This is a genomic window from uncultured Brevundimonas sp. (genome assembly GCF_963975535.1).
Lineage (GTDB): Bacteria > Pseudomonadota > Alphaproteobacteria > Caulobacterales > Caulobacteraceae > Brevundimonas.
In genome coordinates, this window is sequence record NZ_CAXBHE010000006.1 from 1 (window position 1) to 53,224 (window position 53,224).

At 67.9% G+C, this 53,224-nt stretch carries 68 protein-coding genes and 1 pseudogene (1 of these 69 cut by a window edge); 56 read left to right on the top strand and 13 right to left on the bottom strand.

The genetic code is table 11. The features are described from left to right. On the top strand, positions 1 to 86 hold an 86-nt coding region (locus AACZ75_RS09630; RefSeq protein WP_339872849.1), incomplete at its 5' end, for a hypothetical protein. A gap of 108 nt (positions 87 to 194) precedes the next feature. Here the strand turns inward: AACZ75_RS09630 and AACZ75_RS09635 are convergent. Continuing rightward, positions 195 to 1,304 carry a L,D-transpeptidase gene (locus AACZ75_RS09635; RefSeq protein WP_339872646.1) on the bottom strand — a complete coding sequence of 370 codons (1,110 nt, stop codon included), beginning with the start codon at positions 1,302 to 1,304 and terminating at the stop codon, positions 195 to 197. A 111-nt stretch (positions 1,305 to 1,415) separates the two neighbouring features. After that, complete coding sequence (locus AACZ75_RS09640; protein WP_339872647.1) at positions 1,416 to 1,583, bottom strand: hypothetical protein; 168 nt, start codon at positions 1,581 to 1,583, stop codon at positions 1,416 to 1,418. A gap of 150 nt (positions 1,584 to 1,733) precedes the next feature. Between AACZ75_RS09640 and AACZ75_RS09645 the strand changes: the two genes are divergently transcribed. From AACZ75_RS09645 to AACZ75_RS09805, 33 genes and pseudogenes are all read left to right on the top strand, one after another. After that, the gene (locus AACZ75_RS09645) at positions 1,734 to 2,876 is read left to right on the top strand and encodes a GNAT family N-acetyltransferase (RefSeq protein ID WP_339872648.1); all 1,143 of its coding nucleotides are present in this window, start codon (positions 1,734 to 1,736) and stop codon (positions 2,874 to 2,876) included. A gap of 10 nt (positions 2,877 to 2,886) precedes the next feature. Next, on the top strand, positions 2,887 to 3,792 hold the full coding sequence (locus AACZ75_RS09650; RefSeq protein WP_339872649.1) for a transcriptional regulator: 906 nt from the start codon (positions 2,887 to 2,889) through the stop codon (positions 3,790 to 3,792). Between the two features lie 98 nt (positions 3,793 to 3,890). Next, a complete protein-coding gene (locus AACZ75_RS09655) occupies positions 3,891 to 4,811 on the top strand; it encodes a DUF2807 domain-containing protein (RefSeq protein WP_339872650.1) in 921 nt (306 codons plus the stop codon). Between the two features lie 465 nt (positions 4,812 to 5,276). After that, a complete protein-coding gene (rpsJ, locus tag AACZ75_RS09660; RefSeq protein WP_105563630.1) occupies positions 5,277 to 5,582 on the top strand; it encodes a 30S ribosomal protein S10 in 306 nt (101 codons plus the stop codon). A 22-nt stretch (positions 5,583 to 5,604) separates the two neighbouring features. After that, a complete protein-coding gene (rplC, locus tag AACZ75_RS09665; protein WP_339872651.1) occupies positions 5,605 to 6,363 on the top strand; it encodes a 50S ribosomal protein L3 in 759 nt (252 codons plus the stop codon). Next, on the top strand, positions 6,363 to 7,040 hold the full coding sequence (gene rplD / locus AACZ75_RS09670) for a 50S ribosomal protein L4 (protein WP_339872652.1): 678 nt from the start codon (positions 6,363 to 6,365) through the stop codon (positions 7,038 to 7,040). The genes rplC and rplD overlap by 1 nt, the downstream gene beginning before the upstream one ends. After that, entirely contained in the window at positions 7,040 to 7,345 is a 306-nt protein-coding gene (locus tag AACZ75_RS09675) for a 50S ribosomal protein L23 (protein WP_298097836.1), read from the top strand. The genes rplD and AACZ75_RS09675 overlap by 1 nt, the downstream gene beginning before the upstream one ends. Before the next feature lie 4 nt (positions 7,346 to 7,349). After that, the gene (rplB, locus tag AACZ75_RS09680; protein WP_339872653.1) at positions 7,350 to 8,183 is read left to right on the top strand and encodes a 50S ribosomal protein L2; all 834 of its coding nucleotides are present in this window, start codon (positions 7,350 to 7,352) and stop codon (positions 8,181 to 8,183) included. A gap of 2 nt (positions 8,184 to 8,185) precedes the next feature. Continuing rightward, positions 8,186 to 8,464, top strand: a complete 279-nt coding sequence (gene rpsS / locus AACZ75_RS09685; protein ID WP_300446338.1) for a 30S ribosomal protein S19 — start codon at positions 8,186 to 8,188, stop codon at positions 8,462 to 8,464. A 3-nt stretch (positions 8,465 to 8,467) separates the two neighbouring features. Further along, the gene (rplV, locus tag AACZ75_RS09690; protein ID WP_300446336.1) at positions 8,468 to 8,848 is read left to right on the top strand and encodes a 50S ribosomal protein L22; all 381 of its coding nucleotides are present in this window, start codon (positions 8,468 to 8,470) and stop codon (positions 8,846 to 8,848) included. Then, positions 8,848 to 9,597, top strand: coding sequence for a 30S ribosomal protein S3 (rpsC, locus tag AACZ75_RS09695; protein WP_339872654.1), 750 nt, complete (start codon positions 8,848 to 8,850; stop codon positions 9,595 to 9,597). Before rplV ends, rpsC begins: the two co-directional genes overlap by 1 nt. Positions 9,598 to 9,600: 3 nt before the next feature. Continuing rightward, entirely contained in the window at positions 9,601 to 10,044 is a 444-nt protein-coding gene (gene rplP / locus AACZ75_RS09700; RefSeq protein WP_339872655.1) for a 50S ribosomal protein L16, read from the top strand. Further along, the gene (gene rpmC / locus AACZ75_RS09705; protein ID WP_300446332.1) at positions 10,041 to 10,238 is read left to right on the top strand and encodes a 50S ribosomal protein L29; all 198 of its coding nucleotides are present in this window, start codon (positions 10,041 to 10,043) and stop codon (positions 10,236 to 10,238) included. Before rplP ends, rpmC begins: the two co-directional genes overlap by 4 nt. Before the next feature lie 10 nt (positions 10,239 to 10,248). After that, entirely contained in the window at positions 10,249 to 10,500 is a 252-nt protein-coding gene (gene rpsQ, locus AACZ75_RS09710; RefSeq protein ID WP_300446330.1) for a 30S ribosomal protein S17, read from the top strand. A gap of 19 nt (positions 10,501 to 10,519) precedes the next feature. Then, positions 10,520 to 10,888: a 50S ribosomal protein L14 gene (gene rplN, locus AACZ75_RS09715; RefSeq protein ID WP_021698481.1), complete on the top strand. Its 369-nt coding sequence runs from the start codon at positions 10,520 to 10,522 to the stop codon at positions 10,886 to 10,888. Between the two features lie 2 nt (positions 10,889 to 10,890). Next, positions 10,891 to 11,199 (top strand): 50S ribosomal protein L24, encoded by a 309-nt coding sequence (rplX, locus tag AACZ75_RS09720; RefSeq protein WP_300446327.1) that lies wholly within the window; start codon positions 10,891 to 10,893, stop codon positions 11,197 to 11,199. Then, positions 11,199 to 11,756: a 50S ribosomal protein L5 gene (gene rplE, locus AACZ75_RS09725; RefSeq protein WP_339872656.1), complete on the top strand. Its 558-nt coding sequence runs from the start codon at positions 11,199 to 11,201 to the stop codon at positions 11,754 to 11,756. Before rplX ends, rplE begins: the two co-directional genes overlap by 1 nt. Before the next feature lie 19 nt (positions 11,757 to 11,775). Then, entirely contained in the window at positions 11,776 to 12,081 is a 306-nt protein-coding gene (gene rpsN, locus AACZ75_RS09730) for a 30S ribosomal protein S14 (RefSeq protein WP_339872657.1), read from the top strand. Between the two features lie 15 nt (positions 12,082 to 12,096). Then, positions 12,097 to 12,495: a 30S ribosomal protein S8 gene (gene rpsH / locus AACZ75_RS09735; protein WP_339872658.1), complete on the top strand. Its 399-nt coding sequence runs from the start codon at positions 12,097 to 12,099 to the stop codon at positions 12,493 to 12,495. Position 12,496: 1 nt separating this feature from the next. Continuing rightward, positions 12,497 to 13,030, top strand: coding sequence for a 50S ribosomal protein L6 (gene rplF, locus AACZ75_RS09740; protein WP_339872659.1), 534 nt, complete (start codon positions 12,497 to 12,499; stop codon positions 13,028 to 13,030). Between the two features lie 3 nt (positions 13,031 to 13,033). After that, on the top strand, positions 13,034 to 13,396 hold the full coding sequence (rplR, locus tag AACZ75_RS09745; protein WP_339872660.1) for a 50S ribosomal protein L18: 363 nt from the start codon (positions 13,034 to 13,036) through the stop codon (positions 13,394 to 13,396). 12 nt (positions 13,397 to 13,408) lie between these two features. Next, on the top strand, positions 13,409 to 14,008 hold the full coding sequence (gene rpsE, locus AACZ75_RS09750) for a 30S ribosomal protein S5 (protein WP_339872661.1): 600 nt from the start codon (positions 13,409 to 13,411) through the stop codon (positions 14,006 to 14,008). Between the two features lie 2 nt (positions 14,009 to 14,010). Continuing rightward, positions 14,011 to 14,205 (top strand): 50S ribosomal protein L30, encoded by a 195-nt coding sequence (gene rpmD / locus AACZ75_RS09755; protein WP_339872662.1) that lies wholly within the window; start codon positions 14,011 to 14,013, stop codon positions 14,203 to 14,205. A gap of 142 nt (positions 14,206 to 14,347) precedes the next feature. Then, positions 14,348 to 14,794 (top strand): annotated as a pseudogene (rplO, locus tag AACZ75_RS09760) (50S ribosomal protein L15); the annotation flags it as partial. 251 nt (positions 14,795 to 15,045) lie between these two features. After that, positions 15,046 to 16,440 (top strand): preprotein translocase subunit SecY, encoded by a 1,395-nt coding sequence (gene secY / locus AACZ75_RS09765; RefSeq protein ID WP_339872663.1) that lies wholly within the window; start codon positions 15,046 to 15,048, stop codon positions 16,438 to 16,440. 23 nt (positions 16,441 to 16,463) lie between these two features. Beyond that, positions 16,464 to 17,036 (top strand): adenylate kinase, encoded by a 573-nt coding sequence (locus AACZ75_RS09770; RefSeq protein ID WP_339872664.1) that lies wholly within the window; start codon positions 16,464 to 16,466, stop codon positions 17,034 to 17,036. Positions 17,037 to 17,151: 115 nt separating this feature from the next. Next, positions 17,152 to 17,820, top strand: a complete 669-nt coding sequence (locus AACZ75_RS09775) for a TonB family protein (RefSeq protein WP_339872665.1) — start codon at positions 17,152 to 17,154, stop codon at positions 17,818 to 17,820. Positions 17,821 to 17,889: 69 nt separating this feature from the next. Further along, positions 17,890 to 20,364 carry a zinc-dependent metalloprotease gene (locus AACZ75_RS09780; protein WP_339872666.1) on the top strand — a complete coding sequence of 825 codons (2,475 nt, stop codon included), beginning with the start codon at positions 17,890 to 17,892 and terminating at the stop codon, positions 20,362 to 20,364. A 142-nt stretch (positions 20,365 to 20,506) separates the two neighbouring features. Then, positions 20,507 to 20,875 carry a 30S ribosomal protein S13 gene (gene rpsM / locus AACZ75_RS09785; RefSeq protein WP_300446304.1) on the top strand — a complete coding sequence of 123 codons (369 nt, stop codon included), beginning with the start codon at positions 20,507 to 20,509 and terminating at the stop codon, positions 20,873 to 20,875. A 15-nt stretch (positions 20,876 to 20,890) separates the two neighbouring features. Beyond that, positions 20,891 to 21,280: a 30S ribosomal protein S11 gene (rpsK, locus tag AACZ75_RS09790; RefSeq protein WP_013268944.1), complete on the top strand. Its 390-nt coding sequence runs from the start codon at positions 20,891 to 20,893 to the stop codon at positions 21,278 to 21,280. A gap of 87 nt (positions 21,281 to 21,367) precedes the next feature. Next, the gene (locus AACZ75_RS09795; protein WP_339872667.1) at positions 21,368 to 22,387 is read left to right on the top strand and encodes a DNA-directed RNA polymerase subunit alpha; all 1,020 of its coding nucleotides are present in this window, start codon (positions 21,368 to 21,370) and stop codon (positions 22,385 to 22,387) included. Positions 22,388 to 22,489: 102 nt separating this feature from the next. Then, complete coding sequence (rplQ, locus tag AACZ75_RS09800) at positions 22,490 to 22,909, top strand: 50S ribosomal protein L17 (RefSeq protein ID WP_339872668.1); 420 nt, start codon at positions 22,490 to 22,492, stop codon at positions 22,907 to 22,909. 339 nt (positions 22,910 to 23,248) lie between these two features. Further along, positions 23,249 to 23,647 (top strand): hypothetical protein, encoded by a 399-nt coding sequence (locus AACZ75_RS09805; RefSeq protein WP_339872669.1) that lies wholly within the window; start codon positions 23,249 to 23,251, stop codon positions 23,645 to 23,647. A gap of 149 nt (positions 23,648 to 23,796) precedes the next feature. Here the strand turns inward: AACZ75_RS09805 and AACZ75_RS09810 are convergent, their stop codons facing one another. After that, positions 23,797 to 24,669, bottom strand: coding sequence for an ABC transporter permease subunit (locus tag AACZ75_RS09810; protein WP_339872670.1), 873 nt, complete (start codon positions 24,667 to 24,669; stop codon positions 23,797 to 23,799). Further along, on the bottom strand, positions 24,659 to 25,579 hold the full coding sequence (locus tag AACZ75_RS09815) for an ABC transporter ATP-binding protein (protein WP_339872671.1): 921 nt from the start codon (positions 25,577 to 25,579) through the stop codon (positions 24,659 to 24,661). The genes AACZ75_RS09810 and AACZ75_RS09815 overlap by 11 nt, the downstream gene beginning before the upstream one ends. 138 nt (positions 25,580 to 25,717) lie before the next feature. Between AACZ75_RS09815 and AACZ75_RS09820 the strand changes: the two genes are divergently transcribed. Continuing rightward, positions 25,718 to 27,109, top strand: a complete 1,392-nt coding sequence (locus tag AACZ75_RS09820) for a Do family serine endopeptidase (protein WP_339872672.1) — start codon at positions 25,718 to 25,720, stop codon at positions 27,107 to 27,109. 36 nt (positions 27,110 to 27,145) lie between these two features. Here AACZ75_RS09820 and AACZ75_RS09825 read toward each other — a convergent pair whose 3' ends face one another. Next, positions 27,146 to 27,565 carry a VOC family protein gene (locus tag AACZ75_RS09825; protein WP_339872673.1) on the bottom strand — a complete coding sequence of 140 codons (420 nt, stop codon included), beginning with the start codon at positions 27,563 to 27,565 and terminating at the stop codon, positions 27,146 to 27,148. A gap of 69 nt (positions 27,566 to 27,634) precedes the next feature. Between AACZ75_RS09825 and AACZ75_RS09830 the strand changes: the two genes are divergently transcribed. The 7 genes from AACZ75_RS09830 (at position 27,635) to AACZ75_RS09860 (ending at position 32,420) form a co-directional block, all read left to right on the top strand. Continuing rightward, positions 27,635 to 28,951, top strand: a complete 1,317-nt coding sequence (locus AACZ75_RS09830) for a replication-associated recombination protein A (protein ID WP_339872674.1) — start codon at positions 27,635 to 27,637, stop codon at positions 28,949 to 28,951. Beyond that, positions 28,948 to 29,334, top strand: a complete 387-nt coding sequence (locus AACZ75_RS09835; protein WP_339872675.1) for a VOC family protein — start codon at positions 28,948 to 28,950, stop codon at positions 29,332 to 29,334. The genes AACZ75_RS09830 and AACZ75_RS09835 overlap by 4 nt, the downstream gene beginning before the upstream one ends. A 68-nt stretch (positions 29,335 to 29,402) precedes the next feature. Continuing rightward, positions 29,403 to 29,930, top strand: a complete 528-nt coding sequence (locus AACZ75_RS09840) for a DUF302 domain-containing protein (RefSeq protein WP_339872676.1) — start codon at positions 29,403 to 29,405, stop codon at positions 29,928 to 29,930. Between the two features lie 85 nt (positions 29,931 to 30,015). Continuing rightward, positions 30,016 to 30,459 (top strand): hypothetical protein, encoded by a 444-nt coding sequence (locus tag AACZ75_RS09845; RefSeq protein ID WP_339872677.1) that lies wholly within the window; start codon positions 30,016 to 30,018, stop codon positions 30,457 to 30,459. Further along, positions 30,456 to 30,887 carry a hypothetical protein gene (locus tag AACZ75_RS09850; RefSeq protein WP_339872678.1) on the top strand — a complete coding sequence of 144 codons (432 nt, stop codon included), beginning with the start codon at positions 30,456 to 30,458 and terminating at the stop codon, positions 30,885 to 30,887. The genes AACZ75_RS09845 and AACZ75_RS09850 overlap by 4 nt, the downstream gene beginning before the upstream one ends. A gap of 39 nt (positions 30,888 to 30,926) precedes the next feature. Beyond that, positions 30,927 to 31,652, top strand: coding sequence for an RluA family pseudouridine synthase (locus AACZ75_RS09855; RefSeq protein ID WP_339872679.1), 726 nt, complete (start codon positions 30,927 to 30,929; stop codon positions 31,650 to 31,652). Between the two features lie 273 nt (positions 31,653 to 31,925). Next, on the top strand, positions 31,926 to 32,420 hold the full coding sequence (locus tag AACZ75_RS09860; protein WP_339872680.1) for a hypothetical protein: 495 nt from the start codon (positions 31,926 to 31,928) through the stop codon (positions 32,418 to 32,420). Between the two features lie 3 nt (positions 32,421 to 32,423). On the opposite strand, the gene AACZ75_RS09865 is transcribed toward AACZ75_RS09860, so the two are convergent. Beyond that, the gene (locus AACZ75_RS09865) at positions 32,424 to 33,584 is read right to left on the bottom strand and encodes a hypothetical protein (RefSeq protein ID WP_339872681.1); all 1,161 of its coding nucleotides are present in this window, start codon (positions 33,582 to 33,584) and stop codon (positions 32,424 to 32,426) included. A gap of 202 nt (positions 33,585 to 33,786) precedes the next feature. Between AACZ75_RS09865 and crcB the strand changes: the two genes are divergently transcribed. Genes crcB through AACZ75_RS09885 form a run of 4 tightly spaced genes read left to right on the top strand, consistent with a single transcriptional unit; the run spans position 33,787 to position 37,389 of the window. Next, positions 33,787 to 34,185: a fluoride efflux transporter CrcB gene (crcB, locus tag AACZ75_RS09870; protein WP_339872682.1), complete on the top strand. Its 399-nt coding sequence runs from the start codon at positions 33,787 to 33,789 to the stop codon at positions 34,183 to 34,185. Next, the gene (locus AACZ75_RS09875; RefSeq protein WP_339872683.1) at positions 34,182 to 35,225 is read left to right on the top strand and encodes an RluA family pseudouridine synthase; all 1,044 of its coding nucleotides are present in this window, start codon (positions 34,182 to 34,184) and stop codon (positions 35,223 to 35,225) included. Before crcB ends, AACZ75_RS09875 begins: the two co-directional genes overlap by 4 nt. Continuing rightward, positions 35,222 to 36,715, top strand: coding sequence for a putative 2OG-Fe(II) oxygenase (locus AACZ75_RS09880; RefSeq protein ID WP_339872684.1), 1,494 nt, complete (start codon positions 35,222 to 35,224; stop codon positions 36,713 to 36,715). Before AACZ75_RS09875 ends, AACZ75_RS09880 begins: the two co-directional genes overlap by 4 nt. After that, positions 36,712 to 37,389, top strand: a complete 678-nt coding sequence (locus AACZ75_RS09885; protein ID WP_339872685.1) for an HAD-IA family hydrolase — start codon at positions 36,712 to 36,714, stop codon at positions 37,387 to 37,389. The genes AACZ75_RS09880 and AACZ75_RS09885 overlap by 4 nt, the downstream gene beginning before the upstream one ends. A 5-nt stretch (positions 37,390 to 37,394) precedes the next feature. On the opposite strand, the gene AACZ75_RS09890 is transcribed toward AACZ75_RS09885, so the two are convergent. Continuing rightward, on the bottom strand, positions 37,395 to 37,772 hold the full coding sequence (locus tag AACZ75_RS09890) for a DUF202 domain-containing protein (RefSeq protein WP_339872686.1): 378 nt from the start codon (positions 37,770 to 37,772) through the stop codon (positions 37,395 to 37,397). 82 nt (positions 37,773 to 37,854) lie between these two features. Between AACZ75_RS09890 and AACZ75_RS09895 the strand changes: the two genes are divergently transcribed. The 3 genes from AACZ75_RS09895 to AACZ75_RS09905 all read left to right on the top strand — a co-directional run bounded on the left by AACZ75_RS09895 (position 37,855) and on the right by AACZ75_RS09905 (position 41,075). Beyond that, entirely contained in the window at positions 37,855 to 38,616 is a 762-nt protein-coding gene (locus tag AACZ75_RS09895; protein ID WP_339872687.1) for an ATP12 family protein, read from the top strand. 53 nt (positions 38,617 to 38,669) lie between these two features. Further along, on the top strand, positions 38,670 to 39,464 hold the full coding sequence (locus AACZ75_RS09900) for a hypothetical protein (protein WP_339872688.1): 795 nt from the start codon (positions 38,670 to 38,672) through the stop codon (positions 39,462 to 39,464). A 78-nt stretch (positions 39,465 to 39,542) separates the two neighbouring features. Further along, entirely contained in the window at positions 39,543 to 41,075 is a 1,533-nt protein-coding gene (locus tag AACZ75_RS09905) for an acyl-CoA carboxylase subunit beta (protein WP_339872689.1), read from the top strand. A gap of 149 nt (positions 41,076 to 41,224) precedes the next feature. Here the strand turns inward: AACZ75_RS09905 and AACZ75_RS09910 are convergent, their stop codons facing one another. After that, a complete protein-coding gene (locus AACZ75_RS09910) occupies positions 41,225 to 41,611 on the bottom strand; it encodes a DUF302 domain-containing protein (RefSeq protein ID WP_339872690.1) in 387 nt (128 codons plus the stop codon). A 135-nt stretch (positions 41,612 to 41,746) separates the two neighbouring features. Further along, complete coding sequence (locus AACZ75_RS09915; protein ID WP_339872691.1) at positions 41,747 to 42,520, bottom strand: pseudouridine synthase; 774 nt, start codon at positions 42,518 to 42,520, stop codon at positions 41,747 to 41,749. A 318-nt stretch (positions 42,521 to 42,838) separates the two neighbouring features. Between AACZ75_RS09915 and AACZ75_RS09920 the strand changes: the two genes are divergently transcribed. Next, on the top strand, positions 42,839 to 43,342 hold the full coding sequence (locus AACZ75_RS09920) for a hypothetical protein (RefSeq protein ID WP_339872692.1): 504 nt from the start codon (positions 42,839 to 42,841) through the stop codon (positions 43,340 to 43,342). Positions 43,343 to 43,354: 12 nt separating this feature from the next. Here AACZ75_RS09920 and AACZ75_RS09925 read toward each other — a convergent pair whose 3' ends face one another. Continuing rightward, positions 43,355 to 44,008 carry a DUF938 domain-containing protein gene (locus AACZ75_RS09925; protein WP_339872693.1) on the bottom strand — a complete coding sequence of 218 codons (654 nt, stop codon included), beginning with the start codon at positions 44,006 to 44,008 and terminating at the stop codon, positions 43,355 to 43,357. Between the two features lie 205 nt (positions 44,009 to 44,213). On the opposite strand from AACZ75_RS09925, the gene AACZ75_RS09930 reads away from it, so the two are divergent. The 4 genes from AACZ75_RS09930 (at position 44,214) to AACZ75_RS09945 (ending at position 49,279) form a co-directional block, all read left to right on the top strand. After that, positions 44,214 to 46,064: a phosphoenolpyruvate carboxykinase (GTP) gene (locus AACZ75_RS09930; RefSeq protein WP_339872694.1), complete on the top strand. Its 1,851-nt coding sequence runs from the start codon at positions 44,214 to 44,216 to the stop codon at positions 46,062 to 46,064. A 45-nt stretch (positions 46,065 to 46,109) separates the two neighbouring features. Continuing rightward, entirely contained in the window at positions 46,110 to 47,132 is a 1,023-nt protein-coding gene (locus tag AACZ75_RS09935) for an FAD-dependent oxidoreductase (RefSeq protein ID WP_339872695.1), read from the top strand. 105 nt (positions 47,133 to 47,237) lie between these two features. Beyond that, positions 47,238 to 48,035 (top strand): transglycosylase SLT domain-containing protein, encoded by a 798-nt coding sequence (locus tag AACZ75_RS09940; RefSeq protein ID WP_339872696.1) that lies wholly within the window; start codon positions 47,238 to 47,240, stop codon positions 48,033 to 48,035. A gap of 101 nt (positions 48,036 to 48,136) precedes the next feature. Continuing rightward, positions 48,137 to 49,279, top strand: a complete 1,143-nt coding sequence (locus AACZ75_RS09945; protein WP_339872697.1) for a DUF2336 domain-containing protein — start codon at positions 48,137 to 48,139, stop codon at positions 49,277 to 49,279. Positions 49,280 to 49,344: 65 nt separating this feature from the next. On the opposite strand, the gene AACZ75_RS09950 is transcribed toward AACZ75_RS09945, so the two are convergent. From AACZ75_RS09950 to AACZ75_RS09960, 3 genes are all read right to left on the bottom strand, one after another. Continuing rightward, on the bottom strand, positions 49,345 to 49,821 hold the full coding sequence (locus tag AACZ75_RS09950; RefSeq protein WP_339872698.1) for an Hpt domain-containing protein: 477 nt from the start codon (positions 49,819 to 49,821) through the stop codon (positions 49,345 to 49,347). 63 nt (positions 49,822 to 49,884) lie between these two features. Beyond that, on the bottom strand, positions 49,885 to 50,670 hold the full coding sequence (locus AACZ75_RS09955) for an NAD kinase (protein WP_339872699.1): 786 nt from the start codon (positions 50,668 to 50,670) through the stop codon (positions 49,885 to 49,887). Positions 50,671 to 50,701: 31 nt separating this feature from the next. Next, on the bottom strand, positions 50,702 to 51,838 hold the full coding sequence (locus AACZ75_RS09960; protein WP_339872700.1) for a DUF2336 domain-containing protein: 1,137 nt from the start codon (positions 51,836 to 51,838) through the stop codon (positions 50,702 to 50,704). Between the two features lie 175 nt (positions 51,839 to 52,013). Between AACZ75_RS09960 and AACZ75_RS09965 the strand changes: the two genes are divergently transcribed. Further along, a complete protein-coding gene (locus AACZ75_RS09965) occupies positions 52,014 to 52,778 on the top strand; it encodes a class II aldolase/adducin family protein (protein ID WP_339872701.1) in 765 nt (254 codons plus the stop codon). Then, on the top strand, positions 52,775 to 53,224 hold the 5' portion of the coding sequence (locus tag AACZ75_RS09970; protein WP_339872702.1) for a hypothetical protein. It continues 309 nt past the right edge of the window; the window shows 450 of its 759 coding nt (coding positions 1–450); its start codon is at positions 52,775 to 52,777; its stop codon lies beyond the right edge, outside the window. Before AACZ75_RS09965 ends, AACZ75_RS09970 begins: the two co-directional genes overlap by 4 nt.

The window sequence follows — 53,224 nt, forward strand, 5'->3', positions numbered from 1 at the left end:
TCGCCATGGACCAGGGCCTGCGCTTCGCCATCCGTGAAGGCGGCCGCACCGTCGGCGCCGGCGTCGTCGCCAAGATCATCGAGTAGTCGATGAGCGCCGGACCTCCGGGTCCGGGCTACAAGACAGAAACGGCCCCCGGAGCGATCCGGGGGCCGTTTTGCTGTTGCGCGATGCCGCGCGCGCGGTGGACGTCCTCAGGTGAAGCGGACCGCCACCCCCGCCTTCACCGCTGCGGCCAGCTGTTCGACATCCCAGTTGGTCAGGCGCACGCAGCCACTGGACGCTGTCTTGCCGATCTTCGCCGGATCCGCGGTGCCGTGGATGCCATAGGTGTCGCGCGACAGGTCGATCCAGACCGAGCCGACCGGGTTGTTCGGTCCCGGCGGAACGATCACCTTGCGGCCGCCGTCACCGTAGCTGACCCGCGCGGGATCGTAGGTGTAGTTGGGCCGCGGGGCGATCGCCCGCACCGTGTGCGACCCCGTGGGCGAGGGCGTCCCGCTGCTGCCGACGGTCGCCGGGTAGAAGGCCAGCAGGGTTCCGTCCGCTGCGTAGGCGCGCACCGACTGCTCCCCCTTGCTGACGACGATCCGGGACACCGCGCCCTGTAGCGCGTCCGGTCCGGTCTGGGCCACGACGATGGTCTGGCCCGCGCGGGCGAAATCGGCCCCCGGGTTCAGGGCCTCCAGCAGCGCCTCGGTCATATGGAATTTCTCGGCCAGGGCCTCCCGGGCGCTGGCGTAGCCGACCGTCTCCAGCCGGGCCATGGCCGCGATGCTGTCCGGGACCGTGCCGATGAACGGCCCGGCGGCGTCGGCTGCGGTGATCGTGTAGTCGGTCAGCACCGTGCGGCTGTCGGCGGCGGCCAGTTTCTGCAACACGGTCGCGTCCAGTTCGCCGTCGACGGGCAGGTCATTGGCCGCCTCGAAGGCGGCGATGGCCTGGCGGGAGTTCTGACCGCCCAGACCATCGATGATCCCGGGCGAAAAGCGGGTCCGGTCCAGCAGGATCTGCGCCCGCACCGTGGCCGGGTCGGGTCGGGCGGCACCGGGCAGCGCAGCGTTGTCCGGACCCGTCGTGGTGCCGGCTCCGTGGCCGGGCACCTGGCCGGGGGTGTCGGTTGTCACGACGGGGGGACTGAAGGTCGCCGTCTCGATCGACCGGCGCAGATCCGCGGCCGCGTTCGCACCTGGATTGGCGACCCTGACGGTGCGGGGCTCCGGGGTGTTGTCGCCACAGGCGGTCGCGGCCAGCAGAGGCAGGGTAGCGAGCAGGGCGAGACGGACAGGACGGCGAACGATCATGGGCGGGCTCCGGCGGTCGGGACGACTTCAACACGGGACGGCACGACCCGTTCCCGCGCGCTGTCGGTCGGCCCACCCACGCCGGCAGCGGCACCGGGAGGAACGCGCGCGTCAGGGGTTGGGCTTGCCGGTCGCCGGATCGGTGGCGGTTTCGCCGGAGTTGCTGCTGCCTTCCGATCCGCGCGGCTCGGTGGCCGGGCGCGGGGCTTCGCCGTCGTGTGCCGGGCGGCGCTGGTCCTCGGTCTCGCTCTGGCGCGGCGGGCGGGCTGGATTGGTCATGGTCGGGCTCCTGTTCCCTTGTGGAACGCGCCGGCACCCCGATCGGCTCCCGCAAGACTTCGTTCACCATGCCGCTACACCGTCCTGCAACGGGCAGGGACTAGGGTCGAACGCGAACGGGTCGGCGTGCGGCCCCGGCCAGGATGAAGAATGCCCGGATTGAAGCTCGAGATCGTCAAGGCCGACTCCCTGTCGATGGGGGACGTGGACCTGTGGCGGGCGATGATCGCCGCCAATCCGGAGCTGGCCAGTCCCTATTTCGACCCGGACTTCACCCGGATCGCCGCGGCGGTCTGCCCCGGCGCGGCGGTCGCGGTGCTCCATCGCCGGGGCGAGATCGTCGGCTTCTTCCCGCACCAGCGTCGCGGTCGTGCCATCCAGCCGCTGGCCGCACCGATGAACGACTATCATGGCGTCATCGCCCGCCCCGAGGCGATGCCGGAGCTGGAAACGATCGCCGGTCTGCTGGGCCGGTCGCGTCTGAGCGTCAACGCCTGGGTCGGTCCGGCCACAACGGGTCTGGCGCGGGACACGATGATGACGGTGCTGCCGGCCGAGGGCTATGACGCCTGGTATACCGAGCGCCGCAGCGCCTTCGGCAAATATTTCAAGGACAAGGAACGGGCGCGGCGCAGCATGGAGACCGAACTGGGTCCCATCCGCGTCGAACGCGGCCTGCGCGATCCGGCGCTGCTGGACCATCTGATCGCGCTGAAACGCGACCAGTACCGTCGCACCGTCCGGCACGACATCTTCGCCTGCGGCTGGACCGCCGACCTGCTGCACGCCCTGATGCGCCTTGGCAGCGACAGCTTCGGCGGCAACATGGCCGCCCTGTGGGCCGGTGACCGGCTGTGCGCGATCGAATATTCCCTGACCGGCGGTGACCAGTGCCATTTCTGGTTCCCGGCCTATGAACCCGGTCTGGCGCGCTGCTCGCCGGGGATCCTGCTGACGCTCGACACGATGAAGCAGGGCGCGGCCGTCGGCCTGCGCACCTTCGATTTCGGCTTCGGCGGCGAGGGCTACAAGAAATATTTCTGCAATGCCCGGCGCACCGTGCGCGAGGCCGTGGTGCTGAAGCCCGGATTCGGCGCCAGCCTGAGCCAGGCGGCCGTGACGGTGATCAACGCCGGGGGCGGGGATCGCGGCGAACGCCTGCGTACCAGTGTCCGCCGTCGCTGGAATGCGATCGAGGCCTGCGAGACCCGACCCGTCGACCGGCTGCTGGGGGCCGTCTCGGCCGCGCGGGCCGCCGCCGGCAAGGCAGGCCGGGCCCTGGGCGAAACCTGAGGAGCGAGCAATGACCCGAGCCACCCGCTATCCCGGGCCGGTCGCCGAGGCCGGCATCCACCACCATGATCTGGTCAGCCGGGGTTTCGGCAGCGACGCGGCCCTCGCTGCGGTGCTGGATCGCTATCCGGCCGACCTGTTCGACATCAATCTGTATGACTTCGACGACGCCGGACAGGCGTCACTGCGCACCGGCACGCGGGGCAGCCTGTCGGGGGCCGAGTTGCTGGCGGCGATCCACCAGGGGCGGCTGTGGGTCAATCTGCGCGGTATCGAGACCGGCTGGCCCGAGCTGTGGGAGGCGGCCCTGGTCGATTTCCGCCGCATTCAGGCGGCCTATCCCGGGATGCGGGCCGTCAGCAATGCGGGTCAGCTGATCCTGTCCTCGCCCAAGGCCCGGGTGCCCTATCATTTCGACGCGGCCGGGGTGGTGCTGTTCCATCTGCGCGGACGCAAGCGGGTGTTCGTCTATCCGGGCGACGAGGCCCACCTGCCGGAGCGGTGCATGGAGCAGGTGGTCGCCCGCCAGACGACCGAGGAACTGCCCTATGACCGGACCTTCGAGGCCGATGCCCGGGCCCTGGACCTGACCCCCGGTCAGGCGCTGACCTGGCCGGTCTATGCGCCGCACCGGGTCGAGAACCTCGACGCCTTCTGTGTCTCCCTGTCGATGGAGTACCAGACCTGGCCGTCCCGTCTGCGGACCGGAGCCCTGTACACCAATGCCGTGCTGCGCAGCCGCGGTGGCGCGCCGCGCAGCACCGAGGCCATGGACCTGCCCGAACTGGCGGCCCGCTGGGCGGCCTCCCTGGCCCTGCGCCGGGCCGGGGCGCTGAAGAGCCGGCTCGGTGACTTCAAGCGGGATTTCGAGCCGGTCGTCGGCGCGCCGGACGGTGCCCGGCCGCTGCACGCCTGAGGCCCGAGGGTTACAACCGAGTCATGACCTCGATTTAAAATGACATCGGCGGTGCCGGCGCGCACCCTTTCTGCAGAGACAGAGAGGGAGCATCCGTCATGACATTCGCCATCGTAACCAGCGCCACCGCTGCCGCCGCCGTCGCTGCCGCCGCCCTGGCCGGGCCGGCCCTGGCCCGGTCCCCCGAGATCGAGGTCCGCCACGCGGTCGCCCGGGTCGTGGTCATCGTCGAGGACCGCACCGACGTCGGCGTCGAGATCGAGCAGGGTCGTTCGACCCTGCCGCCCCTGGAACTGCGCCGCCGCGGCGACCAGATCCGAATCGACGGCGGCCTCGCGCGTGGCCGCGTCCTCGGCCTCCGCGTCGGCGGCAACCGCATCGGCAGCTGCCGCTCGGGACCGGCCGACGCCCGCCAGCCGGGCGAGGGGGCCTCGGTCGAGGTCGGTAGCCTGGGCCGGATCAATGTCGCCGATGCGCCGCTGATCGTCATTCGCACGCCCCGCAGCGTCGACCTGAGTGTCGGTGGGGCCGTCTATGGTGCGGTCGGACGCGGTGCGACCGCGATCGAGCTTGGCAACTCGGGCTGCGGCGACTGGACTGTCGCCAATACCGAGGACCTCAGCATCTCGATGGCCGGGTCCGGCAGTGTCCGCGCCGGCACCTCCGCGCGCCTCGACGTCTCGGTCGCCGGATCCGGCGAGGTCCGGGCCGGGGCGACCCGCAACCTGGATGTCAGCGTCGCCGGATCGGGCGACGTCTGGGTGGCCGAGGTCAACGGTCCGGTCGACGTCAGCATCGCCGGATCGGGTGATGTCACCGTCGCCGGCGGCCAGGTCGGTGCCGTGGACGTCAGCATCGCCGGTTCGGGTGACGTCGACATCCGCGCCACCGCCGCCTCGGTCGATGCCAGCATCATGGGCTCGGGCGACGTCCACATCGCCGGTGTGACCGGCACGGTCGAGCGCTCGATCATGGGGTCCGGCAGTGTCACCGTCGGTGAGCGCACCTACGAACGCTGAGTCGCCCCCCCGGGAGCCGAGGCTTCCGTTGACAGGCGTTGGCCGGGCCCCGATGGTTCACACCGTCGGGGCCCTGTCATGTCCGGACCCGTCCCATGACGCCGGACGGGCAGGGGACAGCGCCCCGATCGCGTCCGGTCACCCGATGCGGCGGGCACCACCGGCCCCCGGAGCGAAAAGCCCGCCCCGACACAGTTTCGCCGCTTGACGCAGACGGAATCGAACGGCATAAGCCCCCCTCTTGCTGGACCGGCTGTGCATCGCGAGATGCAGACGCGGCTCGCGGGAACGACCTGAGACCCTGTTCTTTGCAGCGATCCAGGACTTTAACGGCCTTCGCGGTTCGCTGCGTGGGCCGATCGTTTTTGCGGACGTGCGTACTCTGAGGGCGAAAGCCTGAAGACCTCCGGTCTTTGAAATGGTTCACAGGGACGCAGGTTCGCCTGCTTGGGAATAACGACCGATATGGATCAAAGCATCCGCATCAGGCTCAAGGCCTTCGATCACCGCGTCCTCGATTTTTCGACGCGCGAAATCGTCAATACCGCCAAGCGCACCGGCGCGACCGTTCGCGGTCCGATTCCGCTGCCGACCCTGATCGAAAAATTCACCGTGAACCGCTCGCCGCACGTCGACAAGAAGTCGCGCGAGCAGTTTGAAATCCGCACGCACAAGCGTGTTCTCGATATCATCGACCCCACCCCGCAGACCGTGGACGCGCTCATGAAGCTCGACCTGTCCGCCGGTGTGGACGTCGAAATCAAGATTTAAGAAAGAAGAGGCGGGATCCGACATGCGTACGGGCGTGATCGCCAAGAAACTGGGAATGACGCGCATCTTCGCTGAAGATGGCGCTCATGTTCCGGTCACCATCCTGCAGCTTGACGGCTGCCAGGTGGTGGGTCAGCGCACTCAGGAGCGGGACGGCTACGTCGCCCTGCAACTCGGTGCCGGCACCAAAAAGGCAAAAAACACCAACAAGGCTCAACGGACGACCTTCGCGAAAGCGGAAGTCGAGCCCAAGCGCTACGTCACTGAATTCCGGGTTACGGAAGATGCGATGATCGACGTCGGCGCCGAGCTGATCGCCGACCATTTCGTCCCCGGCCAGAAGGTGGACGTTCAGGGTCTGACCATCGGCAAGGGCTTTGCCGGTGCCATGAAGCGCTGGAACTTCGGCGGCCTGCGGGCGTCGCACGGTGTATCGGTCTCGCACCGTTCGCACGGTTCGACCGGTCAGCGCCAGGATCCGGGCAAGACCTTCAAGGGCAAGAAGATGGCCGGCCATTATGGTCAGGAAACCGTCACCCAGCAGAACCTCACCGTGTTCCGTGTCGACATCGATCGCGGCCTCATCATGATCAAGGGCGCTGTCCCGGGTCACGACGGCACCTGGCTCAAGGTCAGCGACGCGATCAAGAAGACCGCCCCTGCGGAGACCCCGTTCCCGGGTTCGTTCCGCAAGGCCGGTCAGGTCGCCGCCGCTGCGCCTGCCGAGACTCCGGCAGCCGAGGCTCCGGCCGCCGAAACCGCTGAGGGTGGTGAAGCCTGATGAAAGTTTCTGTCATCAAACTCGACGGCAAGGCCGCCGGTGACGTCGAGCTGTCGGAGGCCGTTTTCGGCATCGCCGACATCCGCGGCGACATCCTGGCCCGCTACGTCAACTGGCAGCTGGCCAAGCGCCGTGCCGGCACCCACAAGGTCCAGACCCGGAACGAGAACTCCCGTACCGGCAAGAAGATGTACAAGCAGAAGGGAACCGGCGGCGCCCGTCACGGTTCGCGTCGCGCCCCGCAGTTCGTCGGTGGTTCGCGCGCCTTCGGCCCGGTCGTTCGCGACCACGGCTTCTCCCTGCCCAAGAAGGTTCGTGCCCTGGCCCTGCGTCACGCCCTGAGCTCCAAGCTCAAGGCCGGTGAACTGGTTCTGGTCGACAACGTCGCGATCAAGGACGCCAAGACCGCCAAGCTGCGCGAAACCTTCGCCAAGCTGGGCTGGAACCGCACCCTGATCATCGCCGGCCCGGAGGTCGACACCAACTTCGGTCTCGCCGCCCGCAACATCCCGAACGTCAATGTGCTGCCGAACGCCGGTCTGAATGTCTATGACATCCTGCGGGCCGACAAGCTGGTGCTGACCAAGGCGGCGCTGGAAGCCATCGAAGCCACCTATGCCGACTACAAGCCCTCGCGCAGCGAGCTGGCCCGGCAAGCTGAGAAGGAAGCCGCATAATGGCCGGCGCTCAACCTACCGCCAAGCACTACGACACGATCCTGGCCCCGATCATCACCGAGAAGGCCACGATCCTGTCCGAGCAGAACAAGGTCGTCTTCCGGGTTGCCGGAACCTCGACCAAGGATGAGATCGCCGCTGCGGTCGAAAGCCTGTTCAAGGTCAACGTCCTGAAGGTCAACACCCTGGTTCAAAAGGGCAAGACCAAGCGTTTCCGCGGCATTATGGGCCGTCGGGTGGACATCAAGAAAGCGATCGTGACGCTGGCCGAAGGCCAGTCCATCGACGTCACCACGGGGCTCTGAACCGATGGCTCTTAAACATTACAATCCGACATCGCCGGGCCGTCGCGCCCTGGTGCTGATCGATCGCTCCGAGCTCCACAAGGGCCGTCCGGAAAAGTCGCTGACCGAAGGCCTGACCAAGTCGGGCGGTCGTGGTGCCGGTGGCCGTATCGCCGTCCGCTTCCGCGGCGGCGGGGCCAAGACCCTGTATCGGAAGATCGACTTCAAGCGCCGCAAGTTCGCGACCGCGACCGTCGAGCGTCTGGAATACGATCCGAACCGGACCGCGTTCATCGCCCTCGTCATCTATGAGGACGGCGAGAAGAACTACGTCATCGCGCCGCAACGCCTGAAGGCGGGCGACACGATCGTGGCCGGCGAAAAGGTTGACGTGAAGCCGGGCAATGCCATGCCGCTGCGCTCGATCCCGGTGGGTACGATCATCCACTGCGTCGAGATGAAGCCGGGCAAGGGTGCCCAGCTGGCCCGTTCGGCCGGTGCCTACGCCCAGCTGGTCGGCCGCGACGCCGGCTACGCCCAGATCCGTCTCGGCTCGGGTGAGCTGCGCATGGTGCTGGACGGTTGCATGGCCACGGTCGGTGCTGTTTCCAACGCCGATCACATGAACCAGAACCTCGGCAAGGCTGGCCGGGTTCGTCACATGGGCTGGCGTCCGCACGTTCGCGGCGTCGCCATGAACCCGATCGACCACCCGCATGGTGGTGGTGAAGGCCGGACCTCTGGTGGCCGGACCCCGGTTACGCCGTGGGGCAAGGACACCAAGGGCACTCGTACCCGCAAGAACAAGGCGACGGACAAGTACATTATCCGTAGCCGCCACGTGAAGAAGGCTCGCTAAGAATGGCCCGCTCCTCCTGGAAAGGCCCGTTTGTCGACGGGTATCTGCTGAAAAAGGCCGAGACCGCTCAGGGTTCGGGTCGCAAGGATGTGATCAAGACCTGGTCGCGTCGTTCGACCATCCTGCCGCAGTTCGTCGGCCTGACCTTCGGCGTTCACAACGGTCACAAGCACGTGCCGGTGTCGGTCTCCGAAGAAATGGTCGGGATGAAGTTCGGCGAGTTCTCGCCCACGCGCAGCTTCCCTGGCCACGCGGCCGACAAGAAGGCCAAAAGGAAGTAACCGATGGCCAAGACCAACAACCCCCGTCGCGTCGCCGCGACCGAAGCCCGCGCCAAGCTGGTCAATGTCCGCATCAGCCCTCAGAAGCTGAACCTGGTGGCCGCGTCGATCCGCGGCCTGCCGGTGCAGCGTGCGCTGAACGAGCTGGAATTCAGCCGCAAGCGTATCGCGACTGACGTCCGCAAGGTGCTGTATTCGGCCGTCTCGAACGCCGAGAACAACCACAACCTCGACATCGACAACCTCGTCGTCGCCGAGGCCTTCGTGGGCAAGAACCTGGTGATGAAGCGTTTCGCGAGCCGTGCTCGTGGTCGTTCGTCGCGCATCCTGAAACCGTTCAGCGAGATCACTATCGTGGTCCGTGAAGCCGGCGAGGCCGCCTGATGGGTCATAAAGTCAATCCGATCGGGCTCCGGCTCGGCATCAACCGCACCTGGGACAGCCGCTGGTTTGCCCGCGGTCCGGAATATGCGCGTCTGCTGCATCAGGACCTGAAGCTGCGCACGTGGCTCAAGGAACGCCTGAACGCCGCCGGCGTGTCGCGCATCATCATCGAGCGTCCGCACAAGAAATGCCGCGTGACGATCTATGCCGCCCGTCCGGGTGTCGTGATCGGCAAGAAGGGCGCTGACATCGAGAAGCTGCGCAAGGACATCGCGGCCCGTACCGAAGGCGAGGTTCACCTGAACATCGTCGAGGTCCGCAAGCCCGAGACCGACGCCCAGCTGATCGCCGAGAACATCGCGCAGCAGCTCGAGCGCCGTATCGCCTTCCGTCGCGCCATGAAGCGCGCGATGCAGTCGGCCATGCGTCTGGGAGCCAAGGGTGTCCGGATCAACGTTTCGGGTCGCCTCGGCGGCGCGGAAATCGCGCGTATGGAATGGTATCGCGAAGGTCGCGTGCCGCTGCATACCCTGCGTGCTGACATCGACCATGGCTTCATCGAAGCCAAGACGACCTACGGCATCATCGGTGTGAAGGTGTGGGTCTTCAAGGGCGAAGTCCTCGAGCACGATCCGATGGCCCAGGACAAGCGCTGGGCTCTGGAAGCTGCCGGTCCTTCGTCGAACGAAGGCCGTGGCGGCGATCGCGGCGGTCGCAATGATCGCGGCCAACGCAGAGGGCGTGAATAGGTCATGCTGCAACCGAAAAAAACCAAATACCGCAAGGCCTTCAAGGGCCGCATCCACGGTGCCGCCAAGGGTGGCTTCTCGCTGAACTTCGGTTCGTATGGCCTGAAGACGCTTGAGCCGGAACGCATCACGGCGCGTCAGATCGAGGCGGCCCGCCGCGCGATCACCCGCCAGATGAAGCGTCAGGGCCGTGTCTGGATCCGTGTCTTCCCGGACGTGCCGGTTTCCGGCAAGCCCGCTGAAGTGCGCATGGGTAAAGGCAAGGGTGCCGTCGATCACTGGGCGGCGCGCTGCCACCCGGGCCGGATCCTGTTTGAAATCGACGGTGTCGCCGACGATGTCGCGCGTGAAGCGCTGCGTCTGGGTGCCGCCAAGCTGCCGATCCGTACCAAGGTGGTTACCCGCCTCGACGCCGGCGTCGCCCATGTGGAGCACGTTGCTGCATGACCAAGATCGCCGACCTCCGGTCCCAGACCCCCGATCAGCTGGGTGACCAGCTGCTGTCCCTGAAAAAGGAACAGTTCAACCTGCGTTTCCAGGCGGCCACCGGCCAGATGGAAAAGACCCACCGCGTGGGTGAAGTGCGCAAAGACATCGCCCGCATCTCAACGCTTCTGCGTGAGAAGCGGACGGCTTCGTAAGGAAACACCGATGCCGAAACGTATTCTCGAAGGCGTGGTCGTCTCCGACAAGGGCGACAAGACCGTCGTCGTCGTCGTCCAGCGCACCCTGCTGCACCCGGTCATGAAGAAGATCGTGCGCCTGTCCAAGAAATATCACGCCCACGATGAAGGCAACGCCTTCAAGGAAGGCGACATCGCTCGCATCCGTGAGTGTGCCCCCAAGTCCAAGCTGAAGCGCTGGGAGGTCCTGTCCAAGGACGCTCCGGCCTCGGCTTCGTAATCAGGAAGGATCGGATCCAATGATCCAGATGCAAACTAACCTGGAGGTAGCCGATAATTCGGGTGCTCGCCGGGTCATGTGCATCAAGGTGTTGGGCGGCTCCAAGCGCCGCTACGCCTCGGTGGGTGACACAATCGTCGCCTCCGTGAAGGAAGCCATTCCTCGCGGACGTGTGAAAAAGGGCGACGTCGTGCGCGCCATCGTCGTTCGCACCGCCAAGGACATCCAACGCAAGGACGGCTCTGTCATTCGCTTCGACAAGTCGGCCGCTGTCATCGTCAACAAGCAGAACGAGCCGGTCGGTACGCGGATCTTCGGCCCGGTTCCCCGTGAACTGCGCGCCAAGAACCACATGAAGATCATCTCGCTGGCACCGGAGGTCCTGTAGTCATGGCCGCCAAGATCAAATCGGGCGACACCGTTGTGGTGCTCGCCGGCAAGGACAAGGGCCGGACCGGCAAGGTCACCAAGGTCCTGCCGACCGACAACCGCGTCCTCGTCCAGGGCGTGAATATGGTCCAGCGCCATACCCGTCCCACCCAGGCCGACCCCCAGGGCGGTATCAAGAACAAGGAAGCGTCGCTTCACCTGTCCAACGTCGCGATCGCCGACGCCAACGGCAAGGCAACCCGGGTCGGGTTCCGCGTCGAGGGCGACAAGAAGGTGCGCTTCGCCAAGACGACGGGAGACGTCATCTGATGGCTGACACCAAATACACACCGCGTCTCAAGGACGACTATCAGGCCCGCATCCGCGCGGTGCTGACCGAGAAATTCGGTTACACCAACCCGATGCAGATGCCCCGGCTCGACAAGATCGTGCTGAACATGGGCATCGGCGAAGCGGTCGCCGACTCCAAGAAGGCCAATGCGGCCCTCAAGGATCTGGCCGCCATCGCCGGTCAGAAGCCGGTTGCCACCAAGGCCCGTAACTCCATCGCCGGCTTCAAGCTGCGCGAAGGCATGGTCATCGGCGGCAAGGTCACCCTCCGCGGCGACCAGATGTACGAATTCCTTGACCGCCTGATCACGATCGCGCTGCCGCGCGTGAAGGATTTCCGCGGCCTCAAGGGCACGAGCTTCGACGGTCGCGGCAACTATGCCATGGGCCTCAAGGAACACATCGTGTTCCCCGAGATCAACTACGACCAGATCGATCAGATGTGGGGCATGGACATCATCGTCTGCACCACGGCCAAAACCGACGCGGAGGCCAAAGCCCTCCTCGCCGAGTTCAAGTTCCCGTTCGTGAACTGAGCGGGAAGGGAAACAGACAATGGCTAAGAAGAGCGCCGTAAACCGCAACAACATGGTGAAAGCCCTGGTTGCGAAGTACGCCGACAAGCGGGCCGCCCTCAAGGCGATCGCTACCGACGAATCCCTGCCGCTGGAGGAGCGCTTCGAGGCGCGCCTCAAGCTGGCGGAGCTGCCGCGGAACTCCGCGCCGAACCGCATTCGCAATCGCTGCGAGGTGACGGGTCGTCCGCGGGCTTTCTACCGGAAGCTCAAGATGAGCCGGATCGCGCTTCGCGATCTCGGTAACAAGGGGCAAATCCCCGGCCTGACCAAGTCGAGCTGGTAAGGGGAGCGAACAGATATGATGATCAACGATCCCCTGAGCGACATGATCGCTCGCATCCGGAACGCCGCCATGCGGAAGCGTTCGAAGGTGCTGACCCCGGCTTCCCGTCTGCGCCAGCGCGTCCTCGACGTGCTGCAGGACGAAGGCTACATCCGCGGCTATTCCCTGGTTCAGAACCCCGGTGAGTTCCCGCAGTTCGAGATCGAGCTCAAGTATTTCGACGGCCAGCCGGTCATCGCCGAGATCGCTCGCGTGTCCAAGCCGGGCCGCCGCGTCTACTCCGCGATCTCCGACCTGAAGCCGATCAAGAACGGCCTGGGCATCTCGATCCTTTCGACTTCGAAGGGCGTCATGTCCGACGCCAGCGCCCGCGACAACAACGTCGGCGGCGAAGTCCTCTGCAGGGTCTACTAAGATGTCCCGTATCGGAAAACGCATTGTCGCCGTGCCAAAAGGCGTCACCGTCACCCTCGACGGCCAGACCGTCTCGGTCAAAGGTCCCAAGGGCGAACGCTCCTGGACCGTGGCCGACGAGATCGCAGTCACCCAGGGTGACGACGGTCTGACCCTGGCCCTCAAGGCCGACACCCAGCGCGCCCGGGCCATGTGGGGTCTGTCCCGCACCCTGGTCGACAACATGGTCGTCGGTGTCACCGAAGGCTTCGAGAAGTCTCTGGACCTGGTCGGCGTGGGTTATCGCGCCGCGCTCAAAGGCCCGAACCTCTCGCTGCAGCTCGGGTTCTCCCACGAAGTCGACATCGTGCCGCCGGCCGGTGTCACCTTCACGGTGCCCAAGCAGACCGAAATCAAGATCTCCGGTGCTGACAAGCAGGCCGTGGGTCAGATCGCCGCCGTCATCCGCAAGTTGCGTCCGCCGGAGCCCTACAAGGGCAAGGGTGTCCGCTACACGGGCGAAAAGGTCCGGCGCAAGGAAGGCAAGAAGAAGTAAGTCATGGCTCTTTCTCTTCAGCAACAAGCCAAGCGCCGCTCGGAGCGCACCCGCCGCCGCCTCAAGGCCGTCGCCAACGGGCGTCTGCGTCTGTCGGTTCATCGTTCGGACAAGAACATCTCGGCCCAGATCATCGACGACGCCAACGGCGTCACGATCGCTTCGGCCTCTTCGCTGGAAGGCGAAAAGGGCAAGAAGGCCAAGGGATCCGACGTCGATGCCGCAACGCGGATCGGCAAGCTGGTCGCGGAACGTGCGCTCGAGAAGGGCGTCACCGACGTCGTCTTCGATCGTGGCGGCTACATCTATCACGGACGGGTGAAGGCGCTGGCTGAGGCCGCGCGTGAAGCCGGCCTGAACTTCTAAGGAACGGGACGTATGGCTCCTCAACCCCAACGTGGCGGCGGCGGTAATGACCGCAACCGTCGTGACCGTAACGCTCCCGAAGGTCCGGACAGCGACATCGTCGAAAAACTGGTCCACATCAACCGTGTGGCCGCGACTGTTAAGGGTGGACGTCGTTTCTCGTTCGCCGCCCTGATGGTTGTCGGAGACGGCAAGGGCCGGGTCGGCTTCGGCCATGGCAAGGCGCGTGAAGTGCCGGAAGCCATCCGCAAGGCGACGGAAGAAGCCAAGAAGACGATGATCCGTGTTCCGCTTCGCGAAAACCGCACCCTGCACCACGACGGCAACGGCCGTTGGGGCGCCGGCAAGATCATGATGCGCGCGGCCCCTCCCGGGACCGGCGTGATCGCGGGTGGCCCGATGCGTGCCGTGCTCGAAACCCTCGGCGTCCAGGACGTCGTCGGCAAGTCGACCGGTTCCTCGAACCCCTACAACATGATCCGGGCGACGTTCGAAGCCCTCAAGGTTCAGTCCTCGCCCCGCCAGATCGCGTCCAAGCGCGGCAAGAAGGTCGCGGATCTGATGGGTCGTCGCAACGACGGCGCGTCCTCGCCCGAAGCCATGGAGAGCTGATCATGGCCAAGAAAGAGAACCCCACCGTTACGGTCCGCCAGACCGGTAGCCCGATCCGCCGCAAGGCCGATCAGCGCGCCACCCTTTCGGGCCTCGGCCTGAACCGGGTCGGTCGTGAGTCGACCCTGGAAGACACGCCCTCGGTTCGCGGGATGATCGCCAAGGTCGCCCACATGCTCGAGATCGTCGAAAAGTAAGCCGTTCCGCCCTCTCCCGTCCCCGGGGGAGGGCGTTTCGCGTCTTGCGATACTGCACGGGGCCGCCTAGAAGCGGCCCTTCGTTTTTATCCGCCGAGTCAGACCCCGGGTCTGGCGCTAGTACCCGAAAGGATCAGGCCCCATGAAACTCAATGAAATCCGCGACAACGAGGGCGCCCACAAGAAGCGCATGCGTGTCGGCCGTGGCCCGGGCTCGGGCAAGGGCAAGACCGCCGGTCGCGGCGTCAAGGGTCAGAAGTCCCGTTCGGGCGTCGCCATCGGCGGCTTCGAGGGCGGGCAGATGCCGCTGTACATGCGCATGCCCAAGCGCGGCTTCAACAATCCCAACGCCCTGAAGCTGGCCGAAGTGAACCTGTGGCGTCTGCAGGACGCCATCGACGACAAGAAGCTGGACATCAAGGGCGAGATCAAGGGCGATGCCTTGGTCGCCGCCGGCGTGATCCGTCGCGTCAAGGACGGCGTCCGCCTGCTCGGCAACGGCGAGATCAAGGCCAAGCTGAACATGGTCGTCTGGTCGGCCTCGGCCGGTGCGGTCAAGGCCATCGAGGCGGCCGGCGGCACTGTGGTCCAAGAGCGTATCGCGGCTGAAGCCAAGGCCGCGGCCCGGGTCGAGAAGCGCAACGCCGCCAAGGGCAAGGCTCCGGCTCCCAAGGCCCCGCGTGGCGATGCCAACAAGATCTCGGCCCGCACGACGCGCACCGCCGCGAAATAAGCTTTACGGGCGGCCCTCGCTATGGGGCCGCCCATCGCCTATCTGGGTGAAGGCCCCGGGACACGATTCCGGTCGGCCTCATTCTGACCAGTCGGGGTAGTGACACTATGGCTTCGGCCGCCGAACAACTCGCAGCCAATATGAACATGGGCTCGTTCGCCAAGGCGACCGAGCTCCATAAGCGTCTCCTGTTCACGATCGGAGCGTTGCTGGTCTACCGGATCGGGACCTATGTGCCGATCCCGGGGATCAATTCCGAAGCCTTCCTGCAGTTCTTCCAGAACCCGGACGGGCAGCGCGGCATCCTGGACATGTTCAACATGTTCTCGGGCGGCGCGGTCGAGCGGATGGCCGTCTTCGCCCTGAACGTCATGCCCTACATTTCGGCGTCGATCATCGTCCAGCTGATGGGCGCTGTGTATCCGCCGTGGGAGAAGCTGAAGAAGGAAGGCGGCGAGAGCGGCCGCAAGCAGCTGAACCAGTACACCCGCTATCTGACGGTCGTCCTGGCCCTGCTGCAGTCGTCCGGCATCGCCCTGGGCCTGAACGCCCAGGCCGGACTGATCGACACGCCCGGACTGTTCTTCATCGTCTCCACCATCACCACCCTGACCGGCGGCACCATGTTCCTGATGTGGCTCGGCGAGCAGGTCACGGCGCGGGGCGTCGGCAACGGCATCTCGCTGATCATCTTCGCCGGCATCGTCGCCGTCCTGCCGGGCTCGATCGCCCGGATGCTGGGCCTGGCCCAGCAGGGCCAGATGTCCGCCTTTGCCCTGCTGTTCATCGCCATCATGGCCGTGGGCGTGGTGGTCTTCATCGTCTTCATGGAGCGGGCCCAGCGGCGTCTGCTGATCCAGTATCCGAAGCGGCAGGAAGGCAACCGCATGGCCGGGGGCGAGCGCTCGTTCCTGCCACTGAAGGTCAATACGGCCGGCGTGATCCCGCCGATCTTCGCCTCGTCCCTGCTGATGCTGCCGACCACGGTGGCCCAGCTGACCGCCCAGGCCAACCTGCCGCCGTGGATGAGCTGGTTGCCGCTGGTCACGGCCCAGATGCAGCACGGTCAGGTCCTGTTCACCGTCATGTACGGCCTGCTGATCATCTTCTTCACCTTCTTCTACACCTCGATCACCTTCAATCCGGAGGACACGGCCGAGAACCTGCGGAAATACGGTGGCTTCCTGCCGGGCATCCGTCCGGGCAAGCGCACGGCTGAATACCTGGACTATGTGCTGACCCGCCTGACCACGATCGGGGCGGCCTACATCACCGCGGTCTGCCTGATCCCCGAGTTCATCGGGGCCCAGTTCGGCAACGGCATCATCTTCGGCGGCACCTCGATCCTGATCGTCGTGTCGGTGACGATGGATACCGTCGCCCAGATCCAGTCGCAGCTGCTCGCCCACCAGTACGAAGGCCTGATCAAGAAGGCCAAGCTGCGCGGACGCGGTGGCAAGAGCTCGGGTGGCCGGGGTGCTCCGGCACCCGTGCGCCGCTAACAGCCGCCGGGGGAGGGCGCGTCTTGAATCTGATCCTGTTCGGACCACCGGCCGCGGGCAAGGGCACCCAGGCCAAGCGCCTGGTCGCCCATCGCGGCATGGTGCAGCTTTCGACCGGCGACATGCTGCGTGAGGCGATCGCCTCCGGGTCCGATCTGGGACGTGAGTGCCAGGCCATCATGTCGCGCGGCGACCTGGTCTCGGACGCGATCGTCATCGCCCTGATCGAGGCCCGGCTGAAAGAGGCCGAGGACGCCGGCGGGGCCATTTTCGACGGTTTCCCGCGCACCGTGGCCCAGGCCGAGGCGCTGGACGCCATGCTGGCCAAACTGGGTCAGAAGATCGACCGGGTGGTTCGCCTGAAGGTCAATGATACGGCCCTGCTGGAACGAGTTTCCCGGCGGTTCGCTGAACAGGGACGGCCGGACGACAATCCGGACAGCTTCAAGGTTCGTCTCGAGGCCTACAACCGCAACACCGCTCCGCTGCTGCCCTACTATGCCGACAAGGGCCTGCTGACCGAGGTTGATGGCATGGGTAGCGTCGAGGTGGTCGCCTCGGCCATCGACGCGGCGCTGGACGGCACCGACACCTGATCGCGGACAGAGGTCGCGCGGTCGCCGCCCGACGGGCGGTCACAGCAGGACCAAAGACGTGACCGGGGCTCCCCACCGATCTCCCCTTCTGGATTCCGCCCGCAGACGCCGGCTGATGGTCCTCGTCGCCGTGGCCGGCGTGCATCTGGCCCTGTTCGCGGCCATGAGTCCGTCCCGGTCGGTGCCGCCCCACGCGCCGGTCCGGGGTATCGATGTGGTCCTGTTCCGCCCCGAACCGCCACCACCACCACCGCCACCCGCCGCCCCGACTCCGGTCGCCGGCGGTGGCGCGCCGTCCGCCCCCTCACGCGTCCACACACCGCCGGTTCCGGTCGCGCGGCCGGTCGAGCTGGTCGCTCCGCCGGTGCCGGCCCCCGAACCCGCCCTGACCGTCGGCCTGGCCCCGGTCGTCACCCCCGACCCCGGCACCGGCCGGGGCGAGGCCGGCACCGGCACCGGCACCGGCTCGGGTTCGGGCGCGGGGCCCGGCTCCGGGGGCACGCCGCCCCGGTTCGTGCGCGGACCGACGCGTCAGGAACTGGTCCGCGCCTATCCCCGCGCCGCCCTGGCGGCGCGACAGGCGGGGCGCGTTCTGCTGCGGTGCCGGATCGCGGCCGACAACCGGCTGGAAGGCTGCCGGGTGGTCGAGGAGACGCCGGCCGGTGCCGGGTTCGGAGCCGCGGCTCTCAGGGCGTCGACCTATTTCCGCTTCCGCCCGCCGACAGTGGACGGGCGGCCGCGCGAAGGGTTTGAAATGCCGATCGGTATCGAATTCACGCCCTGAGGCGGCAGGCGACGCGTTGACTCCCCCGGTCCCATCGCGCCCTTATCGCGATCACGCACGGGGGACGGCATGGCGACGATGGTGTTGAAGACGGCGACGGCGATCGCCCTGATCCTGGCCCTGTCGGCCCCGCCACTCGCCGCCGCCGCCGCCGCCGCCGCCGATCCGCCGCCGGCCTCCTGGGCGGCAACGGTCGCCGCGCTGGAGCGTCACGACGGTCTGCTGCCGCTGTTCGTCGACCGGGCGGGCGGTCGGGTGCTGGTGCAGCTGCCGGCCGCCGGCCCGGACGGGGTCATGGCCCGGGTCATCCACCATACCGCCCTGCGCACGGGCGTCGGCTCGGCCCGGACGGGTCTGGACCGGGCCCAGACCGGGGCCACGCGCATCCTGGTGTTCCGCCGTATCGGCAATCGCGTGCTGGCCGAGTTCGAGAACCCCGGTTATCGCGCCGACGCCGGGTCGGTCGAGGAGCAGGCCGCCGCGCGCGACGCCTTTCTCGGCTCGACCGTCTGGTCGGGGGCCGCGGTGGCGACGGCCGCGGACGGCGCGGTGCTGGTCGACCTGGCCGGCTTCCTGACGCGCGACGCGCACGGCATTGTCGAGACGCTGAAGGCGACAGGGCAGGGGAGCCTGCGTCCGGTCGCCGATCTCAGCCTCGTCGATCCCGCCGCCGCCCGGGCCTTTCCCGAGAATGTCGAGTTGGAGGCCCGCCTGACCTTTGCCGTCGATGGACCGGGTCGCGAGGTCGCGCGCATCGCCCCCGACGCGCGCCTGGTGACCCTGACCGTGCACCACAGCTTCATCCGCCTGCCGGATGCCGGCTTCGTGCCGCGGCCGTTCGATCCCCGCACCGGGGCGATCAGCACCGTCGTCACCGACTTTTCGGTCCCGCTGGACGCGCCGGTCGTGCGCCGGCTGGTAAACCGCTTCCGGCTGGTCAAGACCGACCCGACGGCGGCACGGTCGACGGTCGTCGATCCCATCGTCTTCTACGTCGACCGGGCGGCCCCGGAACCGCTCCGCTCGGCCCTGGTCGAGGGCGCGGGCTGGTGGGCCGAGGCCTTCGACCGGGCCGGCTTCATCGACGCCTTCCGCGTCGAGGTCCTGCCCGAGGGCGTCGATCCGCTGGACGCCCGCTACAACGTCATCAACTGGGTCAACCGGGCCACGCGCAGCTGGTCCTACGGCCAGAGCGTGGTCGATCCGCGCACCGGCGAGATCGTCAAGGGGTCGGTGCTGCTGGGCTCGCTGCGGGTGCGCCAGGACATGCTGATCTTCGAGGGGCTGGTCGGGGCCGACCGGACCGGCACCGGGGCCCAGGACGACCCGCAACGCATCGCCCTCGACCGGGTGCGCCAGCTGTCCGCGCATGAGGTCGGTCATGCCATCGGCCTGCTGCACAATTTCGCCGCCAGTACCCAGGATCGCAGTTCGGTGATGGACTATCCGGTGCCGGTGATCGGCATCACCGACGAGGGCCTCGACTTCAGCCAGGCCTACGGAATCGGTCTGGGCGACTGGGACCGGTTCGCCATCGACTGGAGCTATGGCGACGCCGACTCCGCCACCCTGCAGCGCAAGGCCGAGGCCGGTGCAGCGCGGCTGCGGTTCGTCTCGGATTCCGACGCCCGGGTCGGCGGCGACGCCCAGCCGTGGGGCAGTCTGTGGGACAACGGCTCCGATCCGGTGGCCGAGCTGGCGCACCTCATGCGGGTCCGCCGCATTGCCCTGGACCGGTTCGGTCTGGGCAATCTGCCGGCGGGGTCGGCGGTCAATGACCTGCGCCGCCGGCTGGTGCCCGTCTATCTGTACCACCGCTACCAGGTCGACGCCGTGGCCAAGCTGGTCGGCGGCATCGACTATGGCTATCCCGTCGTCGGCGACGGCCGGGAGGCGGCCCAGGCCGTGCCGGCCGCGACGCAGCGGGCCGCCCTGGCGGCCCTGGCGGCGACCCTGGCCCCGGCCGAGCTGGACCTGCCTGAGCCCCTGCTGGCCCTGCTGGAGGCCCAGCAGTCGGGCGAGGACGACCCCCAGAACGACATCGAGGTGTTCCGGGGGGGCGCGGGCCGGGCCTTCGATCCCGGCGCGGCCGTCGACACCGCCGCCGATGTGACGCTGGCGGCCCTGTTCCATCCGGACCGCGTCAACCGCCTGAGCGACGCCGTCCGCCGCGACCCCGACGCGCTGGGCACCGGGGAGGTGGTGGACCGCATCGTCGCCGCGGCCTTCGCCCCGGCGGCGGGACGGCTGGCCGGTCCGGCCCGGCGGGTCCAGGCCCGCACGGTCCTGACCCTGGCCGGGCTGCTGCGCGATGACGGCCTGTCGGCCCCCTCGGCCGCGGTGCTCGACGACCGGCTGTCCGGCCTGTCGACGCGCCTGACGGCGTCGCGTGCCAGCGATCCGGTGCAGCGGGCCCATGATCGCTGGCTCGGGGCCCTGCTGTCCGATCGCGAGCGCCTGGACCAGTTGCTGGCGGCGGAGCGGCACGAAACACCGCTGCCGCCCGGCAGTCCGATCGGGGCGGAAAGCTGCTGGCACTGCTGATTGGCGGCAGCGAATGTCGGACGGGCCATTGACGGAAAGTGAATCGGCTATATAAGGACCGACTTCCGCGAAGGGCGCACACGCTCCTGGTCTGTTGACCGGAGCGTTTCCTGCGTCTGTCCACGCGTACCTGGAGAACTACGTGGCCCGTATTGCTGGCGTCAACATCCCGACCAACAAGCGCGTTGAAATCGCGCTGCAGTATATTCATGGCATCGGCGCGCACGCTGCCAAGGACATCACCGAGAAGGTGGGTATCGAGGCCTCGCGCCGCGTGAACCAGCTGACCGATGCTGAAGTTCTGCAGATCCGCGAGACGATCGACCGCGACCATACGGTCGAGGGCGACCTGCGCCGCGAGACCTCGATGAACATCAAGCGTCTGATGGACCTGGCCTGCTACCGCGGCCTGCGTCACCGCAAGGGCCTGCCGGTCCGCGGTCAGCGCACCCATACCAATGCACGGACCCGCAAGGGCCCGGCCAAGCCGATCGCCGGCAAGAAGAAATAAGAGAGAGCCGAACCGATGGCCAAGGAACCGGGTCGCGTAAAGAAGCGCGAACGCAAGAACATCACGTCGGGCGTCGCCCATGTGAATGCGTCTTTCAACAACACCATGATCACGATCACCGACGCCCAGGGGAACGCCATTTCCTGGTCCTCGGCCGGTCACATGGGTTTCAAGGGTTCGCGCAAGTCGACCCCGTACGCTGCGCAGATGGCCGCCGAAGACGCGGGCAAGAAGGCGCAGGAGCACGGCGTCAAGACTCTCGAAGTCAACGTCTCGGGTCCCGGTTCGGGCCGTGAGTCGGCGCTTCGCGCCCTGCAGTCCGTCGGCCTGACCATCACCACCATCCGTGACGTCACGCCGATGCCGCACAACGGCTGCCGTCCGCCCAAGCGTCGTCGCGTCTAAGCTGCCGCCTACCCCCTATTCAACGCCGGTTCCGCTGACCCACATCGCTGGGGCGCGGAACCGGCGAAACCCGTTCGAGGGACACCAATGATCGAAAGAAACTGGCAAGAGCTGATCCGTCCCGAGAAGCCGCAGGTCGAAATCGGTTCGGATCCGCAGCGCAAGGCGCGGCTGGTCGCTGAACCGCTCGAGCGTGGCTTCGGTGTGACGCTCGGCAATGCCCTGCGCCGCGTGCTGCTGTCGTCGCTGCAGGGCGCCGCCGTCACCGCCATCCAGATCGACGGCGTGGTCCATGAGTTCTCGTCGCTGGAAGGCGTTCGCGAGGACGTGGTCGACATCGTTCTGAACATCAAGCAACTGGCGCTGCGCATGCACGCCGAGGGCCCCAAGCGCATGACGCTGAAGGCCACCGGTCCCGGTGCCGTGACCGCGGGTCAGATCGACCTGCCGGCCGACATCGAGGTGCTGAACCCGAACCATGTGATCTGCACCCTCGACGACGGGGCTTCGGTGCGCATGGAACTGACGGTCCAGAACGGCAAGGGCTACGTCGCCGCCGAACTGAACCGTCCGGAAGACGCCCCGATCGGCCTGATCTCGGTCGACGCCCTGTATTCGCCGGTCAAGCGCGTCGCCTATCGCGTCGAGCCGACCCGCCAGGGTCAGTCGCTCGACTATGACAAGCTGGTGCTGGAAGTCGAAACCAACGGCGCGGTCTCGCCGGTTGACGCGGTGGCCTATGCCTCGCGCATCCTTCAGGACCAGCTGCAGATCTTCATCACCTTCGATGAGCCCAAGAAGGTGGTCGAGGTTGCCGACGGCAAGCCCGACCTGCCCTTCAACCCGGCCCTTCTGAAGAAGGTCGACGAACTGGAACTTTCGGTCCGTTCGGCCAACTGCCTGAAGAACGACAACATCGTCTACATCGGCGACCTGATCCAGAAGACCGAGGGCGAAATGCTTCGCACCCCGAACTTTGGACGCAAGTCGCTGAACGAGATCAAGGAAGTGCTCGCGACGATGGGCCTCTCGCTCGGCATGGATGTGCCGAACTGGCCGCCCGAGAACATCGAAGATCTGGCCAAGAAGTTCGACGAACAGATCTAGTTTCAACCCTCCGCCCATTTCCCACTCGGGGATGCGGGGCGGTTAGAATTATACGGCCCTAGGTCCTGAAGAGGATACCGGGGTTGAGTAGGAGAGACCCCGATGCGCCACGGCGCCGCCTATCGCAAGCTCGGCCGCACGGCCAGCCACAGGACCGCTTTGTTCGCCAATATGGCGGCATCGCTGATCAAGCACGAGCAGATCACCACGACCCTGCCCAAGGCCAAGGAACTTCGTCCCTTCGTCGAAAAGCTGGTCACGCTCGCCAAGAAGGGCGACCTGCACGCCCGTCGCCAGGCCATCAGTGCCGTGCGCGACGTGCCGCAGGTCGGCAAGCTGTTCGAAACGATCGGCCCGCGCTACGCCGAGCGTAGCGGTGGCTATATCCGGATCATGAAGGCCGGTTACCGTCACGGGGACAATGCCCCCATGGCCGTGATCGAGTTCGTCGACCGCGACGTCGACGCCAAGGGCCTGGACTCGGGTCCGGTCTACGCCGTCGAGAACGACGACGAAGCCTAGGTTTCGCGATCATCACACACCATCTGAAGGGGCGGCCGGAGCGATCCGGCCGCCCTTTTTGTTTGGCGCGGTCTGGCTGGACTTGGCGGGCGCATGGGTTCCTGTTATGTTCCATTCAGGAGTGATGTGATGTCGAAGCCGGTTTTCCTGGTCTCGGACAAGCCCGATGACCGGTCCGCCCGTCCATTTCGTAACGTCTCAAGTGGGCAATTCTCCGCGACTGTAATGTCGGGGGCTGCCTATGCTCGCGCGTCGGCCCTGGCCAATACAGCCCTTCAGAAAGCGCTTCGCAGCCCGCCGGCCATGCCGGTCAAGAAGACGTAGATAGCCTACAACACGATGTACGAGCGCCTCGTCGATGGCAGCGCCAATCCCGTTCAGGGGTACATCGCCTACGGCTTGTACAAGAGTGCCAAGCGGGAGTGGGTTCGGCAGTTCGAGGCTGAACGCGGCCGTCCGCCCAAGGCTCCCGAGATCAGGGGCTATGTCGAAGCCTATACGCCGCAGATGCGAAACGTGTTCGACGCGCAGGCGGCGGGTGTGCTGGCGGAGTTCGCCGATGGGGCCGTAAGCGGGGCCAGACCCATGATCGTCGAGCATGCGCTCAGGGGCACAGTCTGGCGGGCGATCTGGCAGGCCATCACCGCGAACGCGATCTACACCCTGCTGCTGATCGCGGTTGTCGTCATCTTGAATCGGGCCGGCGTCGACATTCTGTCCCTCGCCGGGGGCGGCTGACCGCACGGACCTTCTGATGTGAGCCCGCGCGCCATACCTTCCCGATCCGCCGGGTCGTGCAGATGGGCAGCCGCTGAAGCGTTCGAGGCTCGTCGTACACGGCATTCCAGGCCCGGTGCCAAATCTGGCGGGGAACCCGGCTCTGAGCCCTATTCCTTCGACAGGTCCTGGCGCTGGAACCAGACCAGAGCGCCCGCCAGGGGGACGACGGTCCACAGACCCAGGCTGACCCAGGCCTTGAGCGCCAAACCCGCGGGCAGGGCAGCCGCGGCCGCGCCCCCGGCGATCACGGCCTGGACGGCATCGGTGGCCCCGGCCGGGTTCAGCAGCATGGCCAGCCAAGCGTCGGGCATGACCCCCATCGGCATCAGCATCTGCGGGACGAAAAACTGGGCGACGCCGAGCACCAGCGGAATGAACAGGGCCGCCAGCAGGGAGCGGGTGAACACCGCCGCCAGCAGGCTGAGCATGGTGAACTGCACGATCCGCAGCCACGACAGGCCGGTCAGGGCGACAAACTGGCCCGTCTGGTCGCCGGTCAGGGTGAAGGCCAGGGTGCGTTCGAAGACAACGGCCTTGATCAGGCTTTCGATCACGCTGCTGACCAGCATCAGGGCCATGGCCGCCAGCGCCAGGCCGGCCACGACGCCGAGCTTGGCCAGGATCAGGTTCGCCCGGCTGTTGCGGGCACTGATCAGCCGCCAGGTCTCCCAGCGATAGTCGCCGGCATAGACCGTCGCCGCCCCGACCAGCACGAACAGCAACACCAGCGGATTGGCCAGGCTGCCGGCGGCGGAGACCAGGGCCTCGCCCATGTCGAGGGTGCCGCGGGCCAGCATGGCGGTGAGTTCGGGCGGAGTCTTGTCATCTCCCAGGAGCCGGGTCTCGGTGCCCTTCAGCACGAAACTGGTCAGGGCGGCGATCGCGACACTCAGGACCGGCACGAACAGGGCGCTCCAGAACAGGGCGGTGCGGTTCTTCGACAGGCGGAAGCCCTCGGCGCGAATGGCATCAACCAGCATGGGTCAGCTCCCCCCGGCTGGCTTCGGCGGCCCCGGTCTCGGTCATGAAGATGCTTTCCAGATCGGCACCGATCCAGCGCGCCTCGGTGATGGCGACGCCCTGTTCGACCAGGGCGCGGATCAGGGCCGGAGCCTCGTCCCGGGTGATGGCGGCCATCACCCCGTCGTCGTCGCGCGATCCCCGCTCGCCCAGCACGGCCAGCGCCGCCTCGACCGGGCTCAGGCTCAGACGCAGACGCTCGCCGCCGGCGGCGGTCAGTTCAGAGACGGCCCCCTCGAGGATCAGCTTGCCGCGGTTGAGGATGGCGACCCGGTCGCAAACCTTCTGCACTTCCAGCAGTTGATGGCTGGCCAGGACAACCGTGACGTCATCGTCATCGGCCAGGCTGCGGATCAGGGCACGCATCTCCTGGATGCCGGGGGGGTCCATGCCGCTGGTCGGTTCATCAAGGATGATCAGGTCGGGTCGGCTCATCAGGGCGGCGGCGACGCCCAGCCGCTGCAGCATGCCGACCGAAAAGCCGCGCACCCGGCGGTCGGCCGCCTCGGTCAGGCCGACCCGGTCCAGCCAGGCCGGAATCTCGGCGGTACTGCCCACGCCGTGCGACAGGGCCAGCCATTCCAGCACCTGGCGGGCGCTCATATAGGGGGGGTAGCGCGGTGTCTCGATCATCGAGCCCATGCGGCGCATGGCGGCGATGTCGCCGATGGCCCCGCCCATGACCGTCGCCGTGCCGTCACCGGGGCGGACCAGGCCCAGCAGGATCCGGAACAGGGTCGACTTGCCGGCTCCGTTGGGTCCCAGAATCCCGTACACGCCGCCGCGCGGGATGGTCAGGGTCAACCCGTCCAGCGCGCGGACCGTACCATAGGTCTTGGTCAGGGCGCGGGTTTCAATCACAGCGTTCATGCCCGGACCGTGACCTGTGTTCGGGGTTCCGGCAAGTTGTCGCTCATTAAGAATCGGCAATGCCGTCGTTGACCTGCCGCCATTGAATGGCCTGAAATCCAACGCCGAATGGACCACCCTATCCGCAAAGACCGGGACATGATGAAGACCTTCAGCCTCGCCCTCACCGCCGCCCTTCTGCTCGCCGCCTGCGGATCCCCCGATGACTCGAAGGCCCAGGACGGCGTCTTCGCCGAGGCCCCGCGCCAGCTGCCCGGCGACGCCCTGTCGATGAAGGCCAGTTTCGCCCCCGTCGTGCGCGAGGCGGCCCCGGCCGTGGTCAACATCTCGGCCCGCGGCGTGCAGACCGTGCGTGATCCCTTCTTCGAGATGTTCGGCGGTGGCCCGCAGCAGCGCGTGACCGGCTCGATCGGTTCGGGCGTGATCGTCCGCGAGGACGGGGTGGTGGTGACCAACCGTCACGTGATCCAGAACATGCAGCAGATTCGCGTCACCCTGGCCGACCGGCGCGAGTTCGCCGCCCGGGTGGTGCTGGCGGATGAGCGCTCCGACATCGCTGTCCTGCAGCTGGAGGGGGTCAACGACCGCCTGCCGGTGCTGCGCATCGATGACCGCGAGGAACAGCAGATCGGCGACCTGGTGCTGGCCATCGGCAATCCGTTCGGCGTCGGCCAGACCGTGACCAACGGCATCATCTCGGCCCTGAACCGCACCGACACCGGCATCTCCGACAGCGGCTCCTTCATCCAGACCGACGCCGCCATCAATCCGGGCAATTCCGGCGGAGCCCTGGTCGACATGGACGGCGACCTGATCGGCATCAACACCGCCATCTTCTCGCGCACCGGTTCGTCCACCGGGGTCGGCTTCGCCGTGCCCGCCGCCATGGTGCGTCAGGTGGTCGACAGCGCCGTCGGCGGGGCCAGCGCCGTGGTCCGGCCGTGGCTCGGGGTCAAGGGCGATCCCGTCACCGCCGAGGTCGCGCGCAGCCTCGGCCTCGACCGCCCGCAGGGTCTGGTCGTCACCACCGTCTATCCCGAAGGTCCGGGGGCCCGGGCGGGTCTGCGTGCGGGCGACATCATCACCGCTGTCGACGGCACCGAGATCAACGACCAGGGCGGACTGAATTTCCGCGTCGGCACCCACGCGCCTGATGCCACGGTGCAGGTGTCCGTGCTGCGCGACGGCCGCGCCCGCACCCTCAACGCCCGGGTCCAGAAACTGCCCGGCAACGCCGACGTCAGCGCGGCCACTTTGATCGAGTCCGGGGCCCTGGCCGGGGCCCAGGTGCTGGTCCTGAACCCGGCCCTGGCCGACAGCCTGGGGGGCGATCCGTTTGCGACCGGCGTCATCGTCGGCCGGGTCCAGCGAGGCTCCTACGCCCAGCGTGTCGGCCTGCGGGGCGGGGATGTGATCGTGTCGGTGAACGGTCGCGCGGTGACCTCGATGCGGCAGCTCGACGGCATCGGTCGCGGCGCGGAACTGACCATCAGCCGGGGTGGCCGGAGCCTCAGCGGCCGGATCAACTGATCGCGTCTCGCTGTTCGCGGGACGCCCGACCGGCTATCAGCCCTTGACCGGTCCGCCGATCGACCAGGTGTGGCCGAACGGATCGCGTACCTGGCCGTAGCGGTCGCCCCAGAACTGGTCGGCCAGCGGCACGACCGGCACGGCGTCGGCCAGCAGGGCGCGGGCCCACCATTCGTCCGGATCGTCGACCTGCAGGTGCAGGGTGACGCCCTTGGGCATGATATTCTGTTCGCCGTTGTATTCGGGAAATTCGTCATTGAGCATGACGCTGGCCCCGTTGATCAGCAGATGGGCGTGCATCAGCCGTTCGCCGTCCTCGGCCAGATGGCGATGCAACTCCTTCGCGCCGAAGGCACGGGTGTAGAAGGCGATGGCCGCCTGGCCGCCGCGTCCGGGAATGGTCAGGTGCGGGGTTACACCCGAGGCCGGGCCCTGGGTCGCTTGATCGTCTGACATGGGGTTCCTCCATTTGTCTGGATACTAACGCGTGAAAAGGGCCGAGCGAACGCCTATCTGTGTGCGGGCATGACCGATCTGTTCGAAGCCTCCGGCATCCATCCTCCCGACGCCCCCCTGGCCGACCGGTTGCGGCCGGCCACGCTCGACGCGGTGGTGGGCCAGGACCATCTGCTGGGTGCGGGCGGGCCGATCCGGCGCATGGTCGAGGCGGGGCGTCTGGGCTCGATGATCCTGTGGGGGCCGCCGGGCACCGGCAAGACCACGATCGCCCGGTTGCTGGCCAATGCCGCCGGCTACCAGTTCCAGCAGATCAGCGCCGTCTTCTCCGGCGTGGCCGATCTGAAGAAGGCGTTCGAGGCCGCCCGCATGCGCCGTGCCGCGGGTCAGTCGACCCTGCTGTTCGTCGACGAGATCCACCGCTTCAACCGGGCCCAGCAGGACGGCTTCCTGCCGTTCGTGGAGGAGGGGGTCATCACCCTGGTCGGGGCCACGACCGAGAACCCCAGCTTCGAGCTGAACGGGGCCCTGCTGTCGCGGTCCCAGGTCTATGTGCTGAAACGCCTCGATGACGCGGCGCTGGATCAACTATTGACCCGGGCCGAGGCGCAGGAGGGCAAGACCCTGCCGCTGACGCCCGAGGCGCGCCACGCCCTGACGGCGCTGGCCGACGGCGACGGCCGCTATCTGTTGACCATGTCCGAGGTGTTGTTCGACCTGGCCGAGACCCGTCCCGAACCGCTCGACGTCCAGGCCCTGGCCGGCATCCTGCAGAAGCGGGCCCCTGCTTACGACAAGAGTCGAGAAGAACACTACAACCTCATATCCGCCCTACATAAATCCGTGCGTGGTTCGGACCCGGATGCGGCCCTCTACTGGCTGGCGCGGATGCTGAACGGCGGCGAGGATCCGCTGTATCTGGCGCGTCGCATCGTGCGGATGGCGGTCGAGGATATCGGCGAGGCCGACCCCCTGTCGCTGCTGGTCGCCAATGCGGCCAAGGACACCTACGACTTTCTCGGCAGCCCCGAGGGTGAGCTGGCCCTGGCCCAGGCCGTGGTCCACCTGGCCACCGCGCCCAAGTCGGTCGGCGTCTACGAAGCCTTCAAGGCGGCCCGGAAGGCGGCGGCCGAGACCGGTTCCCTGATGCCACCGGCCCATATCCGCAACGCCCCGACCCAGCTGATGAAGTCGCTCGGCTACGGCAAGGGCTATGCCTACGACCCGGACACGCCCGAGGGCTTTTCCGGTGCCAACTTCTTCCCCGACGGGATGGAGCGCCGCACCTTCTATGCGCCGAAGGGCGAAGGTCACGAAGAGAAGGTCAGGGCCCGGCTGGAACGCTGGGCCGCGCTGCGGGCGGCGAAGGCGGGGCAGGAGACGTGAACCTCAACCAGGTCACCGTGGAGGTCGCCGACATCCCCCGGGCGCGCGCCTTCTATCAGCGTCTGGGGCTCGAACTGATCGTCTCCAGCGATCCCTACGCCCGTTTCCTGTGTCCCGGCGGCGCGACCCTCTCGATCCACCGCGCGGATCCGCCGCGGCCGGGTGGCACGGGCCTGTATTTCGAGTGTGACGATCTGGACGCCCGGGTTGCGGCCCTGAAGGCGGCCGGCGTCGTGTTCGACAGCGATCCGGTCGACCAGCGCTGGCGGTGGCGCGAGGCCTGGCTGCGCGATCCTGACGGCAACCGCCTGTGCCTGTATTTCGCCGGCGACAACCGGACCGATCCGCCGTGGCGGGTGGCGCGGGCGGCTGGCGCGGCCTGAGCCTGCCGGGTGTCGTCGGGGATCGATCGGACCGTTCAGGGGTTCCGGTCAGGAACAGGAGTTCTGCCATGCCCCGTCGCCCCCTGACCCTGACCCTCGCCGCGCTGCTCGCCGCCTGCACCCCGGCCGCGGCCCCGGAAGCGCCCCCTGCCGCCCCCGCCGCCGCCGAGATCGCCCCGTCCGTCATCCCGTCGGCCGATGAATGGGTCGAGAAAACCAGCCCGGATCCGGTGGCTGCCACGGTCGCCCGCCTGACTGACGCCATCGCGGCGAGCGGGGCCTCGGTGGTCGCGGTCGTCGATCACCGCGCCAATGCCGCCCGCGCGGACCTGGAACTGCCCGAAACGACCGTGGTGATCTTCGGCAACCCGGCGGTGGGCACCCCGCTGATGCTGGCCAACCGCCGGGCGGCGCTGGACCTGCCGCTGGAGATTCTGGTCTGGCGGGACGGAGAGACCACCCGGATCGGCTACCTGCCCGCGCCGGCCCTGGCCGCGCGCTACGGGATCGCGCCCAGCCACCCGTCGATCACCGCCATGACGGCCGCGCTCAACAAATTGTCGGACGCGGCCGCCGGCACCCCGGCCCCCGCCTGATCCCCTGTGACGGGGCCGAATCCCAGCGTTGCCGTAACGTCAATCCGGGCGTAATCTCGCGGTCATAAACCTTGGGAGGGGGACAATGACCGATACGAAAAACGTGCCGTGGCACCTGTGGGTGGTCGGGGTCGTCAGCCTGCTGTGGAACAGCTACGGCGGCTATGACTTCGTGATGAGCCTGACGAAGGGCGAGGCCTATATGCGCGCGTCGGGCATGAGCGACGCGATGATCGCCTACTACAACGCCATGCCGACGTGGATGTACGGGCCGTGGGTGCTGGGCGTCTGGGGCGCGGTGGCGGGCTCGATCCTGCTGCTGCTGCGCAGCCGCTTCGCCGTGCATGCCTTCGCCCTGTCGCTGCTCGGGGCGGTCGTCAGTCTTCTGTACGGCCAGTTCATCGACAAGGCCCCGCCGCCGCCGCCGGAAATGGCGATCATGGCTTCCATGCCGTACATCATCGTGCTGATCGCGGCCTTCCTGGCCTGGTATGCCTGGACGATGGGCAAGAAGGGCGTGCTGCGATGACCGCCGCCCGAACCCCCTGGCATCTGTGGGTCGTCGGCGTGGTGGCGCTGCTGTGGAACGCCTTCGGCTGTGTCGACTACACCATGACGCAGCTCCAGGGCGACGTCTGGCTGGCCAACTTTGGCATGACCGACGTTCAGATCGCCTATTTCCACACCATGCCGGCGTGGACCTTCGCGGCCTGGGCCATCGGTGTCTGGGGCGGTCTCCTGGGCGGGATCCTGCTGCTGCTGCGCCGCAAATGGGCGCTGCCGGTCTTCGTCGTGTCGTTCCTCGGCTGGCTGGCGGGGGTCATCTACAGCTTTGGCCTGACCAACGGCATGGAAGTCATGGGCAATATGTGGCCGATGCAGATCGTCATCGGGGCCGCCTGCCTGTTCTTCATCTGGTACGCCTGGATGATGTCGAAGCGGGGCATTCTGCGCTGACGGGCTGACGGGCGGTCGGTTCCCGCGTAAGCACGCGCGGTGACCGACCGCATCCCCGTTTCCCTGTCCGACCAAGACATCGCCGCCGTCCGCGCGTGGGTGATCCACGAGGACGCGTCCGTCATCGCCTTCAACAAGCCCTCGGGCCTGTCCAGCCAGGGCGGGCGGATCAAGGCGCATACGCTGGATGACCTGCTGTGGGCCTTCGCCCGCTCGAACGGCAAGCGCCCCGACCTGATCCACCGGCTGGACCGCGACACCTCGGGCGTGATCCTCGCCGCCAAGACCAAGCCGGCCGCCGGTTTCCTCGGCAAGGCGCTGCAGGCGAAGAAACTGAGCAAGACCTATCTGGCCCTGGTCGCCAGCGCCCCCGAACCGCGCGAGGGCCTGATCGACGCGCCCCTGCTGCGCCAGGAGATCGGCCGCGAGAGCTATATGCGCGTCGTCGCCCCCGACGCACCGGGGGCCCAGCTGTCGCAGAGCCGCTATCGCACCCTGGCCGCGACGGAGGCGGGGGCCTTGGTCGAGCTGTCGCCCCTGACCGGCCGGATGCACCAGCTGCGCGTGCACATGGCCCATATCGGCCGCCCCCTGGCCGGGGACCAGCGCTATGGCGGGGCCCTGACCCTGGCCGGCCGCGCCGCCCCGCGCCTGATGCTGCACGCCGCCACCCTGACCTTCCCCCATCCCGACGGCGGCCGCGTCACGGTCGAGGCCCCGCTGCCGGCCGATTTCGCGGCGTTGAAGCAGGCGGCGGGTCTTTAATCCTCCCCCAAAGGGGGAGGGGGACCACCCGTAGGGTGGTGGAGGGGGCAGGCCCGGACGCCGGCGCTTGTGGCCATTCCCCTCCACCCCTTCGGGGTCCCCCTCCCCATCGCTTCGCGACAGGGAGGAGACGAAGCCCCACCGTCTCCTCCCCATTCCATGGGGAGGGGGACCGCGACCCGAAGGGCAGCGCGAAGCCTGTAGCGGTGGAGGGGCCAAGGGCGGAACCCAAGCCAGCGTCCGACGCTTCCCATGGGAACCCGGAGAGACCCGATGAAGCGCCTGACCCTGATGAGCCTCGCCGCCTCGGCCCTGGCCCTGACCGCCTGTGCCAGCCTGGCCCCCTATGGCCCCCAGGCTGGGCCGAACGGGCAGGGCTATGCCGAGCAGCGCATTGAATCCAACCGGTTCCGCGTCACCTATCGCGGTGTCGGCGCGCCCGGCCCGGTCGCCGACATGGCCCTGCTGCGCGCCGCCGACCTGACGGTCCAAACCGGCTTCGACTGGTTCGAGGTGACCCAGCGCTGGACCGACGGTCGCCGCGACAGCGCCGGCGGCGTCCGCCCCAGCGTCTCGATCGGCGCGGGCAGCAGCCGCTACGGCCGCTATTCCTCATCCGGTGTCGGCGTCGGCGTCGGCCTGAACCTCAGCGGCCCGCAACCGACCTCGACCGCCCTCGAGGTGGTGATGGGCAACGGCCCGCGCCCGGACCGCCCCGAGGCCTATGACGCGCGCGATGTGCAGATGACGCTGCGCGGGCGGCGCTAGGGTTTAACGCCCGCCGCGCGTCAGGGCCCGGTATTCGACCAGACGTTCCTTGTCGCGCCGCACCTGGTCGGCGACGGCGTTGTCGACGTCAAGCGAGGCGTAACGGACCCAGTTCTCGATGCCCAGCTTGTCCTGGATGGCCGAGGTCGGGGTCTGCCAGCGGAAATAGGACAGGAAGCTCACGGCCACGCCCAGCACCACGGCCAGGGCCTCAAGGCCGCGGAACACCGTCTCCTGTCCCGGCGGCGGGGCCTGAACCAGGAATACGGCCAGCCAGATCATCAGCAGGATCGGCGTCAGGAAACGGTTGAACCAGCGCATCCAGTAGCGTTCGCGGCGCACGCGCCACAGCTCCATCTGCACGTATTTCTCGAGGTATTCCATGCGCGCGCCCAGCCACATGGTCAGCCGGGTCAGATACATGGCGCGCTGGCCCCAGGCCTTGCCGTCCTGCTGGTACTGGGTCTCGGCCTGGTCGGCCATGGCCCGGCCGCTGGTGAACAGGTTCTGCAGCTCGCGGGTGCGCTGCACGATGCTGCGAGACAGCTGGTAGGAGTCATTCTCCAGCTTGAACCGGTACTGGATGAACAGGATCGCCTGCGCGCCCCAGTACAGGCCAAAGGTGGCGACCATGGCCGCGGCGGCCAGGGCGGGCCCCGCCGTATCGGATCCGGTCCACTGGCTGAACCAGGTCGGGCCGATCAGGGCCAGAACCGCGAAGGCGGTCAGGGCCAGCACCTGGCTCAGCCGTTTGACGATCACATGGACGCGCAGGGCGTCGAAGATGCCGCGCCCGTAGACGTAGATGTCGCTGCGCAGATCGGCGTCATTGGGAAAGCGCTCCTCGATCTGGCGCGCATACAGGACGTGGAAGCGGTCCGGCTTGCTGTCCGACTCCCAGAACGGAAAGATGTCCAGCGGCTGGTTGAAATACTCGTCGATGTGGGCCGAGACCTGCTCGAGGGCGGCCGGGTCATGCGAGAAATATTCGCTGTCCTGGATCGGCTGGAGAATACCGTCCGGTGAACGCTTGCCGAGGGTCGGCTGCGGCGTGGCCGACGGCGCGACCCGGTCGGCCAGGTCGGCGGCCCCCGGCGGCGGGGCCATCGGGGCCGGTGCCACCGGAATGGGGGGTGTCTCCGGGTGGGGTTCGTGATCGGACATGGCTGTCGCAACGCTCCTGGAACTGCGCCGCGATCCTAGGGCAGGCCGGTCCGCAGACCGATGATCTTCCCTCAGGACGCGAACGCCGACTTCAGCTATCGCCGTTTACCGGGCCGCGGGGCAAGTGAAGTTTCGGTCAGATGCGGCCGGCTCAGGGACCGTGCCGCCTTCGCAAGACCGCGTTGCGCGCTATAAGCGCCGGATGACACGCTTTCTCATTGTCGCGGCGGGGGGTGCCCTGGGGGCCATGGCCCGCTACGGCGTCGGCATCGCCAGCCAGCGGCTGGTGGGACCGGGGTCGACCTGGCCGTGGGCCACCCTGACGGTCAATGTCGCCGGCGGCCTGCTGATGGGGCTGCTGGTCGGCTGGCTGGCCCTGCGCGCCGGGGCCGGGCAGGAAAGCCTGCGCCTGTTCGCCGCCGTCGGCCTGCTCGGCGGCTTCACCACCTTTTCGGCCTTTTCGCTGGAGGCGGTGCTGATGATCGAGCGCCGTCAATTCGCCATGGCCGGGGGCTATGTCGCCCTCTCGGTGGTCCTGTCGATCACCGCCCTGTTTATCGGCCTGACGGTCGCCCGCCGCGCCTTCGGAGCCGCCCTTTGACCCCCCCTGAAACCGACGAGCCCATTCAAGAGTCCGAACCCGCCGCCAAGCGCGAGGTCCTGACCATCTATGTCGCCGAGGCCGAGGACGGCATCCGGCTGGATCGCTGGTTCCGGCGGCGCTGGCCGCATCTGTCCAACATCCAGGTGCAGAAGATGGCCCGCAGCGGCCAGATCCGCGTCGACGGGGCCCGCATCAAGCCCGAGGGCCGGCTGACCGCCGGGGCCGCGGTGCGCGTGCCGCCGATCCCCGACGACACCTCGCGCCAGGCCGGCGACGTCCACACCCTGACCCAGCGCGACATCGATTTCGCCAAGTCCCTCGTCATCTACGAGGACGACATGGTCATCGCCATCAACAAGCCGCACGGTCTCGCCGTTCAGGGCGGCACCAAGACCAGCCGCCACGTCGACCGGCTGCTGTCAGCCTGGGGCGAGGGCATGGACCGGCCGCGTCTGGTCCACCGGCTCGACCGCGACACCTCAGGCGTCCTGCTGCTGGGCAAGGGGCCCGAGGCCGCCAAACGTCTGGCCGGGGCCTTCGCCCGGCGTCAGGCGAAAAAGACCTACTGGGCCATCGTCATCGGTAATCCCAAACCCTCGGCCGGCCAGATCGACATGCCGCTGAAGAAGACCGGCATCAACGACTTCGAGATGATGCGCCCGGCCGACCGCAAGGACCCGCGCGCCGAGTCGGCCGAGACCGCCTTCGCCACCATCAGCCGCGCCGCCCACCGGGCCAGCTGGATGGCGCTGCGGCCCTTCACCGGTCGTACCCATCAGCTGCGCGCCCATATGGCGGGGATCGGGCATCCGATCCTCGGCGACCGCAAATACGGGGACGACAAGTCGCGCGAGCTGAGCGGCATCCTGAAGCTGCAGCTGCATGCGCGCCGCATCGAGCTGGACCATCCGTCCGGCGGCATCCTCGACGTCACCGCCCCGCTGAGCCCCGAGGTCAAGGCCGGCTTCGCCCATTTCGGCTTCGACCCGCACGAGGGCGATGACGATCCGTTCGAAGGGGTGCGTCGCCAGAGATGAGCATCGAGCTGAGCCGGACCGCCAACCAGCTGATCGGCCAGGGCCGGGCCGCCGAGGCCCTGCGCCTGACCGAAGCGGCCGTGGCCGGGGATACAGTGGCGACCAGCGCGCTCAATGCCCACGCGGCGGTGCTCAAGGCGCTGGACCGGCACGCCGAGGCGGCGGTGTTCAATCGCCGCGCCGTGCAGCAGGATCCGAAGGACCGGATCGGCTGGCACAATCTGGCGGCCACCCTGTGTGACCTGTCCGACTATGCCGGGGCCCGCAAGGCGGCCGAGCGCGCCTTTCGCCTCGGCCTCGATGTCCCCGAGACCTTCCTGGTATTCGGCCGGGCCCTGCAGGGACTGGCCATGTTCGACGGGGCCGAACGGGCCTTCCGCGATGCGCTGAAGCGTCGCCCCGACTATGTCGACGCCCATCGCGACCTGGCCCAGCTGATCTGGATGCGCACCGCCGATCCCGACCTGGCCCTGGCCGGGCTGGAGACCGCCGTGGCCGCCCATCCGTCCCCGGCGCTGGCGGCCATGCAGGCCATGGTGCTGGAACGGGTCGGCCGTCCCCGGGACGCCTGGGCCGTCCTGACCGGCGCGCTCACCCGCTGGCCCGGCGACGCCCGGCTGCAGGTGGCCGCCGCCGACGCCGCCGCCGACCTGGGCGAGACCGCCGAGGCCGTGCGTCTGGCCGAGGCCGCCTGGGCCCAGGCCCCGGGGCATCCGGCCCTGCTGGAAACCGTCTGCACCGCCTGGCTGGCGGCCGGCCGTCCGCGTGCGGCCTTCGAAGCGATGGGCGCGCGGCTGGACGTCGCCCCGCACGACCAGATCGCCCTGGCCTTCCGCGCCACCGCCGCCCGGATGCTGGGCCATCCCGACTATGAGCGGCTGTACGACTATGAGACCTTCGTGCGCCCGGCGGTGGTCGAGGCCCCGAACGGCTGGCCCAGCCGCGAAGCCTGGCTGGCCGACCTGTCGGCCTCCCTGCACCGGCTGCACAAGCTGGAAAGCCACCCGCTGGAGAACTCCCTGCGTCACGGCAGCCAGACGGCCCAGAGCCTGCGCCAGTCCGACGACCCCGCCATCAAGGGCTTCTTCCAGGCCATCGAGGCCCCGATCCGCGCCTATATGGCCGCGCTCGGTCCCGGCTCCGATCCGCTGCGGGCGCGCAACACCGGGGCCTACGACATCCGCGGGGCCTGGTCGGTGCGGCTCAAACCCGGTGGCTGGCACGTCGACCACATCCATCCGCAGGGCTGGCTGTCGTCGGCCTTCTATGTCGAGACCCCGACCGCCGCCCTCGACACGCCCGAACGCGAGGGCTGGATTCGTTTCGGCCAGCCGCGCCACCGCACCACCCCGGCGCTGGACGCCGGGCGGCATGTCCGGCCCGAGCCGGGGACCCTGGTGCTGTTCCCCTCCTATATGTGGCACGGCACCGTGCCCTTCACCTCCGACGAGTCGCGCATGACCATCGCCTTCGATGTGGTGCCCGCGTGACCCGCCCGCTGGCCGTGTTCGACATCGACGGTACCCTGGTCGACAGTCGCGCCTCGATCTTCCGCGCCGCGACCGAGGCGGCCCGCGACCTGGGCCTGGCCGAGCCGGACTACGACCGGGTGCGCCAGATCGTCGGCCTGTCGCTGCCGAAGGCCCTGCACGTGCTGGAGCCGGCCCTGACCGACGCCGAACTGGCCGATTTCGTCGCCGCCTTCCAGCGCAGCTTCCAGCGGATGCATGCCGAACAGGTGGTCGAGCCAGTCTATGCCGGGGCCATGGACACATTGCGCCGGCTGAAGCGCGACGGCTGGCGGCTGGCTCTCGCCACCGGCCAGAACCGGCGCGGCGTGACCCGCAACCTGGCCCGCGAGGGCTGGGCCGATCTGTTCATCTCCAGCCACTGTGCCGAGGACGGTCCGGGCAAGCCCGACCCCGCCATGCTGTTCGCCGCCATGGCTGCCAGCGGGGCCGACGCCGCCTCGACCACGATGATCGGTGACACCAGCCACGACATCAGCATGGCGCTGGGGGCCGGGGCCCATCCGCTGGGCGTGGCCTGGGGCTTCCATACCCGCGACGAACAACTGGCCGCCGGGGCCCGTCACGTGGCTGACGACTTCACCGATCTGGAAGCGGCGCTTGAGCGGTTCGCCAGCACCACCGTGGCCGCCTGACCGGCTCAGACCAGCAGCCACAGCCCGGCCAGCAGGGCCGCCCCGCCGATACCGATACCGATGGCGATGACCCGGATGTTCATCTGCGGCAGGGGATTGATCGCGTGGGTGTCCAGCCGCTCGGCCATGGCGCAGGCCCGGCGCTCGGCCATGATCACCAGGAAGATGCCCAGCCCGATGAACACCGTGGCGATGGCCTTGGCCGCCCAGGTCGGCTCCATCGCCTTGAACAGGGCGTTGAAGGCCAGGCCGATACCGATCGCCGCCATCGCCGTGCGCGCCCAGCCGGCAAACGTCCGCTCATTGGCCAGCGCCGTGCGATCTTCGGCCAGATCGGTCCGGTCCTCGGCCAGGTCGGTGCGGTCAGGTCTGTCGTCGTCCATACGGACCTAACCGGCCGCGCGCGCGGATCGTTCCGCCGCCCCGGGGCTGTGAAGCCCGTCGGACCGGTCTATACAGCGCCGCATGAGCCATATTCCGCCCCTCGATCCCAATGTCGCCGCCCGCAAGGGTTTTCGTGAGTCCGAGGAACGGCTGAGGCGGTTCTGGACGGCCGTTGACGTCGCGGCCGAGGGCGAGGGCTGGGCCGTGCGGCTGGACGGGCGCGTGCCCAAGACCCCGGCCCATGCCCGTTTGATCCTGCCGACCGAGGCCGCCGCCGGACTGGTCGCCGGCGAATGGGCCGGGCAGGGCGAGTTCCTCGACCCCGTCACCATGCCCGCCACCCGTCTGGCCTCGACCGCCATCGACCGGGTGTCGCAGGTGCGGGAGGCCGTGGCCGACGAGATCGCCGCCTTCGCCGGCTCCGACTGTCTGTGCTACCTGGCCGAGGCCCCGGCCTCGCTCGTGGCCGAACAGGCCCGGGCCTGGGAACCGTGGCGCGACTGGGCCGCCCGCACCCACGGCATCCGCCTGCAGGTCGCCGAGGGCATTATCCACCGCGCCCAGGAGCCCGAGGCCATCGCCCGCACCCGCGCCCTGGCCCTGGCGCTGGACGATTTCGCCCTGACCGGCCTGGCCACCGCCACGCCGCTGCTGGGCTCGGCGGTGCTGGCCCTGGCCCTGCAGCAGGGCGCGCTGGGCGGCGAGGCGGCCTTCGAACTGTCGCGCATCGACGAGGCTTTCCAGGAGCGGCAGTGGGGCGTCGATGCCGAGGCTGCCGAACGCACCGCCGCCCGCCGGGCCGAGGCCGAACTGCTGGAGCGCTGGTTCCGCGCCCTGGGTTGAGGTGACCCCGGTCGGGAGTGCTAGTCTGTGTGCCTGAGCCGAGGAGCGCCGCCATGATCCGGATCGCCGACCTGCCCCGTCTTTCCCGCCGCACCCTGCTGGCCGGCGGCCTTGCCGCCATCGCCCTGCCGGCCGGCGCACAGTCCGCAATGATCGGGAACCCGGAAGCCTATGCCGGTGGCCGACTGCGGGCGCGTATCATTGCCGGGTTTCATCCGCCTGAACCCGCACGCCTGACCCGCCCCCTCGGGCTGGATGACCGCGACGCCTATCTGTTCATTCCGGCCTCGCTGGACCTGTCACGGCCTGTGCCGCTGGTGCTGGCCCTGCACGGGGCCGGGCAGGCGGCCGCCGACCTGCTGGGCGAGATCGATCGCGAGGCCGCCCGGGCCGGCGTCGTGGTCGTGTCCGTCAGTTCGCGTGGCTCGACCTGGGACCTGTCCCGGGGGCCCGTGGGGGCCGATGCGGCCTTCATCGACCAGGCCCTGCAGACCGTCTTTGACCAGGTCGCGATCGATCCAGGGCGGCTCGCCGTCCTCGGCATGTCAGACGGCGCCTCCTATGCGCTGTCGACCGGCATGGTCAACGGCGACCTGTTCACCGACGTCATCGCCTTCGCCCCGGTCCGCTTCGTCGCCCCGACGTCGCAGGGGCGGCCGCGCTTCTATGTGTCGTCGGGCCGCCGTGACATGGGCACCTCCTACGCCAACCAGCGCAATATGGTCATTCAGCTGCAGGGCTTCGGCTATCCGGTCCGCCACCACGCCCACGGCGGCGGTCATATCATCGACCGCGCCGGCCTGCGCGAGAGCCTGACCCGGCTTGTCGCCGGCGGCGTCGCGCCCTAGGGGCGGCTGCGTCCGCCCGCTGTTCTTGCCAGTCGGGTCCCGGCCCCCTAATCCGGGGGCTCGATCAAGGGACTGACCATGCAAGACATCCTCGACCAGCTCGAAGCCCGCCGCGCCGGGGCCAAACTCGGCGGTGGCGAAAAGCGCATCGCCGCCCAGCACGCCAAGGGCAAGCTGACGGCGCGCGAGCGGATCGAGGTCCTGCTGGACGAGGGCAGTTTCGAAGAGACCGACATGTTCGTCGAGCATCGCTCGCACGACTTCGGCATGGAGAAGCAGCGCATCCCCGGCGACGGCGTGGTCACCGGACGCGGCACCATCGGTGGCCGTCTGGTCTATGTCTTCTCCAAGGACTTCACCGTCTTCGGCGGTTCGCTGTCGGGGGCGCACGCGTCCAAGATCGTCAAGCTGCAGACCATGGCCCTGACCAATGGCGCGCCGATCATCGGCCTGTTCGACGCCGGCGGCGCGCGCATCCAGGAAGGCGTGGAATCCCTCGCCGGCTATGCCGACATCTTCCTGCAGAACACCCTGGCCAGCGGCGTCATCCCCCAGATCAGCGTGATCATGGGCCCGTGCGCCGGCGGCGACGTCTACAGCCCCGCCATCACCGACTTCATCTTCATGGTGAAGGACACCTCCTACATGTATGTGACCGGCCCCGATGTGGTCCGCACCGTCACCAATGAGGTCGTGACGCATGAGGACCTGGGCGGCGCGCGCGTCCATTCGCAGAAGTCCGGCGTCGCCGACGGGGCCTTCGAGAACGATCTGGAGGCCCTGTCGGAAGTGCGCCGCCTGATCGGCTTCCTGCCGCTGTCGAACCGCGAAAAGCCGCCGGTGCGTGAGTCCTATGACGACCCCGACCGTGACGAGGCCAGTCTCGACACCCTGACCCCGGCCAATCCGAACCAGCCCTATGACATGCACGAGCTGATCCTCAAGGTCGTGGATGAGGCCGAGTTCTTCGAGATCGGCCCGGACTTCGCCAAAAACATCATCACCGGTTTCGGCCGCCTCGACGGCCAGACCGTCGGCATCGTCGCCAACCAGCCCCAGGTGCTGGCCGGGGTGCTCGACATCGACTCCAGCCGCAAGGCCGCCCGGTTCGTGCGCTTCTGCGACGCCTTCGACATCGCCCTGGTCACCTTCGTCGATGTGCCCGGCTTCATGCCCGGCACCCGCCAGGAATACGGCGGCCTGATCAAGCACGGCGCCAAACTGCTGTTCGCCTATGCCGAAGCCACGGTGCCCAAGCTGACCGTGATCACCCGCAAGGCCTATGGCGGTGCCTATGACGTGATGAGCTCCAAACACCTGCGCGGCGACGTCAACTACGCCTGGCCCAGCGCCGAGATCGCGGTCATGGGGGCCAAGGGCGCGGTCGAGATCATCTTCCGCAAGGAGGCCGGCGACCCCGAGGCCCTCGCCGCCCGCGAAGCCGAATACAAGGAGCGGTTCGCCAACCCGTTCGTGGCGGCGTCACGCGGCTATATCGACGACGTGATCATGCCCCACGGGACGCGCAGAAGGCTGATCCGGGCGCTACGGACGCTGAAGAACAAGCAACAGACGAACCCGTGGAAAAAGCACGATAATATTCCGCTGTAGGGGATAACCCCTCTCCCATGGGGAGAGGGGTTGAGGAGAGGAGGTAAGGTGTTCGCCGACCGTCTCACCGTAACCCCTCACCCTTTCGCGCCAGAACGCCGGCGATGCCGCCGTGCGCTCAAGCCCTCTCCCGCCGGGAGAGGGACCCCTCAAACCGCCGCCACCGCCCGCCTCAGGCTCTCACCGATCTCCCCGGCCTTGGCCTTCAGGTCGGGGTTGTCGATCGCCGCCATCGAGGCGACGGGATCGATGGCGGCGACCTCCGTGCCGCCGGATGCCAGGGCCTGGACGATGACATTGCACGGCAGCATCAGCCCGACCTTGTCCTCGAACCCCAGGGCTTCATGCGCCGCCTTCGGGTTGCAGGCCCCGAGGATGATGTAGGGGCGGAAATCGACGTCGATCTTCTTCTTGAGGGTGGCGGCGATATCGACCTCGGTGATGATGCCGAAGCCCTCGGCCTGCAGCGTCTCGCGCGTCCGCGCCACGGCCTGGTCGAAGGGCAGGGGGGTGGTCTTGGCGTGATAATAGGTCATGGGAATCTCCTTCGTCGGGGTAACGGCCGGCACGCGTCGCGGTTGCCCGCCACTATAGCTGTGGTCATCCCGGGGGCGCGAAGCGAGGAGAGGGGCTCCGCGGGGATGAGCGGAAACGGCTTTGGGTTCAGGCCGTCAGCCCTGGCCGACCAGGGCCGCCCGTTCCTCGGCGGTCAGCACGCGCCAGTGGCCCTCGGGCAGGTTGTCGAGCCGGATCGGGCCGATGCGCACGCGGATCAGATCGATGACCTCCAGATCGACCATCTCGCACATGCGCCGGATCTGCCGGTTGCGGCCCTCGCGCAGGATGAATTTCAGCCGGAAGGATTCCATCCGGCTGACGTGGGCCCGCTTCAGCTGGCGGCCGTCCAGCATCAGGCCGTAGCGCAGCATCGTCAGCTTCTTCTCGGTCACGTCGCCGGCGACGCGGACCAGATATTCCTTGTCGAGGTTCGACTGCGGCCCGATCACCGCCTTGGCCACCACCCCGTCGTTCGACAACAGCAGCAGGCCGCGCGAGTCCTCGTCCAGCCGGCCGATCGGCGGAAACGAGGCGTCCTCGGCCGGTTCCTCGCCTTCGAACGGCCAGGGGCCGACCCGGTTGGGCTCGATCACCAGCTGGATGGCCGGCACCTTGTCCGGCTCGGGCTGGCCCGAGACGAAGTCGAGCGGCTTGTGCAGCATGATGGTGACGCCCGACGCCAGCTCTGCCTCGGCGCGGTCGGACAGGGTCAGGGTCTGGCCCGGTTCGATCTTGCGGCCCGGGTCGGTGACGGTCTCGCCGTCGATCGAGACCATGCCGGCGACGATCAGCCCCTCGGCCTCGCGCCGCGAGCAGACGCCGCTCTGGCCCAGCCATTTGTTCAGGCGCTGCGGTGCGTCGCCGTCATAGGTGCGGATGAAGGCCATGGGGCTCCGGGGGTCAGGGGATGTGCCTGTGTAGAGCCGGTTGCGGCACGGGGGAAGGCGCGACGATCCACGACGCGGCGGCAACGCCCGGTCGGCCTTCAGCATCGCCACAGATGTGCACTTGCAGCAAAAATGCCGGAAAATGTTGACGAAACGGGGCATTCACTATAAGTTTGACGTATTCCAAGATCACGATGTGTCTCCGGGGTCCGGCCTTGCGCCGATCCTGTGAAGACCCATTTCAATATACTGATCGTATCGACTGAGGGCTGTATTTCGCAGCCTGAATAGTCGACCCCATCTCTGAAGGAGAGCTCTTTGTCCGCACAACGCGCCGGTTCCTATTCTGCCCGTCCCCGCAACGACTTTCGTCGTGCCCCGACCCGCGCCCGCGTCGGTCTGGCCATGCGCCGGTCGATGGATTTCGGGCCGCTGGGTGACGTCGAGCCGCTGATCCAGAACCAGGGCCTGTCGCTCGCCCCGATGTCGACCGGCGACGCCAGCCTGTCCGTCGCGGGCGTCACCGTCCTGGCCACGGCGCGCGGCGCGGATATCGCCAGTGGTGCGCTCAAGGGGTTGGTCGTGCCGGGCGGCATGACCGACGACGCCTCGATGGCCGCTGTGAAGCTGTTGCTCGACGCGGCCCAGGCCAAGGGCGTGCCGATTCTCGCCTTCGGTGACGGGGTGGCGCAGGCCGTGGTCGCGGCCGGCGGCAATCCCGCTGACTTCAGCGAGGCCCCGGCCGTGCTGATTCACGGGACGGAAGTGACCTCCCTGGCTGACCGCGACGCGGTGGCCACGGCGGCCGGAAAGATCGGCTAGCGAGGCAGACGCCTAGATCCGCCGGAACAGCAGGCACAGATTGTTGGCCGGCATCGCCGTCCGCAGTGTCAGCACCAGTCCGGCGGACCGGGCCACAGCAACGACGTCCTCGAGGGCGCGCAGACCCCAGTCCGGGTCGCGCGCCCTCAGCGATTCGTCGAAGGCGGCGTTCGACGGGTCCAGGGGCTGATCGGCCTCACGATAGGGGCCGTACAGACACAGCAGGCCGCCCGGATGACGCAGCATCCGCGCCGCGCCGGCCATCAGGCCCTCGGTCGCGGCCCACGGGCTGATGTGGATCATGTTGATGCAGACGACCGCCTCGAACGGCGGGCCGTTGCTGGCTCCGTCCGGCGGCCAGCTCAGCGGGTCGGCGGCATCCAGCGCCAGCGGCGCGGTCAGATTGGGCAGGGCGGCCGCGTCGCGCCAGGCCGTGATACTGGCCCGGGCCTCGGGGCTGGGGTCGCTGGGGGTCCATTGCAGATCGGGCAGGTTGCGGGCGAAGGCGACCGCGTGTTCGCCTGATCCGGACGCGATCTCCAGCACGCGACCGCGGGCCGGCAGATGCGCCTTCAGCACCTCCAGGATCGGTGCCGTATTGCGCGCCACGGCGGGGGAGGTGAGGCCGCCGCTCGGGGCGGTTTTGACGGGATCAGGGCTTTGCACGGGCGATCGATACCGCCGTCGCCCGGTGGAGGCGACCGGAAAATGCGGGGCGACCGCGGGCGCAGCGTGACCGGGGGTGGAAAATTGCCACGGTTGACGCCGGGTTCCCGGCGGTGTTCCTGCCCCCCGTAACAGAGCGTGATCGCCACGCTCGAGCGCCTCGGCGGCGAACATCGTCAGGCGGACAGGCTCAGGAGCGTTTCGCGTGACCCAGGTTCAAGCCATCCCCGGACTCCATCCCGCCCCGACCCGCCATGCCCGGCTGATCGCCTGGGTCGAGCAGATTGCCGCCCTGACCCGGCCCGACCGGGTCCACTGGTGCGACGGTTCGGAAGTCGAAAAGGCCGCCATCGTCGCTGACCTGATCGACAAGGGCACGCTGCGGGCCCTGAATCCGGACAAACGTCCGGGCAGCTACTACGCCGCCTCGGACCCCAAGGATGTCGCCCGGGTCGAAAGCCGCACCTTCATCTGTTCCCAGGACGCGGAAGACGCCGGTCCGACCAACAACTGGTCCGACCCCGCCGAAATGCGCGACCGCCTCGACGGCCTGTTCGACGGCTGCATGGCCGGCCGCACCATGTATGTCGTACCGTTCTCGATGGGGCCGCTCGGCTCCGAACTCAGCGCCCTCGGCGTCGAGATCACCGACAGTGGCTATGTCGCCGTCTCCATGGGCATCATGACCCGTATGGGCCAGCCCGCGCTGGATCTGATGGGCGAGGACGGCCCGTTCGTGCCCGCCGTCCATACCCTGGGCGCGCCCCTGGCCGCCGGCCAGGCCGATGTGCCGTGGCCCTGCAACGCCGACAAATGGATCGTCCACTTCCCCGAGACACGCGAGATCTGGTCCTACGGCTCGGGCTATGGCGGCAACGCCCTGCTGGGCAAGAAATGCTACGCCCTGCGCATCGCCTCGGTCATGGCCCGCGACGAAGGCTGGCTGGCCGAGCATATGCTGATCCTCAAGCTGACCAGCCCCGAGGGCCGTGCCAAATACATCGCCGCCGCCTTCCCCTCGGCCTGTGGCAAGACCAATCTGGCCATGCTCCAGCCCAGCCTGCCCGGCTGGAAGGCCGAGACCATCGGCGACGACATCGCCTGGATGCGCTTCGGTGACGACGGCCGCCTGTATGCGGTCAACCCCGAAGCCGGTTTCTTCGGCGTCGCGCCCGGCACCAGCCGCAATACCAACGGCAATGCCCTGGCCACCCTGGCCACCAACACCGTCTTCACCAACACCGCCCTGACCGCCGACGGCGACGTCTGGTGGGAGGGCCTGACCAAGACGGCACCGGAAGGGCTGACCAACTGGAAGGGCCAGCCGCACGATCCGGCTTCCGGCGAGCCTGCCGCCCATCCGAACGCCCGTTTCGCCACCCCGGCCGGTCAGTGCCCGGCCATTGCCCCGGAATGGGAAGACCCCAGGGGCGTGCCGATCGACGCCATCCTGTTCGGCGGCCGCCGCGCCTCGGCCGTGCCGCTGGTGACGGAGGCCTTCGACTGGGAGCACGGGGTGTTCATGGGGTCGACCGTGGCCTCGGAGGGCACCGCCGCCGCCGAGACGGCCATCGGCGAGCTGCGCCGCGATCCCTTCGCCATGCTGCCCTTCTGCGGCTACAACATGGGCGACTATTTCGCCCACTGGCTGTCGATGGCCGGCAAGACCGACGCCGCCAAACTGCCGCGCATCTATTTCGTCAACTGGTTCCGCAAGGGCGCGGACGGCAAGTTCGTCTGGCCCGGCTTCGGCGACAATGCGCGCGTGCTGAAATGGATCGCCGAACGTCTGGACGGCAAGGCGGACGCCGTCGACACGCCGGTCGGTCGTACCCCGGACCGGGCCTCGCTCGACCTGTCGGGTCTGGACTTGTCCGACGGGGATCTGTCGACCCTGCTCGACGTCGATGCCGAGGTCTGGACCGAGGAGGCGGCCCTGATTCCGGCCTTCTACGAGAAGTTCGGCGACCGGCTGCCGAAGGCGCTCTGGGCCCAGCACGCAGCCTTGACGCAACGCCTCGCCGCCGGTCGCGCAGCCTCGATTGCCGCCGAATAGTCGGGACGGCTTGAAATCGGGACGCGGGCGGTCGAAGGACAACCGGTGTCCTCCTCAACCGAAGTCCTGGTCATTGGGGCCGGCGTCCTGGGCCTGTCCACGGCCGCCGAGCTGCTCCGCCGCGGCCATGGGGTAACCGTGGTCGATCCCGGCACGGTCAACGCCTCGGCGGTGGCCGCCGGAATGATCGCGCCCGCCTTCGAGGCCCTCGCCGACTGGCGCAGTTCAGACGGCCGACTGGATCGCGGCGACCTGTTTCGCAGTGCGCGGGCCCAGTGGAGCGCCTTCGCCGCCGCCTTCGACCTGCCGCTGCACCGGGAAGGGGCAGAATGGCGGGGGGGGGATCTGGACAACGTCGCCTCCCAACTGCGCTGGTTGGGTTTCCCCGCCGAGCGCACCGCCGATGCCGTGGTCACCCCGGCCGATTGGCGCACCGAGCCGGAGGCCGTCCTGACGCGCCTGCGCACCTTGCCGGGGTTGACGGTGATCCGGGGTCAGGTTCGCCGGCTGACGACGGACGGATTCCGTTGGACGGCGACGCTGGCGGACGGCTCCGGCCTGGCGGCCCGCGCGGTGGTCCTCGCCACGGGGGCTGCGGGCAGTCTGGAGCTGCCGGAGTCGGCCGCCCGTCTGGTCACCCGGGTTCACCCGATCCGCGGGCAGATCGCGGTCACGGACCGTCATCTTGTCGAACGGGCCGTGCGTGGCCCGGCGGGCTATGTCGCGCCCTGTCCGGACGGCACGGTAATCGGGGCGACAATGGACCCGGACCGCACTGACCTGGACCCGGACCTTGAGCGCGGCGACGCCCTGGTGCGCGCCTGTTTGGCCCAGATCGGCATCACGGAGAGTCTGCCGGTGACCTGGCGGGTCGGGGTGCGGGGCGCGACCCGGGACGGCCTGCCCATGGCCGGTACCGCCGGACCGCCCGGCCTGCATCTGGCCCTGGCCCCGCGGCGCAACGGCTGGCTGCTGGGACCGCTGGTGGCGCGCACGGTGGTCGATGAACTCGAGGGCCGGGCGGCCGGGCCGTTCGCCGCGGTCCTCGATCCGCGCCGTCTGGCGTAGCCGTCGCACGGCGTGCCGGCTCGCAGGGGCGTTCCACGGCCCTGGCAGCACCCCGGCGAACCCCGTTAGGGTTTCGTTAACCACGATCGCGCAGCGTCCGGGACTATGACCATCGGAGCGATTCCATCTTCGGGCGGCGTGGAGGCGGCTATTCGGCGCGCGTCGAGTGCCACCGGCGTGGACTTTGACTTCCTGATGAAGACTGCGCGGCGGGAAAGCGCGATGAACCCGTCGGCCCGGGCTCCGACCTCGTCGGCCGCCGGTCTGTTCCAGTTCATCGAACAGACCTGGCTGGCGACCGTCAAACAGCACGGGGCAGAACACGGTTACGGCCAGTATGCCGATCTGATCCACCGTGGCGGCGACGGCAAATGGCGCGTCGAGGGCTCTGCGCGCAATGTGGTTCTGGATCTGAGGTTCGACCCCCAGGCGGCCTCGACCATGGCGGCGGAACTGACGGCCTCGAATGCCGCCTATCTGCGCGGGCGGACCGGCCGGGAACCCGGGGCGGGTGACCTCTACGCTGCCCATTTCCTCGGCCCGAACGGTGCCGCCCAGTTGATGGAGGCCATGGTGGCCCGTCCGGGTGCCAGTGCCGCCGCCCTGTTTCCGCAGGCGGCGTCGGCCAATCGATCGATCTTCTATCGTGACGGTCGCCCGGCCACAGTGGCGGAGGTGCATGCCAATCTGAACCGGTCCGCCGGTGACGGCGCTCCGGCGGCGGGCGTCGGAACGCCAGGCACGCCCGATCTGGGAGAGCGCGAGCGCCTGCTCGCGGCACGACTGGATCGGCTGAAGCAGGATCAGGGCCTGTTGACCCTGCTGCTGGGTCAGAACGGCGACGGCAAGGCGGGCGGATTCGGCGGGGCCTTCGGGCCGGAGCCGGCCCGGGGGGCAGGCTGATCCACAGCTGTTGGTAAACCGGGCGTTAACGATCCGGGTTCACCCTGCATCTTCATCTAGAGTCCGATTCCCCGCAGCGTTTGAAACCCCGAGCGTCCCCGATGACCGCCTTCCGTGCGAGCCTGACAGAGTTCGATATCCGTCGCCTTATCAAGGCGACTGATGCGGATGATCGCGCGGCGGCGGCGCACAAGCTGTGCCGAAGCATGGATCGGGCCGAACTGACGGCCGAAGACCGCGAGGCCGCACAGAAGATCCTGCGGGTCATGGCCGCCGATGCCGCCGAAATGGTGCGCCGGGCGATGGCCGTAACGTTGAAGGCCTCGGACCTAATTCCGCACGATGTGGCCCGGCGTCTGGCTGCCGACGTCGACAGTGTCGCCCTGCCGGTCATCGGCTTCTCGCCCGTGTTCACCGACGACGATCTGATCGAGATCGTCCGCGCCGGCTCGGCCGTGCGGCAGGTGGCGATCGCGGCCCGTCCCAGAGTGTCGCGGGATCTCGCTTCGGCGCTCGCCTCCGATGGCTGCGAGGCCGCGGTGCGGACCCTGGCCTCCAACGACAATGCCGATCTGTCGGAAACCGCCATGGGTGTGGCGGTCGACCGGTTCGGCGACTCGGCCGAAGTGGTCGCGGCGCTCGCCTACCGGCAGGTGCTGCCCCTGTCCGTGACAGAACGGCTGGTGGAACTGGCCAGCGAGGCCGTCCGCGAGCATCTGGTCACCCGCCATGCCGTGGCGCCCGAGACGGCGATCCGGCTGGCGCAGTTTGCCCGCGAGCGGGCGACCGTCGATCTGGTCGATGAAGCCGCGTCAAACGCTGATCTCCCGGCTTTCGTCGCCCAGTTGAATGCGCGCAAGGTCCTGAGTCCGTCATTGATGCTGCGGGCGCTGGCGCGCGGCCAGATGACCCTGTTCGAGCACGGGCTGGCTGAACTGGCGCAGACGCCGCATCACCGGGCCTGGCTGATGATTCATGACGCCGGGCCGCTGGGTCTGAAAGCGATCTATGATCGCGCCGGCCTGCCGCCTCGGCTGTTCCACGCAATCCGTGCCGGCGTCGATACCTGGCGTGCGCTCCAGGCGGAGGGAATCGACACTTCGGGCGATGTGTTCCGTCAGAAGATGCTGGAACGGTTCCTGACCCAGCGACCCAACGCCCCGCGTGACGATCTGGCCTATCTGATGGAGAGACTGGACCATGCTCCGGTCCCGCTCCCGGTCTCGTCCCGATCGGCGGCCTGAACCCGGGCCTCAACGCAAAACGCCCGCCGGGTCGGGCGGGCGTCTGACAGGTCTCAATCGGCCGGTCAGGCCAGGTGGGCGGTGACGCGGGCCTCGAGCGTTTCGGCAAGGATGCGGCCGGTCGGATGTTCGTCGGTCTGGATCTGGTCGCGCACGACGGCGCGGATCGCATCGATATGGGCATCCAGCAGTATCGGAGGGGCGGCCATGCGCTTCTCCGAATCGTCCAGCAGCTTGCATAGAGATCCGGCCAGCCGGGTGACAATCGGATACTGGTATGTACTGCCCAGGCCTTTGAGATCGTGCGCGCGAAAATAGAGGGCTTCCGCCGTTTCCGGTGTGTAGCCGCCGTCACGAATGCCCTGTTGAGCCTGTTCCAGCTTTACGATCTCGTCCTGCAGCCACTGACCGAATTGGGACGACATGGCCTTGAGGGCTTCTTCGGCCTTGGCGATGGCATTGGCGTCGATGCCGCCGAATCCGCCGCCGACCTTCATGCGGAGGGTATTGGGTGGTCGGATGACCTGGGCCGAGTTGCTCACGTCTGAACTCCCGTGGTTGGACGACCCATCATGGCGGAGGCGCTGTTAAGAACCTGTGACTGCTCAGCTATTGAATTGCTCCGCCAGCACCCGTTCCTCAAAGGAGCGACTGGCGTCGAACAGCATGGTCAGGGCGAGGTCGCGGCGTTCCCGAACGTCGACACGGGTGACCCGACGAACCTCGAAACTGTCCGCCGTTGCACTGACGGGACGCTTTTCGGGCTCGAGAACGTCAAAGCGTACGCGGGCCTCATGTGACAACAGGGCACCCCGCCACTGTCGGGGACGGAAGGCGCTGATCGGGGTCAACGCCAGGATGCGCGCATCCAGCGGGATGATCGGGCCGTGCGCCGAGAGATTGTACGCCGTCGACCCCGCAGCGGTCGCCACCATGCAGCCGTCGCAGATCAGTTCCTCGAGCCGGACCGTATCGTCGATCCAGATGCGCAATTTGGCGCTCTGACAGGTCTGGCGAAGCAGGGAGACCTCGTTGATCGCCAGGCCGCTGTGGACCGCGCCGTCCGCATCCCAGGCATCCATCTGCAGGGGATGAATCACCGTGTGCCCCGCAACCGCGAGCCGTTCCAGCAGATGATCTTCCTCGAAATCATTCATCAGGAATCCGACTGACCCGCGGTTCATTCCGAAAACCGGGGTTCGTCGTTCCAGGTTGTCGTGCAGGGTCTCCAGCATGAACCCGTCCCCGCCGAGCGCCACGATGACATCGGCAGCGGCGGGGGAAACCGAGCCGTACCGGGCTGCAAGACGGCCCCGGGCCTGTTCGGCCTCGGGGCGTTCACTCGCGACGAAGGCGATTTTCAGTGGGGGGCGGGGGGGTAGGGGGCTCACCCAGGCACGCAAGCGGAGCGCGGGCTTGAAGTCAAACTTTAGCGACGGCGTTGTCGTGCGCCAACGCGCGGAATGCGCGCGCTGCGGAGGCGGCGGAAATCGAACCGCGGAGCCAGACCTGGGCCCCGTAGGTGCCCGGAGCCCCGTCGTTGAGCAGGCGAATCTCGTTGATCATGGCAACGAAGACGGCCCGGTCGATGCCGACGGCGGAGCAGGCATAGTAGATCGCTTCCGGCGAGCCGGCGTTCAGAGCCCCGCGAACCTCAGCGACGGAAAATCCCCCGAGGGCGGCCAGTCCATGGACAAACAGGTTCAACCGCTTTTCGCGAACCGCCCGGACGAGATAGCTGGGCCGGAGCTGGTCGGCCGCGTGCAGCTTGGCAATCAGCCGGCGCTCCGATTCCTCGAATTCGGTGCTTTCGACGGATGCGAGGGCGAGCGGACTGTCACCGAAGGCCTTGTCGACAGCCTGTTGCACGGAGGTGTCGAGGTGGCTGTCGTCAATCTGGAAGCGCGCTCCGATTGCCTGACGCAGGGCCGTGCCGACCCACTGGTATAGCTGTTCCGCGAGAGCGTCGGTCAGCCTGGGATGGCGGGTCAGCGGCGCGCGCAGGGCCGCGATCCGCCGCGAATGCTCGACCAGTCGCCGGACACCGTCCGGACTGATTTCGGCTGTCCGGTTGGAAGCGAGGGCTGTCAGGGTCGCCGGTTCGGCGCGATCGATAATGGTGTCGGCGACCCGGCCACTGAGCGAGGGACGTCGGGCAACCTCGATCTGGTGTTCGATGGTGGCCTGGACGAGGACCACAATCAGGTCGTCGTCCTGAAGCATCGGGCTGGACGCCAGGATCGGTCGTGCGATCTCGATCTCATCCAGCGCCAGCATGTTGACGAGCGCGTGCGGGGCCCAGTCGGCCTTGGCCAACCGTTCTGCCAGAATCCGACGCACATCCCGTTCGACCTGGTGAGCGAGCATGAGAAGGACTTCGCCCAGGACCTCGGAGAGTTCCTCGGCCGGCGGGTTGGCTTCGCACAGGGTGGTGATGGCGAGGAGCAGTCTCTGCCGATCGTCGCCCGTCCGGCTGCGCGCCAGGGCGAGAAGGTCGCCCAGATGCGCAGTCTCGGCTTCAGGGGTCCACGGCGGGGTGAGCTGGACGAGAACGGTCACGACTGGCTCCGATTTCAGGCCCAGCTGGCATGAGACAGTGAGTTAACTGTGTCGTTTGACGGTGAAGACTTGGTTAAGATGGGCGACGGGCAGGCTGCTCCGGTCTTGACCTGAGGTCCGGTCAGGACGAGCGTAATGGGGTCGGCGCGCGCGCGCCAAAGCGGGAGTATTGATCATGGCGGACGGAACGACGCAGTCCCTGAAATCCCGGGTGTCAGCCGAGGAATGGCAGGTGCGGGTCGACCTGGCCGCCCTCTATCGACTGGTGGCTCTGCACGGGTGGGACGACATGATCTTCACCCATATATCGGCCCGTGTGCCCGGCCCGGAGCATCATTTCCTGATCAATCCGTACGGCTACTATTTCGAGGAGATGACGGCCTCGGCCCTGGTGAAGGTCGACCTTGAGGGCAACGTTGTCCAGGAGACGACGAATTTCATCAATCCGGCCGGCTTCACCATTCATTCGGCGATCCATGCGGCCCGTGAGGACGCCCGCTTCGTTATTCACCTGCACACGGTGGCCGGCGTCGGCGTCGCGGCCCAGAGCCACGGCATGCTGCCGATCAGCCAGAACGCCTGTCTGCTGCAGCACCAGGTTGCCTACCATGGCTATGAGGGGGTGGCGCTGAACCATGACGAGCGACAGAGGATTGTCGCGGACCTGGGGGACAAGTCGCTGATGCTGTTGCGTAACCACGGTACGCTTGCTGTCGGCCCGACGGCGGCGGCGGCCTGGGTCGGCATGTTCTTTCTGGAGCGGGCCTGTGCGCAGCAGGTCGCGGCCCTGTCCGGTGGTCGCGACAATGTTCTGATCGCTCCGGACGCGGCCCAGGCTGAAACGCGGGAGCAGGGCGGCGGCATCGGGATGGTTTCCGCCCTCGCCTGGCCGGGGGCGCTCCGGCAGCTGGACCGGAAATCTCCGGGCTACGACATTTGAGAGTCGCTGCGGCGGGGCTGGCCTGTCTCACCGCAGCACTTGCGGCCGGTGCCGCGCGGGCCGGCCCCTGGGCCCAGCCTCAGGGCCAGGGCCAGGTCATCTTCAAATATGAGGACATGGTCGCCCGTCGTGGCTTTGACGCAGACGGCAGGCTTGCCGACCTGCCTGCCGAGCGCCGGGAGGGTTCCCTCGGCGTGTTCGCCGAATACGGACTGTCCGATCGGCTGACCTTGCAGATCAAGGGGGATTGGCAGCAAGGCGAAGACGCCTTCGTCGACTACGACGGTCGCGGGCCGCTGGAGATCGGCGTGACCTGGCAGGTCTGGCGCGACGCGAAGTCTGCGATCAGCCTCTACGGGGGCTATGCCGATGCCGGGGAAGGCCGCAACGCCGGCTATGCTGCGCCGGGTGTCGGTGATCATGACTGGGAGGCGCGGCTGTCGGTC

Bases quoted from the DNA above. Each gene is read 5' to 3' on its own strand.
- rpmD (WP_339872662.1), top strand. From the start codon at position 14,011: ATGGCCAAGAAAGAGAACCCCACCGTTACGGTCCGCCAGACCGGTAGC.
- rplV (WP_300446336.1), top strand. From the start codon at position 8,468: ATGGCCAAGACCAACAACCCCCGTCGCGTCGCCGCGACCGAAGCCCGC.
- AACZ75_RS09890 (WP_339872686.1), bottom strand. From the start codon at position 37,772: ATGGACGACGACAGACCTGACCGCACCGACCTGGCCGAGGACCGGACC.
- AACZ75_RS09945 (WP_339872697.1), top strand. From the start codon at position 48,137: ATGACCGCCTTCCGTGCGAGCCTGACAGAGTTCGATATCCGTCGCCTT.
- rpsK (WP_013268944.1), top strand. From the start codon at position 20,891: ATGGCCAAGGAACCGGGTCGCGTAAAGAAGCGCGAACGCAAGAACATC.
- AACZ75_RS09640 (WP_339872647.1), bottom strand. From the start codon at position 1,583: ATGACCAATCCAGCCCGCCCGCCGCGCCAGAGCGAGACCGAGGACCAG.
- AACZ75_RS09795 (WP_339872667.1), top strand. From the start codon at position 21,368: ATGATCGAAAGAAACTGGCAAGAGCTGATCCGTCCCGAGAAGCCGCAG.
- rplQ (WP_339872668.1), top strand. From the start codon at position 22,490: ATGCGCCACGGCGCCGCCTATCGCAAGCTCGGCCGCACGGCCAGCCAC.
- rpsJ (WP_105563630.1), top strand. From the start codon at position 5,277: ATGGATCAAAGCATCCGCATCAGGCTCAAGGCCTTCGATCACCGCGTC.
- rpsC (WP_339872654.1), top strand. From the start codon at position 8,848: ATGGGTCATAAAGTCAATCCGATCGGGCTCCGGCTCGGCATCAACCGC.
- AACZ75_RS09655 (WP_339872650.1), top strand. From the start codon at position 3,891: ATGACATTCGCCATCGTAACCAGCGCCACCGCTGCCGCCGCCGTCGCT.
- rplX (WP_300446327.1), top strand. From the start codon at position 10,891: ATGGCCGCCAAGATCAAATCGGGCGACACCGTTGTGGTGCTCGCCGGC.
- AACZ75_RS09845 (WP_339872677.1), top strand. From the start codon at position 30,016: ATGACCGATACGAAAAACGTGCCGTGGCACCTGTGGGTGGTCGGGGTC.
- AACZ75_RS09905 (WP_339872689.1), top strand. From the start codon at position 39,543: ATGCAAGACATCCTCGACCAGCTCGAAGCCCGCCGCGCCGGGGCCAAA.
- AACZ75_RS09940 (WP_339872696.1), top strand. From the start codon at position 47,238: ATGACCATCGGAGCGATTCCATCTTCGGGCGGCGTGGAGGCGGCTATT.
- AACZ75_RS09850 (WP_339872678.1), top strand. From the start codon at position 30,456: ATGACCGCCGCCCGAACCCCCTGGCATCTGTGGGTCGTCGGCGTGGTG.
- rpsN (WP_339872657.1), top strand. From the start codon at position 11,776: ATGGCTAAGAAGAGCGCCGTAAACCGCAACAACATGGTGAAAGCCCTG.
- rpmC (WP_300446332.1), top strand. From the start codon at position 10,041: ATGACCAAGATCGCCGACCTCCGGTCCCAGACCCCCGATCAGCTGGGT.
- AACZ75_RS09900 (WP_339872688.1), top strand. From the start codon at position 38,670: ATGATCCGGATCGCCGACCTGCCCCGTCTTTCCCGCCGCACCCTGCTG.
- secY (WP_339872663.1), top strand. From the start codon at position 15,046: ATGGCTTCGGCCGCCGAACAACTCGCAGCCAATATGAACATGGGCTCG.
- AACZ75_RS09860 (WP_339872680.1), top strand. From the start codon at position 31,926: ATGAAGCGCCTGACCCTGATGAGCCTCGCCGCCTCGGCCCTGGCCCTG.
- rpsS (WP_300446338.1), top strand. From the start codon at position 8,186: ATGGCCCGCTCCTCCTGGAAAGGCCCGTTTGTCGACGGGTATCTGCTG.
- rpsH (WP_339872658.1), top strand. From the start codon at position 12,097: ATGATGATCAACGATCCCCTGAGCGACATGATCGCTCGCATCCGGAAC.
- AACZ75_RS09645 (WP_339872648.1), top strand. From the start codon at position 1,734: ATGCCCGGATTGAAGCTCGAGATCGTCAAGGCCGACTCCCTGTCGATG.
- AACZ75_RS09780 (WP_339872666.1), top strand. From the start codon at position 17,890: ATGGCGACGATGGTGTTGAAGACGGCGACGGCGATCGCCCTGATCCTG.
- AACZ75_RS09810 (WP_339872670.1), bottom strand. From the start codon at position 24,669: ATGCTGGTTGATGCCATTCGCGCCGAGGGCTTCCGCCTGTCGAAGAAC.
- AACZ75_RS09830 (WP_339872674.1), top strand. From the start codon at position 27,635: ATGACCGATCTGTTCGAAGCCTCCGGCATCCATCCTCCCGACGCCCCC.
- rpsE (WP_339872661.1), top strand. From the start codon at position 13,409: ATGGCTCCTCAACCCCAACGTGGCGGCGGCGGTAATGACCGCAACCGT.
- AACZ75_RS09965 (WP_339872701.1), top strand. From the start codon at position 52,014: ATGGCGGACGGAACGACGCAGTCCCTGAAATCCCGGGTGTCAGCCGAG.
- rplD (WP_339872652.1), top strand. From the start codon at position 6,363: ATGAAAGTTTCTGTCATCAAACTCGACGGCAAGGCCGCCGGTGACGTC.
- AACZ75_RS09895 (WP_339872687.1), top strand. From the start codon at position 37,855: ATGAGCCATATTCCGCCCCTCGATCCCAATGTCGCCGCCCGCAAGGGT.
- rpsQ (WP_300446330.1), top strand. From the start codon at position 10,249: ATGCCGAAACGTATTCTCGAAGGCGTGGTCGTCTCCGACAAGGGCGAC.
- AACZ75_RS09775 (WP_339872665.1), top strand. From the start codon at position 17,152: ATGGTCCTCGTCGCCGTGGCCGGCGTGCATCTGGCCCTGTTCGCGGCC.
- rplF (WP_339872659.1), top strand. From the start codon at position 12,497: ATGTCCCGTATCGGAAAACGCATTGTCGCCGTGCCAAAAGGCGTCACC.
- rplE (WP_339872656.1), top strand. From the start codon at position 11,199: ATGGCTGACACCAAATACACACCGCGTCTCAAGGACGACTATCAGGCC.
- rplP (WP_339872655.1), top strand. From the start codon at position 9,601: ATGCTGCAACCGAAAAAAACCAAATACCGCAAGGCCTTCAAGGGCCGC.
- AACZ75_RS09635 (WP_339872646.1), bottom strand. From the start codon at position 1,304: ATGATCGTTCGCCGTCCTGTCCGTCTCGCCCTGCTCGCTACCCTGCCT.
- AACZ75_RS09880 (WP_339872684.1), top strand. From the start codon at position 35,222: ATGAGCATCGAGCTGAGCCGGACCGCCAACCAGCTGATCGGCCAGGGC.
- AACZ75_RS09840 (WP_339872676.1), top strand. From the start codon at position 29,403: ATGCCCCGTCGCCCCCTGACCCTGACCCTCGCCGCGCTGCTCGCCGCC.
- AACZ75_RS09825 (WP_339872673.1), bottom strand. From the start codon at position 27,565: ATGTCAGACGATCAAGCGACCCAGGGCCCGGCCTCGGGTGTAACCCCG.
- rplR (WP_339872660.1), top strand. From the start codon at position 13,034: ATGGCTCTTTCTCTTCAGCAACAAGCCAAGCGCCGCTCGGAGCGCACC.
- crcB (WP_339872682.1), top strand. From the start codon at position 33,787: ATGACACGCTTTCTCATTGTCGCGGCGGGGGGTGCCCTGGGGGCCATG.
- AACZ75_RS09815 (WP_339872671.1), bottom strand. From the start codon at position 25,579: ATGAACGCTGTGATTGAAACCCGCGCCCTGACCAAGACCTATGGTACG.
- AACZ75_RS09865 (WP_339872681.1), bottom strand. From the start codon at position 33,584: ATGTCCGATCACGAACCCCACCCGGAGACACCCCCCATTCCGGTGGCA.
- rplN (WP_021698481.1), top strand. From the start codon at position 10,520: ATGATCCAGATGCAAACTAACCTGGAGGTAGCCGATAATTCGGGTGCT.
- rplB (WP_339872653.1), top strand. From the start codon at position 7,350: ATGGCTCTTAAACATTACAATCCGACATCGCCGGGCCGTCGCGCCCTG.
- AACZ75_RS09675 (WP_298097836.1), top strand. From the start codon at position 7,040: ATGGCCGGCGCTCAACCTACCGCCAAGCACTACGACACGATCCTGGCC.
- AACZ75_RS09805 (WP_339872669.1), top strand. From the start codon at position 23,249: ATGTACGAGCGCCTCGTCGATGGCAGCGCCAATCCCGTTCAGGGGTAC.
- rplC (WP_339872651.1), top strand. From the start codon at position 5,605: ATGCGTACGGGCGTGATCGCCAAGAAACTGGGAATGACGCGCATCTTC.
- AACZ75_RS09915 (WP_339872691.1), bottom strand. From the start codon at position 42,520: ATGGCCTTCATCCGCACCTATGACGGCGACGCACCGCAGCGCCTGAAC.
- AACZ75_RS09910 (WP_339872690.1), bottom strand. From the start codon at position 41,611: ATGACCTATTATCACGCCAAGACCACCCCCCTGCCCTTCGACCAGGCC.
- AACZ75_RS09820 (WP_339872672.1), top strand. From the start codon at position 25,718: ATGATGAAGACCTTCAGCCTCGCCCTCACCGCCGCCCTTCTGCTCGCC.
- AACZ75_RS09650 (WP_339872649.1), top strand. From the start codon at position 2,887: ATGACCCGAGCCACCCGCTATCCCGGGCCGGTCGCCGAGGCCGGCATC.